At 72.3% G+C, this 54,609-nt stretch carries 57 protein-coding genes and 1 pseudogene; 25 read left to right on the top strand and 33 right to left on the bottom strand.

Annotated features, from left to right (window positions below):
- Positions 1-129: 129 nt before the first annotated feature.
- Positions 130-573, top strand: coding sequence for a hypothetical protein (locus J7E97_RS19735; RefSeq protein WP_215028887.1), 444 nt, complete (start codon positions 130-132; stop codon positions 571-573).
- Positions 574-702: 129 nt separating this feature from the next.
- A complete protein-coding gene (locus J7E97_RS19730) occupies positions 703-1,134 on the top strand; it encodes a GNAT family N-acetyltransferase (RefSeq protein ID WP_251054835.1) in 432 nt (143 codons plus the stop codon).
- A 135-nt stretch (positions 1,135-1,269) separates the two neighbouring features.
- Here the strand turns inward: J7E97_RS19730 and J7E97_RS19725 are convergent, their stop codons facing one another.
- On the bottom strand, positions 1,270-2,154 hold the full coding sequence (locus J7E97_RS19725) for an MBL fold metallo-hydrolase (protein WP_251054821.1): 885 nt from the start codon (positions 2,152-2,154) through the stop codon (positions 1,270-1,272).
- Positions 2,155-2,286: 132 nt separating this feature from the next.
- Here J7E97_RS19725 and J7E97_RS19720 point away from each other — a divergent pair, with 132 nt between their 5' ends.
- Positions 2,287-2,715 carry a MarR family winged helix-turn-helix transcriptional regulator gene (locus tag J7E97_RS19720; RefSeq protein WP_215028882.1) on the top strand — a complete coding sequence of 143 codons (429 nt, stop codon included), beginning with the start codon at positions 2,287-2,289 and terminating at the stop codon, positions 2,713-2,715.
- Between the two features lie 209 nt (positions 2,716-2,924).
- On the opposite strand, the gene J7E97_RS19715 is transcribed toward J7E97_RS19720, so the two are convergent.
- A complete protein-coding gene (locus tag J7E97_RS19715; protein ID WP_215028880.1) occupies positions 2,925-3,278 on the bottom strand; it encodes a hypothetical protein in 354 nt (117 codons plus the stop codon).
- A 510-nt stretch (positions 3,279-3,788) separates the two neighbouring features.
- Here J7E97_RS19715 and J7E97_RS19710 point away from each other — a divergent pair.
- Both J7E97_RS19710 and J7E97_RS19705 read left to right on the top strand, forming a co-directional pair.
- Positions 3,789-6,461: a SpoIIE family protein phosphatase gene (locus tag J7E97_RS19710; RefSeq protein ID WP_215028879.1), complete on the top strand. Its 2,673-nt coding sequence runs from the start codon at positions 3,789-3,791 to the stop codon at positions 6,459-6,461.
- 145 nt (positions 6,462-6,606) lie between these two features.
- Positions 6,607-7,551, top strand: coding sequence for a SigB/SigF/SigG family RNA polymerase sigma factor (locus J7E97_RS19705; protein ID WP_215028877.1), 945 nt, complete (start codon positions 6,607-6,609; stop codon positions 7,549-7,551).
- 163 nt (positions 7,552-7,714) lie between these two features.
- On the opposite strand, the gene J7E97_RS19700 is transcribed toward J7E97_RS19705, so the two are convergent.
- The 4 genes from J7E97_RS19700 to J7E97_RS19685 form a co-directional block, all read right to left on the bottom strand.
- Entirely contained in the window at positions 7,715-8,230 is a 516-nt protein-coding gene (locus J7E97_RS19700) for an ATP-binding protein (protein WP_251054820.1), read from the bottom strand.
- A complete protein-coding gene (locus J7E97_RS19695) occupies positions 8,223-8,609 on the bottom strand; it encodes an STAS domain-containing protein (RefSeq protein ID WP_251054819.1) in 387 nt (128 codons plus the stop codon). Before J7E97_RS19695 ends, J7E97_RS19700 begins: the two co-directional genes overlap by 8 nt.
- 121 nt (positions 8,610-8,730) lie before the next feature.
- Entirely contained in the window at positions 8,731-9,171 is a 441-nt protein-coding gene (locus J7E97_RS19690) for an STAS domain-containing protein (protein ID WP_215028871.1), read from the bottom strand.
- A 115-nt stretch (positions 9,172-9,286) separates the two neighbouring features.
- Positions 9,287-9,454 (bottom strand): CsbD family protein, encoded by a 168-nt coding sequence (locus tag J7E97_RS19685; protein WP_215028868.1) that lies wholly within the window; start codon positions 9,452-9,454, stop codon positions 9,287-9,289.
- Between the two features lie 245 nt (positions 9,455-9,699).
- Here J7E97_RS19685 and J7E97_RS19680 point away from each other — a divergent pair, with 245 nt between their 5' ends.
- The 3 genes from J7E97_RS19680 (at position 9,700) to J7E97_RS19670 (ending at position 11,945) form a co-directional block, all read left to right on the top strand.
- Positions 9,700-10,191, top strand: coding sequence for a flavin reductase family protein (locus tag J7E97_RS19680; protein ID WP_215028865.1), 492 nt, complete (start codon positions 9,700-9,702; stop codon positions 10,189-10,191).
- A 43-nt stretch (positions 10,192-10,234) separates the two neighbouring features.
- A complete protein-coding gene (locus J7E97_RS19675) occupies positions 10,235-11,200 on the top strand; it encodes an LLM class F420-dependent oxidoreductase (RefSeq protein ID WP_215028862.1) in 966 nt (321 codons plus the stop codon).
- 79 nt (positions 11,201-11,279) lie between these two features.
- Positions 11,280-11,945: an HAD family hydrolase gene (locus J7E97_RS19670; protein WP_215028859.1), complete on the top strand. Its 666-nt coding sequence runs from the start codon at positions 11,280-11,282 to the stop codon at positions 11,943-11,945.
- A gap of 127 nt (positions 11,946-12,072) precedes the next feature.
- Here the strand turns inward: J7E97_RS19670 and J7E97_RS19665 are convergent, their stop codons facing one another.
- The 7 genes from J7E97_RS19665 to J7E97_RS19635 form a co-directional block, all read right to left on the bottom strand.
- Entirely contained in the window at positions 12,073-12,306 is a 234-nt protein-coding gene (locus J7E97_RS19665; protein ID WP_215028856.1) for a DUF6213 family protein, read from the bottom strand.
- Between the two features lie 170 nt (positions 12,307-12,476).
- On the bottom strand, positions 12,477-12,632 hold the full coding sequence (locus J7E97_RS19660) for a DUF6131 family protein (protein ID WP_215028853.1): 156 nt from the start codon (positions 12,630-12,632) through the stop codon (positions 12,477-12,479).
- Positions 12,633-12,703: 71 nt separating this feature from the next.
- Complete coding sequence (locus tag J7E97_RS19655) at positions 12,704-13,057, bottom strand: PRC-barrel domain containing protein (RefSeq protein WP_215028850.1); 354 nt, start codon at positions 13,055-13,057, stop codon at positions 12,704-12,706.
- Between the two features lie 80 nt (positions 13,058-13,137).
- The gene (locus tag J7E97_RS19650) at positions 13,138-13,890 is read right to left on the bottom strand and encodes a metallophosphoesterase (protein ID WP_215028847.1); all 753 of its coding nucleotides are present in this window, start codon (positions 13,888-13,890) and stop codon (positions 13,138-13,140) included.
- A complete protein-coding gene (locus J7E97_RS19645; protein ID WP_215028844.1) occupies positions 13,887-14,141 on the bottom strand; it encodes a hypothetical protein in 255 nt (84 codons plus the stop codon). The genes J7E97_RS19650 and J7E97_RS19645 overlap by 4 nt, the downstream gene beginning before the upstream one ends.
- A complete protein-coding gene (locus J7E97_RS19640) occupies positions 14,138-14,839 on the bottom strand; it encodes a nucleotidyltransferase family protein (RefSeq protein ID WP_215028841.1) in 702 nt (233 codons plus the stop codon). Before J7E97_RS19640 ends, J7E97_RS19645 begins: the two co-directional genes overlap by 4 nt.
- 93 nt (positions 14,840-14,932) lie before the next feature.
- Positions 14,933-15,952 (bottom strand): Ku protein, encoded by a 1,020-nt coding sequence (locus J7E97_RS19635; RefSeq protein WP_215028838.1) that lies wholly within the window; start codon positions 15,950-15,952, stop codon positions 14,933-14,935.
- A 179-nt stretch (positions 15,953-16,131) separates the two neighbouring features.
- Between J7E97_RS19635 and J7E97_RS19630 the strand changes: the two genes are divergently transcribed.
- The 3 genes from J7E97_RS19630 to J7E97_RS19620 all read left to right on the top strand — a co-directional run bounded on the left by J7E97_RS19630 (position 16,132) and on the right by J7E97_RS19620 (position 17,977).
- Positions 16,132-16,287 (top strand): hypothetical protein, encoded by a 156-nt coding sequence (locus J7E97_RS19630; protein WP_215028835.1) that lies wholly within the window; start codon positions 16,132-16,134, stop codon positions 16,285-16,287.
- A 181-nt stretch (positions 16,288-16,468) separates the two neighbouring features.
- On the top strand, positions 16,469-17,317 hold the full coding sequence (locus J7E97_RS19625; protein WP_215028832.1) for a VOC family protein: 849 nt from the start codon (positions 16,469-16,471) through the stop codon (positions 17,315-17,317).
- Positions 17,318-17,491: 174 nt separating this feature from the next.
- On the top strand, positions 17,492-17,977 hold the full coding sequence (locus tag J7E97_RS19620; protein ID WP_215028829.1) for a DUF6328 family protein: 486 nt from the start codon (positions 17,492-17,494) through the stop codon (positions 17,975-17,977).
- 71 nt (positions 17,978-18,048) lie between these two features.
- Here the strand turns inward: J7E97_RS19620 and J7E97_RS19615 are convergent, their stop codons facing one another.
- Positions 18,049-18,309, bottom strand: a complete 261-nt coding sequence (locus tag J7E97_RS19615; RefSeq protein WP_215028826.1) for a hypothetical protein — start codon at positions 18,307-18,309, stop codon at positions 18,049-18,051.
- Positions 18,310-18,518: 209 nt separating this feature from the next.
- On the bottom strand, positions 18,519-19,871 hold the full coding sequence (locus J7E97_RS19610; RefSeq protein ID WP_215028822.1) for a tetratricopeptide repeat protein: 1,353 nt from the start codon (positions 19,869-19,871) through the stop codon (positions 18,519-18,521).
- Positions 19,872-20,010: 139 nt separating this feature from the next.
- Here J7E97_RS19610 and J7E97_RS19605 point away from each other — a divergent pair, with 139 nt between their 5' ends.
- Positions 20,011-21,366, top strand: a complete 1,356-nt coding sequence (locus J7E97_RS19605) for a M64 family metallopeptidase (protein ID WP_215028820.1) — start codon at positions 20,011-20,013, stop codon at positions 21,364-21,366.
- Between the two features lie 138 nt (positions 21,367-21,504).
- Here J7E97_RS19605 and J7E97_RS19600 read toward each other — a convergent pair whose 3' ends face one another.
- From J7E97_RS19600 to J7E97_RS19580, 5 genes are all read right to left on the bottom strand, one after another.
- Entirely contained in the window at positions 21,505-22,767 is a 1,263-nt protein-coding gene (locus J7E97_RS19600) for an ABC transporter substrate-binding protein (RefSeq protein ID WP_215028818.1), read from the bottom strand.
- Entirely contained in the window at positions 22,764-23,843 is a 1,080-nt protein-coding gene (locus J7E97_RS19595) for a branched-chain amino acid ABC transporter permease (protein ID WP_308346593.1), read from the bottom strand. The genes J7E97_RS19600 and J7E97_RS19595 overlap by 4 nt, the downstream gene beginning before the upstream one ends.
- A gap of 97 nt (positions 23,844-23,940) precedes the next feature.
- Entirely contained in the window at positions 23,941-24,831 is an 891-nt protein-coding gene (locus J7E97_RS19590; protein WP_215028814.1) for a branched-chain amino acid ABC transporter permease, read from the bottom strand.
- Complete coding sequence (locus J7E97_RS19585; RefSeq protein WP_215028811.1) at positions 24,828-25,622, bottom strand: ABC transporter ATP-binding protein; 795 nt, start codon at positions 25,620-25,622, stop codon at positions 24,828-24,830. Before J7E97_RS19585 ends, J7E97_RS19590 begins: the two co-directional genes overlap by 4 nt.
- The gene (locus J7E97_RS19580) at positions 25,619-26,416 is read right to left on the bottom strand and encodes an ABC transporter ATP-binding protein (RefSeq protein ID WP_215028809.1); all 798 of its coding nucleotides are present in this window, start codon (positions 26,414-26,416) and stop codon (positions 25,619-25,621) included. The genes J7E97_RS19585 and J7E97_RS19580 overlap by 4 nt, the downstream gene beginning before the upstream one ends.
- 186 nt (positions 26,417-26,602) lie before the next feature.
- On the opposite strand from J7E97_RS19580, the gene J7E97_RS19575 reads away from it, so the two are divergent.
- Positions 26,603-27,790 (top strand): CdaR family transcriptional regulator, encoded by a 1,188-nt coding sequence (locus J7E97_RS19575; protein ID WP_215028805.1) that lies wholly within the window; start codon positions 26,603-26,605, stop codon positions 27,788-27,790.
- Between the two features lie 71 nt (positions 27,791-27,861).
- Here J7E97_RS19575 and J7E97_RS19570 read toward each other — a convergent pair whose 3' ends face one another.
- Positions 27,862-29,538, bottom strand: a complete 1,677-nt coding sequence (locus J7E97_RS19570) for a carbohydrate binding domain-containing protein (RefSeq protein WP_215028802.1) — start codon at positions 29,536-29,538, stop codon at positions 27,862-27,864.
- Between the two features lie 397 nt (positions 29,539-29,935).
- Between J7E97_RS19570 and J7E97_RS19565 the strand changes: the two genes are divergently transcribed.
- The 4 genes and pseudogenes from J7E97_RS19565 to J7E97_RS19550 form a co-directional block, all read left to right on the top strand.
- Complete coding sequence (locus J7E97_RS19565) at positions 29,936-30,790, top strand: GNAT family N-acetyltransferase (RefSeq protein WP_215028799.1); 855 nt, start codon at positions 29,936-29,938, stop codon at positions 30,788-30,790.
- A 159-nt stretch (positions 30,791-30,949) separates the two neighbouring features.
- Entirely contained in the window at positions 30,950-32,122 is a 1,173-nt protein-coding gene (locus J7E97_RS19560; RefSeq protein WP_308346589.1) for a serine hydrolase domain-containing protein, read from the top strand.
- Positions 32,123-32,521: 399 nt separating this feature from the next.
- Complete coding sequence (locus J7E97_RS19555; protein ID WP_215028796.1) at positions 32,522-33,952, top strand: beta-propeller fold lactonase family protein; 1,431 nt, start codon at positions 32,522-32,524, stop codon at positions 33,950-33,952.
- Between the two features lie 56 nt (positions 33,953-34,008).
- Positions 34,009-34,587: pseudogene (locus tag J7E97_RS19550) on the top strand (ion channel protein); the annotation flags it as partial.
- Here the strand turns inward: J7E97_RS19550 and J7E97_RS19545 are convergent.
- A complete protein-coding gene (locus tag J7E97_RS19545; protein ID WP_215028794.1) occupies positions 34,568-35,302 on the bottom strand; it encodes an SOS response-associated peptidase in 735 nt (244 codons plus the stop codon). The pseudogene J7E97_RS19550 and the gene J7E97_RS19545 sit on opposite strands and share 20 nt — an antisense overlap.
- A 190-nt stretch (positions 35,303-35,492) precedes the next feature.
- Between J7E97_RS19545 and J7E97_RS19540 the strand changes: the two genes are divergently transcribed.
- Positions 35,493-36,473 (top strand): hypothetical protein, encoded by a 981-nt coding sequence (locus J7E97_RS19540; RefSeq protein WP_215028791.1) that lies wholly within the window; start codon positions 35,493-35,495, stop codon positions 36,471-36,473.
- 293 nt (positions 36,474-36,766) lie between these two features.
- Complete coding sequence (locus J7E97_RS19535) at positions 36,767-37,912, top strand: serine hydrolase (RefSeq protein WP_251054828.1); 1,146 nt, start codon at positions 36,767-36,769, stop codon at positions 37,910-37,912.
- A 246-nt stretch (positions 37,913-38,158) separates the two neighbouring features.
- On the opposite strand, the gene J7E97_RS19530 is transcribed toward J7E97_RS19535, so the two are convergent.
- Positions 38,159-38,488, bottom strand: coding sequence for a DHCW motif cupin fold protein (locus tag J7E97_RS19530; RefSeq protein WP_251054818.1), 330 nt, complete (start codon positions 38,486-38,488; stop codon positions 38,159-38,161).
- 71 nt (positions 38,489-38,559) lie between these two features.
- Positions 38,560-39,099 carry an SDR family NAD(P)-dependent oxidoreductase gene (locus J7E97_RS19525; RefSeq protein WP_285428426.1) on the bottom strand — a complete coding sequence of 180 codons (540 nt, stop codon included), beginning with the start codon at positions 39,097-39,099 and terminating at the stop codon, positions 38,560-38,562.
- A gap of 154 nt (positions 39,100-39,253) precedes the next feature.
- On the opposite strand from J7E97_RS19525, the gene J7E97_RS19520 reads away from it, so the two are divergent.
- From J7E97_RS19520 to J7E97_RS36665, 4 genes are all read left to right on the top strand, one after another.
- Entirely contained in the window at positions 39,254-39,406 is a 153-nt protein-coding gene (locus J7E97_RS19520) for a hypothetical protein (RefSeq protein ID WP_215028782.1), read from the top strand.
- A gap of 233 nt (positions 39,407-39,639) precedes the next feature.
- Positions 39,640-41,136, top strand: coding sequence for a UDP-N-acetylmuramoyl-L-alanyl-D-glutamate--2,6-diaminopimelate ligase (locus J7E97_RS19515; protein WP_215028779.1), 1,497 nt, complete (start codon positions 39,640-39,642; stop codon positions 41,134-41,136).
- A 269-nt stretch (positions 41,137-41,405) separates the two neighbouring features.
- The gene (locus J7E97_RS19510) at positions 41,406-42,254 is read left to right on the top strand and encodes an AraC family transcriptional regulator (RefSeq protein WP_308346588.1); all 849 of its coding nucleotides are present in this window, start codon (positions 41,406-41,408) and stop codon (positions 42,252-42,254) included.
- A 171-nt stretch (positions 42,255-42,425) separates the two neighbouring features.
- Positions 42,426-42,548: a hypothetical protein gene (locus J7E97_RS36665; RefSeq protein ID WP_285428424.1), complete on the top strand. Its 123-nt coding sequence runs from the start codon at positions 42,426-42,428 to the stop codon at positions 42,546-42,548.
- Positions 42,549-42,630: 82 nt separating this feature from the next.
- Here J7E97_RS36665 and J7E97_RS19505 read toward each other — a convergent pair whose 3' ends face one another.
- The 6 genes from J7E97_RS19505 to J7E97_RS19480 form a co-directional block, all read right to left on the bottom strand.
- A complete protein-coding gene (locus J7E97_RS19505) occupies positions 42,631-43,872 on the bottom strand; it encodes a glycosyltransferase (RefSeq protein WP_215028774.1) in 1,242 nt (413 codons plus the stop codon).
- A gap of 39 nt (positions 43,873-43,911) precedes the next feature.
- Positions 43,912-44,166, bottom strand: a complete 255-nt coding sequence (locus J7E97_RS19500) for a DUF6296 family protein (RefSeq protein ID WP_308346587.1) — start codon at positions 44,164-44,166, stop codon at positions 43,912-43,914.
- 270 nt (positions 44,167-44,436) lie between these two features.
- Positions 44,437-44,823 (bottom strand): VOC family protein, encoded by a 387-nt coding sequence (locus tag J7E97_RS19495; protein ID WP_215028772.1) that lies wholly within the window; start codon positions 44,821-44,823, stop codon positions 44,437-44,439.
- Positions 44,824-44,881: 58 nt separating this feature from the next.
- Positions 44,882-47,002 (bottom strand): xanthine dehydrogenase family protein molybdopterin-binding subunit, encoded by a 2,121-nt coding sequence (locus tag J7E97_RS19490; protein WP_215028770.1) that lies wholly within the window; start codon positions 47,000-47,002, stop codon positions 44,882-44,884.
- Positions 47,003-47,102: 100 nt separating this feature from the next.
- Entirely contained in the window at positions 47,103-48,110 is a 1,008-nt protein-coding gene (locus tag J7E97_RS19485; protein ID WP_215028769.1) for a xanthine dehydrogenase family protein subunit M, read from the bottom strand.
- On the bottom strand, positions 48,107-48,733 hold the full coding sequence (locus J7E97_RS19480) for a (2Fe-2S)-binding protein (protein WP_374224191.1): 627 nt from the start codon (positions 48,731-48,733) through the stop codon (positions 48,107-48,109). Before J7E97_RS19480 ends, J7E97_RS19485 begins: the two co-directional genes overlap by 4 nt.
- Before the next feature lie 182 nt (positions 48,734-48,915).
- Between J7E97_RS19480 and J7E97_RS19475 the strand changes: the two genes are divergently transcribed.
- Positions 48,916-49,323, top strand: coding sequence for a DUF3224 domain-containing protein (locus tag J7E97_RS19475; RefSeq protein ID WP_215028768.1), 408 nt, complete (start codon positions 48,916-48,918; stop codon positions 49,321-49,323).
- Here J7E97_RS19475 and J7E97_RS19470 read toward each other — a convergent pair.
- Together J7E97_RS19470 and J7E97_RS19465 are read right to left on the bottom strand one after the other, a co-directional pair.
- The gene (locus J7E97_RS19470; protein WP_215028765.1) at positions 49,305-51,707 is read right to left on the bottom strand and encodes an Orn/Lys/Arg decarboxylase N-terminal domain-containing protein; all 2,403 of its coding nucleotides are present in this window, start codon (positions 51,705-51,707) and stop codon (positions 49,305-49,307) included. The two genes, J7E97_RS19475 and J7E97_RS19470, sit on opposite strands and share 19 nt — an antisense overlap.
- 131 nt (positions 51,708-51,838) lie before the next feature.
- Entirely contained in the window at positions 51,839-52,633 is a 795-nt protein-coding gene (locus J7E97_RS19465; protein ID WP_215028763.1) for a VOC family protein, read from the bottom strand.
- A 194-nt stretch (positions 52,634-52,827) separates the two neighbouring features.
- On the opposite strand from J7E97_RS19465, the gene J7E97_RS19460 reads away from it, so the two are divergent.
- The gene (locus J7E97_RS19460) at positions 52,828-53,640 is read left to right on the top strand and encodes a crotonase/enoyl-CoA hydratase family protein (protein WP_308346586.1); all 813 of its coding nucleotides are present in this window, start codon (positions 52,828-52,830) and stop codon (positions 53,638-53,640) included.
- Positions 53,641-53,753: 113 nt separating this feature from the next.
- Here J7E97_RS19460 and J7E97_RS19455 read toward each other — a convergent pair whose 3' ends face one another.
- Positions 53,754-54,359, bottom strand: coding sequence for a DUF4232 domain-containing protein (locus J7E97_RS19455; RefSeq protein WP_215028758.1), 606 nt, complete (start codon positions 54,357-54,359; stop codon positions 53,754-53,756).
- Positions 54,360-54,609: the final 250 nt, after the last annotated feature.

The raw sequence follows: 54,609 nt of genomic DNA, 5'->3' as shown, positions 1-54,609 counted from the left end.
TCCGCTCCAGGACGTCGGCGGTCCGCACCACGCGCGGTCGCGCCACCCTTCGCAGAGCCTCCCGGGCGCCTTCGTGGCCACCGAGGGCGAGGGGCTCCAGTACGTCGGCCGTCGTGAGAGCCTCGCCGGATGAGCGCTTACGACGAAGCCGAGGTGGGCGAGATACTCCGACGGCGCGGCTGGCGGGCGGCCTTTACGGTCACCGAGAGGGTCAACGCGTGGGCTGTGCTGGTGAGTTCCGTCGAGCGCGGGTACCGCGACGACATCTACGAGTACACCAACGACCTCTACTGCCGGAACTGGCTCCACGAGGCATGGCTCCTGCTGCCTGACCATGTGGTCCAGTTGTGGACGCCGCGTATCCAGACACTGGACGACCGGTTCCGGGCGGCGACGATCGCGGACGACGGCCTGGCCCTCGATCAGTTCCACAGGGTGCCGCACTACGACATGTGGTGGTGGCGCAGACACCCCCGAGTGTTCGTCGGGAGTCTGGGCCGGTCCCTGCGCTCCGCCGGCGCTGTCGGCACGGACCCCAAGAGCCCTGACGCGTGCCGTGCTGGTGGTCTTTGAGAGGATCCGGCCATGGTTGAGCACCTGAGGGCGGGCGGAACGCGGTCGGCGCCCGAGCGGAGCGGAACAGCCCCTGGCCGGGCCTTGCGGTGGGTGCTGCGTTCCGTGGTTCCGGCGGACGTCGAAGCGATGGCGGAATTGCGCGCGACGGTCATGCGGGCGGACCTGGAGCGCCTTGGTCGTTTCGATGAGCACCGGGTACGGCAGCGGCTGCGTGACTCGCTCTCCCCGCAGTACACGTCCGTCATCGAGATCGACCGCCGGCCGGCCGGGTGCGTCACCGTACGACCGGCCCGGGAAGGGCAGTGGCTGGAGCACTTCTACCTCGCTCCGCACCACCAGGGCCGGGGCCTCGGCTCGGCCGTCCTTCGTGGAGTGCTCGCACGGAACGACGCCCAGGGTGTGAGCGTCCGCCTCAACGTCCTACAGGGCAGTGCCGCCCGTCGGTTGTACGAGCGCCACGGCTTCGTGGTGGAAACCGAGGACCCGATTGATGTCTACATGGTCCGCCCGCCACGTGCGGGCACCGGCGTGGGCGGCGAGGCGAAGGTGTGTGACTGAGCCACCGCCCGGTGGGGCACGGCGGCGGTTCCGGGTCGCGAGTCCCATGGCCGGCCCAGGGCAAGCCGGCCCTTCCGAGTTCCCCACTCGTCCCACTCACCCACGCCCTGGCCCACCGCATCGGGGCCCGGCCGGTCAGGCGTCCACGGCGCGCCAGGCCGGGGCGGTTCCGTCCCGGTGGACGTGGCCGAACACCACGTCGGCGAGGTGGACTCCGAAGCCGATCGTGCCGGGCTCCGCCAGCTCCGCGACGAGGCGGCGGCGGTGGTCGGCGGTGCGGGCGGTGTCGTGGTCGAAGGCCGCGGACCAGTCGGGGTGGTCGATCTGGATCGGCGAGTGCACGGCGTCGCCGAAGGCGATCAGGCGCCGTCCGCCCCCGGTGATGACGTACTCGGCGTGCCCGACGGTGTGGCCGGGGGTGATCCTCATGCGCACGCCGGGGAAGACCTCCTGCCCGTCCGCGATGGTGCGGACCCGCGGTGCGAGGGCCGCGACCTGCTCGGTCATGCCCTGGGCCTCCAGGAGGTCGCGCCCCTCCCACTCCTGCTCGGAGACCAAGTACTCGGCGTTCGTGAACACGGGCTGGTCGCCGCCGGGGACGAGGTGGCAGGCCCAGCCGAGGTGGTCGGCGTGGAGGTGGGTGAAGGCCACCGCTTCGATGTCCTCGGGGCGGCGGCCGAGTTCGGCCAGGCTGCGTACGAGCGCACCTCCGTGGATCGCGCTGATCGGGCCGTCCGGAGCCTCGTGCGACTGCGGTCCGAAGCCGGAGTCGATCAGCAGCGCGCGGTCGCCGTGCTCCACCAGCAGGGCCCCGACGCTTCCCGCGAGGTGGCCCGTGGCGTCCAGGTACTCGGGGTGTGCGGCCCACACCTCGTCGGTGGTGTCCTGGAGCAGGTCCCGCGGTCGGAGCCGCACCTCGCCGTCCGGGACGTACGACACCTTCGTGTCACCCAGCCGTATCGAGCGGATTCCGGCCGGTCGGCGCAGTCGTGCGTCCTGATCCACCATCAAGTCAGCCATGAGTTCTCTTCTGTTGGGTCGTGGGCAGGGCATCGCCCCGTCTTCCGTGGCGACGAGCCCCACCATAAACGTCAAGCTCGAATCATTCAAGCTAGAAATATGTCGTCTTGACGGACTTGCTAGTGTGATGGCATGACGACGTCCCCCGAGCCGCAGGTCATCGCCGAGCGACAGCTGTGCGGTCTGGTGAACGGGCTGGCCCAGCGGATCGCCGAGCACGTACGGGCGCGCGCCGCCACCCTGGGCCTCACCGCGCCGCAGGCGATCGCCCTGCGGGAAATGAGCGGGCCGATGACCATGCGGGACCTGGCCGAGCGCATGAGCTGCGAGCCCTCGAACACCACCTTCGTCGTCGACAAGCTGGAGAAGCAGAGCCTGATCGAGCGCCACCCGCACCCCACGGACCGCCGCGCGAAACACCTCGTCCTCACTGCCGAGGGCACCGCGCTGCGGACGCGTCTGCTCGAACTCCTGGCCGTGGACTCCCCGCTGTCCGGCCTCGATCCGCAGGAACAGCGCGTCCTTCACGGGCTGCTGGAGCAGGCCGTCACCTCTGCGTGAGCCGGCGGCGCGGTCGTGGCGGCCACGGGCCCGGTTCGCCTGCCGGTTCGCCTGCCGGTGCACCTCATCGAGATGCCCTGGCGAGGCCCTCGGTCCGCGCGGGGCGGCGTACGGCGTGGCGTTCGCGGAGCCCAGGGCCCCGGGGCCCTGGGCTCCGCGCTGGCCGAACGAGGCGGTCGCGTCCCGCCCGGCGGGCGGGCTCGCGCCTCTCAGTGGAACTCGTGGACCACCTGGATCTCGCCGACGATGTGGGCGTTGAAGACATCGAGTTCCTCCGCCGGAACCCACAACTCGAGGATCGTCCGGCCGCCGGCCTGCTGGACCGGGTACCGCTTCAGGAAATCGGTCTCGACTTCGAAGCGGGTGACGAAGCCGGCTCCGTCGTGCTTGACGTTCCAGTCCCGCGCGATCTTGATCGCGTAGTCCTCGTTGAGCACCGGGTAGAAGATCGGCTGCTCCGGCAAGCGCGGCGGCCACGCGCGCCAGTCGAGCTCTCTGACCAGGTCCAGCTCGACGGGGCCGGTAGGGCGCCACAAGGTCGTCGTCGCTTGCCGGCTGGTCATGGGGATCGCTCTCCGGATGTCGGGGGCCGATGGATCGGCTGGTCGGGCGACCGGACGATACCCCTGGGTCAAGCCCGACGGCCACGTCGTTTCCACACCCGTGGCCTTGGCGCCCGCCCGGCAGCTGGTTGCCCGCGCCCCATGGACGTACCGGCTTTCGACCCCGAACTGAGAGCGACGCGCGCGGCTTTGGGGGAGGGGGCGCTGGAGCCGTTCACCCCGGAGAACCTCGCGGAACGGCAGGCACGGGATGCCGCGCTGGCCCGGAGCCTTCCACGGCTTCGACACCATCGCACCGCGGGCGGCCCTCAGCCGGGGCGCCCGCGGTGCCCGTGCCCGCTGGCTCCGGCGCATCCTCGCGCACCCCGCCACCGGCCCGAGGACCCGTCCGAGGTCGACCCCGAGGGGCCGCCCGCAGGTCCGTGACCTGTGCTTCCTGCCGTCCCGGGCCTCCGGCGGGGCGCGCCCGCACCGTAGGCGGCCGGAGGCTGGACGTGGGATGCTCAAGGGATGAAGGGTGACGCCGCGCCTTCGGGTGAGGGCGCCGCACCCGAGGTGCTGGCGCTCGCCAAAGTGGTCGCCAGGCTCCGCACGGAAGTCGTGGACCTGGAAGGCGTCGCCGCGACCAGCGCCGTCGTGGAGCGGGCCAAGGGCGTACTGATGGCCCAGGCGGGAGTCTCCGCCGATACCGCGTACGAGATGCTCCGCGAGCACGCCGGTGAGCGCGGCCACACGCTGCTGGAGGAGTGCTGGATCACGCTCGGCCGGCTCCGCGTCCGCCCGGCGCCCGGGACCGCCTCCTTCTCCGGGCCCGTCACGCAGGACGTGACGCATGACACGGACCCGGTCTCGGATGCGGACCGGGTCCCGGATAAGGACCCGTCGGGCGCGGACCCGGCGTCGGGCGCGGACCCGGCCTCGGGTCCGGCCCCCGCCTCGCGCGCGGCCACGACCGCGGGCAGGCAGCACCAGTCCGGCGACTCGGCCTTCAGCCGTCGCCGTTACCTCGTCCGTGGCCGTGATGGTGAGGCGGTGTTCCGTCCGCTGCTGGCCCGGCTCGCAGAAGGGCTGGCGGCGGCGCGGGATGGCGACGACATCGCGGAGTTGTTGAAGACCGTGCTCGGCGGGGTCTCGGGCGTCGTGGCGGTGATGATCTACAGCCTGACGCCTGCCGGGAGCCTGGAGCTGAGCGGCCATGCCGGTGTCGAGGAGACGCTGGCCGAGCAGTGGCGGCACGTCCCTCCGCTGAGCGGCGTCGCCGCCCACGAGGCGATCGCCGGGCGCCGGGCCCTTTGGCTGGAGGATCCGGTGCGCGATGCCCGCCGGTACCTGCTGATCGGGGACCCGCCGGAGCGCTGGCCTTCGCGTGCCTGGCTCCCGGTACCCGATGAGGGGCCCCCGAAGGCGGCGATCGGCTTCCTCCGTTCGGAGCCCGGCCCCTTCGCGGCCGACACGCGGGCCTTGCTGCGGCGGGCGGTCCGGTTGTGCGCGGGCCCGCTGGGATGGCCGGAGCACCCCCGCGACGCCCACCCCGACGGGGAGGCTGGGAGCGATGCCGTGGCCCGTGTCCAGCGGGTCCTGGACGCGCTGGCCGGACCCGCGGTCCTGCTCACACCCCTGCGCTCGTCGACGGGAGAGGTGGAGGACTACTGCATCGAGGCGGCGGCGCCGGAGTCGGTGGACGTGGCCGGGCGCAAGGGTAAGGAACTGGTGGGCCGCCGGGTCCTGGAGACGTATCCGACGGTGGTGGGCAGCGCGCTGTGGGAGGGGTATCTGGAGACGCTGACGACCGGGACACGGTACGAGGGCGAGCCCTTCACCTACGAGGAGGTGGTCTCCGGTGTCCCGAGCCAGTCCGTCTACTCGGTCCGGGCCTCCCGGCTGGGGGACCACCTGGTGGTGTCGTGGGTGCGCCATGACACCAGCGAGCGCGAGGCCAGGCGGCTGGCCGACATGCAGCGCCTGGGTAACCTGGGCTGGGCCGGCTGGAACCTGACCACGGACACCATCACCTGGTCCGATCAGGTCTACGCCATCTTCGACCGCGACCCCCTCCGGGGACCGATGACCTTGGAGGAACTGCCCCGCCACCTCCTGCCCGACGACCTGCCGAAGCTGGGCGCGGCGGTCCAGCGGCTCCTGAAGGAAGGCGAAGCCATCGACCAGCCGTTCCGGATCACCACCGCGCACGGCGTACGCCACCTGCGGATCGTCGCCGAGGCACGGACCGACGCCGACGGGACCCCCCTGGAGGTCCACGGCTTCTTCCAGGACCTCAGCCGGCAGCGCGCGGCCGAACTCGCACTGCTCGAGAGCGAGCGCGCCGTCCTCCTCCAGCGGGGCATGCTCCAAGCCGAACGCACACTCGCCACCCGCCTCCAGGACACCCTGCTGCCGATCCCCGAACAGTCCCTGGAGCTCGCCGGGCTCCGCGTGGATGTCGCCTACATTCCCGCCGACAGCGGCATCAACGTCGGCGGCGACTGGTACAGCGCGATCGCCCTTCCCGACCGGAGCGCACTGTTCGTCGTCGGAGACGTCGCCGGCCACGGCCTGGCCGCCGTCGGCACCATGGCCCAGCTACGGTTCACCACCAAAGGCATGACCGTCACCGGCTCGGCCCTGCCCGACGTCCTGCACCGGCTCAACACCCTCCTGCTCCACACCGCCCCGGACCCCTCCGCCGGCGCCACCGCCACCATGGTCATGGCCCGCTACCAGCCCCGGGACCGCACCCTGACCTGGGTCCGCGCCGGACACCTGCCTCCGCTGCTGATCCGGGACGACCGGGCAACCTTCCTCGACCAGCCCGAAGGCACCCTCCTGGGCGCCACCTTCGACGCCACCTACCAACAAGCCACCCTCACCCTCCAGCCCGGCGACCACCTCCTGCTCTACACCGACGGACTCGTTGAAGAACCGGGCGAAGACATCGACACCGGACTCGACCGACTCGCCACCACGACCCTCCGACTCCTCCACGACGGCGGCCACCACCCCTCCCTCCCCCGCACACTGGCCACGCAGCGCTCCGGCCACCGCGACGACATATGCGTCCTGGACATCCACGTCCCCGACGACGCGGCCGACCAGCCGGCCGTGGGCGACCAGCAGGCCGTGGCCCACCAGCCGCCGGCCGTGGGCGACCTCCTGGACGCGGGCGCACCGCCGTGTCCGCCGTAGGGGTGAGAGTGCCCGCTGTGATCCAGTGTGTACAAGAAGGGTCAGACGGCCCCGCAAGGGGGTATATCCCCTCGGGAAGAAAACGACGGTTCCTGCGGGCCCGATCCGGGCCGACAGGTACCCACAACCCCGTCGGAGGACGCTCATGCCATCCGTTTCCGTTTCCCGCGACATCACGGACCCGCTCCATATCGAGACCCCCGTCGAGACCCCCGAGGTCTCCGAGGCGCTCGGGGTGCCCGATGTCCCCGAGGACCGGGTCGCGGTCAGCACGGCCGACGCGCGGACCTTGTCCGTCGCGCTCTTCCGCCGCCTGAACGAGCTGCAGGAGGGGACGCCCGAGTACTCGTACGTCCGCAATACCCTCGTCGAGCTGAACCTCAGCCTGGTGAAGTACGCGGCGCGCCGGTTCCGCAACCGCTCCGAGCCGCTGGAGGACATCGTCCAGGTCGGCACGGTCGGCCTGATCAAGGCCATCAACCGGTACGACGCCGAGCGCGGGGTCGAGTTCACCACGTTCGCCATTCCCACCATCACCGGCGAGATGAAACGGTTCTTCCGGGATACCAGCTGGTCCGTGAAGGTCCCGCGGCGCCTCCAGGAGCTCCGCCTCGACATCGCGAAGGCGCACGACCTGCTGGAACAGCGGCTGGGGCGGCGGCCGACCGACCGCGAGCTCGCGGAGCGCCTCGGGATCAGCACCGCCAAACTCGCCGAAGGCCGTCAGGCGGCCAACGGCTACACCGCCGGCTCCCTGGACGCTCCCGTGGGGCAGGAGGCGGAGGCCGCCCCGCGGGTGCTGCCGATAGGGGAGGAGGAGGAAGCGTACGACCGCATCGAATGCCTGGAGACGCTGAAGCCCCTGCTCGCCACGCTCAGTGACCGAGACCGGCTGATCCTCTCGCTGCGCTTCGGCGAGGAGTTGACCCAGGCGGAGATCGGCGACCGGCTCGGCCTCTCTCAGATGCACGTCTCCCGGCTGCTCTGCCGGATCATGACGGATTTGCGGGCCGGAATGCTGACGGACGAGCCCGAGGGCGAGGGCGGGGCTCCGGCCGCGGGCGACAGCGCGAGGACCGTACCGGCATAGGGCTCCTGCTTCGTGGGACCGCCCGGCACCTGGGCACGGGGGGCCCAGGTGCTGATTGATGTTCGTCCGTGTGTGTGCCTCTTCCGCGTGCCTGCCTCCGCGGCCCGTGCGGGCGGGGGCAGATCCGTGCGGGCGGGGCAGGTCCGTGCGTGCTCGTGCGGGCTCAGGCCGAGCGGGGGAACCTGTCGAGCCACCGCTCGACGGCCTCGCCGTCCTGCCGGTGCCCGATGTCCGGCGGTGCGTCGACCTCCACCCACACGCGCTTCCCGGCGTCCACCGGCTCGTAGCCCCACTGCCTGGCCAGTCGCTCGACGATGAGGAGACCGTGGCCACCGGGCAGGCCGGGGTCCACGTGGGTCCTGACGGTCGGTGCGACCGGGCTTCCGTCGATGACCTCTATGCGCAGCCGCTCGGGTGTGCAGTGCAGCAGCAACGACTTCGGTCCGCCCGCGTGCATGCACGCATTGGCCACCACTTCGGACACCAGCAGCAGGGCGTCCTCCGCCGGCAGGGCGCCGTGGTCGGACTCCTCCTCGTGGCCGCTCCCGCCGCCGCCCCCCGGCAGCCACTGCCACTCGGTCAGGGCCCGACGCGTGAAGTCGCGGCACTGGCCGACGACATCCGTGGTGTCGTGCAGCACCAGCTGCCGGGTCTCTTCCGGTGACCGGCGCTCACTCATCGGTGCTCCTTCGCTGCGCGCGCTGCTGGTGCGCCAGCGCCGCCTCGACATCGGTGTGGAGCGGGAAGAGTCCGTCCGCGCCGGTGATGTGGAACATGCGTTCGATCGGATGGTGGAGGCCGATCAGTTCGAGGCTGCCACCGGATTCCTGGACCGCGAGCCGGTTGTGCAACAGCACGTTCAATCCGGTGGAGTCGCAGAAATCCAGCCGGCTGAAGTCGACGAGCAGCCGCGGCCTGCCGGCGGCCCTCGCGGCCGCGAGAGCCGCCCTCAGGGGCTCGGCGGTGTCGTGGTCGAGTTCCCCGGCCAGCGCAAGGACGGTGGCCCCGTCGACGGGTCGTACGTCGACCGCAAATCGATCACTGTCCGCCGTCGGCATCATGCACCCCTTCGCGCCCGTCCACCTCCGGATACATCTCGCGCCTACCCCCTCGCACGCCGTCAAACACGGTGGCGAACGCGGCGGAGAGACGACCGGTCGGGGGAGGTGGGGCGGAAGGTCAGGCGGGCGGCGCCGGGTCGACGGGGAAGAGCCCGAGGGCGCCGGTGAGCTCCAGCAGACGCACCATCTGGGGGTTCGGCGCGGCCAGGCGCAGCGTATGGCCGGATTCGACCGCTTCGAGGCGGGCCCGCAGCAGAACGTTGAGACCGGAAGAGTCGCAGAACGTGAGACCGCTGAGGTCGACGACGATGTCGAGGGGTCCGTCCGCGCGGGTGACGGCGTGCAGGAGCGCGGCGCGGACCTCGGACACCCGGGTGATGTCCATCTCGCCCGACAGGCGGATCACGACCGTTTCCGGGGCCGAGTGCGCCGGGCCCTCGGCAGGCTGCCGACCGGGGTCCGGCTGGACGGGCTGGACGGGATGGGGCTGGACGGGGTTGGCCCGGTCGGGGTTGGTCCGGTCCGGGTCGGCCCGGTGGGGGTCCTGCTGTGCGGGCATCTGACTCCTCTGCCGCGGATCCCGGCCGCCGACCGCGCCGACGCCCCCGCCCGGACGAAATCCCGGGGCGGGAGCGCGGTGGCGCGGATCGCGCCGGGTGGATCACCAGACCGGGTCAGCGCTTCTTCATCTTCTCCGCGGTCTTCGAGGTCATCTCCTCGGCCTTGCCGCCCATCTGCTCGGCACTGCCTTCCGCCTCCATGCGCTTGTTGTCCGTCGCGCTGCCGGCGGTCTCCTTCATCTTGCCCTTGACCTGCTTCGCCTTTGCCTTTGCCTTGCTCATGACGAGGTGGTTCCTTCCGGGGGAGGGTTGCTGCTGCCCACCATGCGTCAGCGGACGGCAGCTCGCAATATGTCCGCAATGTTCGGTTGGTGGTTCGATTCCTGCGGCTGACGGTTCTGCGCCTGCCCGGCCCGTCGGCGTGCAAGCGGCCCCGCGGCCCGATTGCACGCCCATGGCCCGGGTAGCCGCCAGAGGACGCCGGCACTCCTCGGGCGCCGGACCCCAGCGACCTACGGAGAGCCGTCATGACCGACCTGGGTGACTTCGCCGCTGTGCTCGACGGCCCGATGTACGTCGTCACCGTCGAGGCCGAAGGTGAGCGGGCGGGCTGCCTGGTGGGGTTCGCCTCGCAGTGCTCGATCCACCCGCCCCGCTTCGTGGTCTGGCTGTCCGTCGCCAACCACACCTACCGGGTCGCGCGCGAAGCCTCGTACCTGACCGTGCACGCGCTGAGCCGTGGGCAGCGGGAGCTCGCCGAGATCTTCGGCGGAGAGACGGGCGACCGGGTGGACAAGTTCGCGCGCGCCGACTGGCGTCCGGGTGGGCTGGGAGGCCCGGTGCTGACCGAGGTCCGGACCTGGTTCACGGGCCGGATCGAGGGGCGGCTGGAGGGCGGAGACCACATGGGTTTCCTCCTCGCGCCCATCGAGGGATCCGGGCCCGCGGAGGGCGCGGCGGCGCCCGAGACGCTCCGGTACGGCGACGTGCGGGATCTGGAACCCGGCCACCCCGCCTGACCCGCCACCGTTTCAACGGGCTGATTGTGGCTAGGCGCCCGACATGATGCGAATCGGATACACCATGATGACCGAGCAAGCCGGGCCGCGTGACCTCGTGAACCACGTGGTGGGAGCGGAACGGGCGGGCTTCGACTTCTCCGTCATCTCGGACCACTTCTTCCCCTGGCTCGACTCCCAAGGGCACGCCCCCTACGCGTGGAGCGTCCTCGGCGCGGCCGCGCAGGCCACCACGCGGATCCCGCTGATGACGTACGTGACCTGCCCGACGTTCCGCTACCACCCCGCGGTGATCGCCCAGAAGGCGGCCACGATGCAACTGCTCTGCGAAGGCCGGTTCCGGCTGGGCCTCGGTTCGGGCGAGAACCTCAACGAGCACGTCGTGGGCGGCGGCTGGCCCGCCGCCCCCGTCCGCCTGGAGATGTTGGAGGAAGCGGTCGGAATCATCCGGGCCCTCCTCGCCGGGGACCACGTCAGCCACCACGGCGCCCACTTCGACGTCGAGAACGCCAAGATCTGGGACCTCCCCGACGAGCCGCCGCCCATTGGGATCGCCGCCTCCGGCGACCGCTCCTGCGGGATCGCGGGCCGCTACGGAGACCTCCTCATCGCCGTCGAGCCGAAGCGCGAGCTCGTGACGTCGTTCGAAGCCCAGGGCGGCGAGGGCAAGCCGCGCATCGGCCAGCTGCCCGTCTCCTTCGGCACCGACCGCGGCGCGGCGGTGGCACGGGCCCACGACCAGTTCCGCTGGTCGCTCGGCGGCTGGCAGGTCAACGCCGAACTCCCCGGCCCTGCGGGCTTCGCCCGGGCCACGCAGTTCACGCGGCCCGAGGACGTCGCCGACACCATCCCGTGCGGAGACGACGTGGACGCGTTCGTGGACGCGGCACGCCCCTTCGCGGACGCCGGATTCACCGAGCTCGCCCTGGTCCAGGTGGGCGGCGACCAGCAGGAACCCTTCCTCGACTGGGCCGAGGCGAAGCTGTTGCCCGCCCTGCGTGAACTCTGAGCCGCGGCGGGCGTGCGAGGAGTGGCGGCAGGGTAGCCGCCCCACAGGTTCCAGTGATCGACAGACCCAGGGAGTGATCATGCCCCGCGCCGCGCTCTTCGACGTCGACGGCACCCTCACCGACACCAACCACCTGCACGTCACCTGTTGGTGGGAGGCGCTCCGGCAAGCCGGCCACGAGGTCGCGATGCACGACATCCACCGCGCGATCGGCCTGCAGGGAGAGGACCTGCTCGCCCACCTGCTGGGCGACCAGCGCGACACGAGCGAGGACGAGACGCTCAGCGCGGCCCACGCCACCCTGTACGGCACCTACTTCGACCGGCTGCCGAGCCTTGACGCGGCGGCCGAGCTGCTGCGCGAACTGGCCCGGCGCGACTGGCGCGTCGTCCTCGTGACCTCCGCCAAGGAAGCCGAACTGGGCGCCCTGCGCAAGGCCATCGGCGCCGACGACGCCATCACCGCGGCGGCGAGCTCCGGCGACGTCGACGAGGGCAAGCCCGCACCCGACCCGGTGCGCCACGCACTCGATCTGGCCGGGGCGCGCGCGAGCGGGGCCGTATTCGTCGGCGACACCGTCTGGGACATGCGGGCGGGCGCCCGTGCCGACGTCTCCTGTGTGGGGCTGCTCTGCGGCGGCATCCCGCGCGCCGATCTCGAAGAGGCCGGGGCGCGCGCCGTCTACCGGGACCCCGCCGACCTGCTCGCCCACCTCGACCACAGCCCCTTCGCGGCCGTCGGCTGATCACGATCGGGGCTGATCACGGTCGGGCAGGCCGACGAGCGCGCATAGCGCCGGTGCGACGCCGGGTCGCTTGGCTCCGCCTCGCCACGGCCCAGCGGTCCAGCGGTCCAGCGGTCCAGCGTCGCATCTAGCTCTTCGGGGCGGACGCGAATCCGATGCACTCGACGTCGATCTGATCGGCGAGCTCTGTCATCACGCGCGCCAAGTCCTGGACGGTCTCTTCGTCGGCTCGCATGTCTCCGGAGTCCGTTGATTCCACCCAGTCTGCCGCGAGGCGGCGTAGCAGGCCGGTGACGTGGTCGGCGGGGATCAGCAGTGCGCCGTCGTCCGCAGGGATCAGCGGAATGGATACCTGGATCATGCAACCGCCTCCCTGAGCAGCGTCCGTGGTGTCACGGGAGCGGTTACCCGCTCGACCGGGTGGCAACCGTGGGGCTGGTGGCGCGTATTTCGGCGGGGGCCGGCCGGGCCGCCGCGGGCATGGGCGAGCCGGCGGAGGAGTTCCGCCGGCTCGACCCGGGCGCGGTACGCCTACCAGTAATGGCGCCGTCCTCCCACCGCATGTCCGACGGAGCCGAGGATCCAGAGGACGACGCCGATGACGACCAGGATGATCCCGATGGTCCACAGGATGGAGATTCCGAGGATGTAGCCGACGATCAATAGGACGATTCCGAGTGCGATCATGATGTTCTCCGATCTCGCAAGCCGCTTATGCCCCGTTTATGCGTCGGAATGCATGCCGTGGCTCGGCGGTCTTACATGTGGGGCTGGTTGTAGTACCGGGCGAACTGCTCCAGATAGGTGGGCTCGCCGCCGTACTTGGCCTCGTCGAACTCGGGGGCGTTCTTGATCTGGTCCTTGCTCCGGTTGACGTAGACCTTCTGCTCGGCCGTGTCGATGCGCGTGATGGTGCCGGCCGGGAGCAATACGTGCTTGCCGAAGATCCAGACACCGGTGTCGACGACGAGGTGGGACGCGCCGACGACCTCCGAGTGCTTGTCGATCTTCCCGATGCCCCCGTCGGTGGCCTCGACCTTGTAGCCGACGAGGTCGATACCGCGCCGGTAGCCCGTGTTCTCCTGGTGGCCCCAGATTTCTTCCTCGCTCATGGCTCACGCCTTTCTGTGCTCGGGCGTCTCCCCACAAAGAGCACCGGTACGCATGGCGACGGAGCGTCCGGGCCCCTCGATCACCCCTGGTCACCCGCGGTCACCGTGGCGGTGGGGGAGAGGTGGTAGACGGCGAAGGCCTGGTCTATGACGGCCATCGCCACGTTGCGGACATGCACGCCGCCCGGCGTCATGCCGTGTTCCGTGCCGAGGTGGGCGTGCCCGTGCACGGCGAAATCCGCTCCGGCCGCGTCCATGGCCTCCGCCAGGTGGTAGCTGCCGAGGAAGGGGAAGATCTCGGGCGGCTCGCCGGCGAGGGTGTCCGGCACGGGCGCGTAGTGCGTGAGTGCGATGCGCAGCGTGCTGCCGCCGTCGTGGAGCGAGCGCAGCGCGTTCCCCAGTCCTTCGGCGCAGGCGCGGCTGTGGCGCATGAACGCCTTCATCTCCGGTTCGCCGAACTCGCTGCCGCTGCGGCCGGCGAAGCCTCCGCAGAAGCCCTTGGTCCCCGCGACGCCGACCCTCGTGCCCGCGAGATCGAGCACGACCGCGTCGCCCTCCAGGACGTGCACGCCCGCGTCGGTCAGCTCCCGGGTGACGGCCTCCTCCTGGTCGCTCTGGTAATCGTGGTTCCCGAGTACGGCGACCACCGGCACCGGCAGTCCGGCCACCTCGCCGGCCACCACCCGGGCCTCCCGCGCGGTGCCGTGCCGGGTCAGGTCTCCGGCCAGGAGCAGCAGGTCCGCGCAGTCGCCGAGGGTGTCGAAGGCGGGCCGCAGCAGTCCGGCGCTGTCCGGGCCGAGGTGGATGTCGCCCACCGCCGCCACGCGGATCACGACAGCTCCTCGGAATGGTCGGGCGTGCCGTGGCGGCTCACCGTGAGATCCGCGTACCAGTCCATGCCCGCCAGCTCCTCGCCGGCGATCCGCAGGACGGCATCGCGGCACTTCTCGTCGCCGACGCGACCCCGGACGACGGCCCGCGCGCCGCGCGTGTCGATCCGTACGCCGAGTTCGGCGATGTCCTCGCGGGCCAGCCGATCGCGCAGGTGCTCGATGCGGTACTCGATCCTCTCGGGGGATGTCATGGCCCGTCCTCCGTGCTTTCCTCGGGCTCGGCCGGGGGTTCTCCTTCCCCTGACCATGCCTCGCGATCGATGATGTGGAGCCGTTCGAGCAGGTGGAGGAAGGCGTCGGGCAGCGGCGAGGAGCGGTGGGTCCGGTCCAGTCGCTCCCAGTCGATCTGCTCGCGCAGCATCCGGGCCATGGGCAACAGGTCGCCGAAGTCGCAATAGTGCTCGCAGAGGGCGGAGAGGCGGCTCTCCATGAGGTCGGTCGGAGCGAGGACCGGCATCCACACCGAGTCCACCGCCTTGACGCTCGCCCGCTCCAGGAGTTCCGTGCTCACGGGACGCCGGGCCAGTTCGAAGATCAGATCGATCTCCTCTCCGCCCGAGCGGCCCTTGACCAGCCAGTCCTCCGGGGCGCGGCGCATCGCGATGCCGCCGTCCTCCAGGGCCTTGACCACCGCGTCGGCGTCCTCGGGACGCACGCAGAAGTCCGTGTCGTGCTGGAAGCGGGCCGGCAGCCCGTGGGCGAAGGCCGCCACGCTGCCGGCGAGCGCGAAGGGCAGTCCGGACCCCTTCAACAGCGCCGCCACGTGCTTGGTGGTCTCGAGGATCGCCTGGGTGTGGTCCCTGGGCAGCGGGCCGTCGTTCGGCGCGGGGCCGCTCAGGTGCTCGGGCGGGGACGTTCCCCCCGGGGTCTGGAGGCTGGGACGGATCACGGAGTGCCTCCGGCTGCTCGGCCGACGACTTCGGGCATGGAGCGCGTAACCCGTACGGGGCCGCCGAAACCTCGCGGCCCCGAGGAGTACGGATCAGGCGGCGGCGGCGCTCGTGGCGGCCTCGGTGAGCGCCTCGACGAGTTGGTCGTGCGTCATGGCGGAACGGCCCGGGACTTTCGCCGCGGTGGCCCTCTTGTACAGCTCGGCCTTGGTCAGCCCGTGCAGGTCCTCGCGCCCGGGGGCGCCGATCCGCTTCATCGCCGCGGCCCCGCGCTGCTGGGTCTTCCTGTGGTGTCCCGCCGCGGTGGCGTCCGCCTTCTCGCGCGTGTCCTTCGGGCTGCGTGCCCGCTCGACGCTGGCGCGGAGGGCTTCCGCGAGGTCGACCACGCCCGTGGGCTCGGCCGGCGGTTCGGCCTTCTCCACGCTCGCCCCGCTCCGTTTCGCCTCGATGAGGGCGGTGACCTTGTCCCGGAAGGTGTCGTGGAAGTCCTCGGGCTTCCACGGCATGCTGAGCGCGTCGATGAGCTGCTCGGCCATCCGGACTTCCTTCGCCGAAGTCCGCGCCTTGCCCGGCAGGGAACCGATCTCCTTGCGGGGGTCGCGGATCTCGTCGGCCCAGTGCAGGGTGTGGCAGGTGAGCAGCCCCTCCTCGGCCTTGACCGCGACGAGGTACTCGCGCTGGCGCATGACGAACGTCGCGATGCCCGTCTTTCCGGCCTTGTCGAGGGCTTGCTCCAGGAGGCCGTACACCTTGCCGTACTCCTTGCCCCGGGGCGCGAGGTAGTAGGCCTTGTCGAAGAAGATCGGGTCGACGTCGTCGAGGTCCACGAATCCGGCGATGTCCAGGACCTGCGAGCGCCCGGGGGCGATCTCGTCCAGCTCCTCGGGCTCGATGAGGACGTACTCGTCGCCGGCGTCGTAGCCCTTCACGATGTCGGAGAGGTCGACCTCGTCCCCGGTGCGTTCGTTGACCCGTCTGTTGCGGATCCGATCGGAGGTGCCGCGCTGGAGCTGGTGGAAGTGGATCGTGTGGCTGTCGGTGGCCGTGTAGAGGCCGACGGGCAGGCTGACCAGGCCGAAGCTCAGGACTCCCGCCCAGACCGGACGTGCCATCCCACTCACCGTCCTTCCACGAGACCCCGCGGTCGAGCCTGCCCGAGCCGGTGAAGATCACTCGTCCGCACGTCGTCGCGGGCGCGCGTGCTCCCCGGCGCCGGACGGCGTGGTTCGGGCGGACGTGAGCGGGCAGGCGGAACGGCGAGAGCAACCGTCCGAGCAAGCCAGGACTCGCCATGACGAACGTGAACGGGAACACGTACTCGTACCCCTTCCCCGGTGAACCCCACACGCCGAGGCCGATTCCCACGCCCCTCCCCGAACCGGAGCCGCCGCACCCGGGGCCGGACCCGCTGCCCGAGCCCGAACCGGAGCCCGGCCCGGTCGCCTGAGCGCGCAGGGCGCGGCCCGCCGGCACTCGGGGGGTGGCCCTGCGCGCCCCGTGCCATGCGGGTGGCCCACGTAGACGGGCAGGACGCCGATCAGGCCCCCGGTCGGGTGAACGGGCCGGGGGCGGACGCCCCGAGGGGTCTACGGTGGAGAGGTCATGTCCGGAATGTGCACGTACGGCGGATGAGGTGGGCAGTCGTGTCGACGTCGAGCCACGAGGTGTTCGGTGCGCCGTGCTGGGTGAGTCTCACGGCCCGGGACCTTGCCGCCGCCGAGCGGTTCTACGCCGCCGTCCTGGGCTGGGAATTCCGCCGTACGCGACTCGGGGAGGGATTCTCGGTGGCCTTCCGGGGCAGTGCTCCCGTCGCGGGCATCGGCGCGGTGGCCGGGCGTTTCGGCATGCCGGTCGCCTGGACGCCGTACTTCGCCGTCGAGGACGCCGACGTCACCGCGGGGCGGATCCGGGAACGGGGCGCGACCATGGGGGTCGGCCCCCTCGCCTTCGGCACCGGACGCGCGGGTCTGGCCGCGGACCCCGCCGGGGCCGCCTTCGGGTTCTGGCAGGGTGAGGTCATTCCCGACTGGACGGCGGGCCGCGAAGGCGCGCCGGTGTGGCTGGAGCTGCGGACGCGGGACGCTTTCGCCGCGGCGATCTTCTACGGCGAGGTCCTCGGCTGGGCCGGGGAGGAGCCGGGCTGCTGCACGGTGTCGTACGAGCACGACCACGTCGTCCTGCGCCACCACCGCGACACCGTCGCCCGCATCAGCGGCGGAGCCCTCGAAGAGGATCCCGACCCGCAGGTCCGGCCCCGCTGGCACGTCCACTTCGTCGTGCCCGACCTGGAGGCGGCCGCCGAGGCCGCCACCCGTATGGGCGGCAGGATCGCCTCCGCCGTCGAAACCTCCAGCGTCAGCCGCTGGATGGTGCTCGCCGACGCCGAGGGCGCGCTCTTCACGGTGGTCGCACCCCAGGACGCCTCGGCCGAGGCGGTTCGTCGTGCGGCCGCTCGGGCGGAGTCTCCGGAGGGGTGAGGAATCTCCGGAGGTGCCTCGGGAGGCACCTCGGGAGGCACCCCGGGAGGAGTGAGGGCGGCGACCGGCGGCGCACACGGCTGCTCAGGGCCGACCGTCTCCGCCGGCGCAGGAGTATGGGCCCGGGACCGCGGGGTAAGCGCTGCGTGACGAGACGCTTCAGGGAGGCGCGGCATGCCGAGTGGTACCGGTGACGGCCGGGACGAGTCCGAGAAGGAACGCGCGGACCGGCAGTGGCAGGAACTCATCCAGGAGATCCGTGTCGCCCAGACGGGAGTCCAGGTCCTGTTCGGATTCCTGCTCACGGTGGCCTTCACCCCCGTCTTCGCGGGGCTCGCGCAGACCGAGAAGACGATCTACGTCGTGACGGTGGTGCTGGGGTCGCTGGCGACGGGCGCGCTGATCGGGCCGGTCGCGTTCCACCGCATCGTCTCGGGCCGCCAGATCAAGCCCGAAGCGGTCGCGTGGGCCGCGCGGCTGACGTTCGCCGGGCTCGTCCTGCTCCTGGCGACGTGCACCGCGGCGCTCCTGCTCGTCCTGCGGGTCGCGGCCCCCAACGCCGTCGCCGTGTGGCTCGTGGGCGGAGTGCTCGCCTGGTACCTGCTCTGCTGGTTCGTGCTGCCCCTGTGGGCGCGGATCCGCTACACCGCCCAACGCTGACCGGCGCGGGGGCTGACCGTCCGCCCCCCCGATCGAACTCCCGTGTCATGCCAGGAAGGCATCCGTCCCGGTCAGGCGCGGTGGAAGAGGTCGTCGTCGTGGCGTTCCGGCCGGGGGGCGGGTGCGTGGGGGACTTCTCGGCCGTGTTGGAGCCACAGGCGTTCGACCGCGTCGTAGATGGGTGTGTCCGTCGGCGGGTCCGCTCCGCCCGGCGGCTGCCGCACGGTGCTGAAGGATCGTTCCTGCATAGGCTGCTCCCGCCGCCCGTGGTGGTCGACGACGCCCGTGATGTCCCCCGCCGGGGCGGGACAGGGATCGAACTTGTCGGGCACGGGGGTTCCTTCCACAGGCCGGCCATCAGGGCCATGCTCGCGCCCGAGGGGAAGCCGGGGAGGCGGAAAGGCTCCTTTGGGGACCCGACAGGGGTGCCTTCACAGGATGTTCGAACCGGCTCCCGCACGAGGAGTGCAGGCCGGGTGAAGCTATCGCGGCCACATCCGGTCATGCCGTCATGCCGTCATGCCGTCATGCCGTCATGCCGTCATGTCGTCCTGCCGGACGGCGGGAACGCCGGCGCCGCCGGTGCCGGCCCGAGGGTCGTGGTACCGGGAGCCGCCCGATGGCCCAGGCCCGTGCGGTACGCGTCCAAGGCGGCTTCGGTCCGACCGGTCCGCCGCAGCAGGTCGCCGAGGAGCCGGCACAGGTCGGCGAGGTCGCCGCTGGCTCCGCTGCGCTCCAGCAGGGCCAGGGCCCGTACGTAGTGCTCCTCGGCGGACTCGGGGTCGCCGCGCTCCTCGGCCATGAGCCCGAGGAGCCGGTGCGCACCGCCCGCGTGCACGGCACCGTGGCTCTCCCCCAGCTCCAGCAGCGCGGAGAGCAGCTCGGCGGCTTCGTCGTACCGGCCGAGCCGGCGCAGTACGTCGGCCAGCTCGACTTCCACCTGGGCGGTGTACAGGGCCGCGCGGCCGGCCGAGAGCATGTCGCGGGCCGTTCGCAACTCCCTTTCGGCGGCAGGGAGATCGCCGTTCTGGGCTTGTACGTAGCCCCGCATCCAGTGGCAGTGCGCGAGGTCGGTCCGCAGCTGCAGCTGCCCGTAGATCGCCTGCGCCTTGGCGAGGGAGGCGTCGGCGTCGGCCACGCGTCCCTCGGCGAGGAACGTCCGCGCGACCTGCCGGTGCATGCCCGCGACGAGGGCGGGGTCGTTGACCTGAGGTGCCAGTGACAGGGCGACCTCGGCGGCGTGGGCGGCCCGGGCGTGGGCGCCCATGTCGATGTACGGCCCGATGACCGCGGCGTAGAGCAGCACCAGCGCCTCCGGGTCGGCCAGCCCGCTCGTTCCCAGCTCGTCGATGGTGGATTCGAGCAGGTAGCAGGCGTATCGCAGTTCTCCGGCGAGCAGATGGGCGATGGCACGGCCGCGGATCGGGTGGGCGCGCCGGGGGAGCGGCTCGTCGGCGAGCAGCTGTTCGGCGGCTTCGAAGTGGCCGATGGCTTCGGTGAGTTCACCCGATTCCAGGGCGCAGTCACCGAGTCCGAGCAGCGCCACGGCCCGCTCCTCCTCGAGTCCGAACCGTTCCGCTTCCGCGAGGAGGCGCCGGTAGTGGACGGCGGCCTCGTCGGCCGCGCCGGCGGCCAGGGTCTGCTGGGCGTCGGTGAGGGCGAGGCGCAGTTCGGTGGCCAGGTGGGCGGGGCGCCCGGTGGTCAATTCCTCGTACGAGGTGCCGAGTCGGTCCGCGAGGAAGCGCAGCGCCGCCTCGGAGGGTCGGACCTTGCCCGACTCAAGCGTCGAGATGTAGGCCGGGGTGTAGGAGGGCTCCGCCAATTTGCGCTGCGTCAGCCCGAGTTCGGCCCGCATGCGCTGAACCCGGCGACCGATCTCGACCGGTTCGTCCATGGAATCCCCCTGGTTGCTCGAACTCCCCAGTATTCAGGGGGAGCGGGCCATTGCGCACCCGTCGTGCGCCCTTTAGCTTAAGCATCCGCTTCACTCCATTTACATGCTTGCTTAACTTCCTTGACCGGGAGGGGACTTCATGCGCCACGTCAGACGTCCAGCCGTTCGATCGGTCCTGCGCGCAGCCGTCGCGGCGGCCTGCGCGACGGCCGCGCTGCTGGCCGCCGGACCCGTACGGGCGGCCGAACCGACGCCCTCTGAACGCCGGGTGGAGGTGGAGATACCGGGGCCCGAGCAGGGCGGCGACGCAGGATCGGGCCATGCCCGCGTCCCTGCCGGCGGAACCGCCCAGACCGGCGCCCGGCTCTCCGCGGCCGACCGGGAGGCCGACGGCGAGGTCGCCAAGATCGTCGACAACGGTCCCACCGGCGACCGCCTGGACGTCGTGATCATCGGAGACGGCTACACCGCTGCCGAGTTGGCGAAGTTCCACACGGACGCCCGGACCAAGTGGGCCGAGGTGACGGCCGTGGAGCCGTACACCACCTACCGCAACCTCTTCAACGTCTGGACGGTCGACGCCGTCTCCCGCGAGTCGGGCGTCTCCGGAGACCCGGACGCGGCGACCGTCCGTGACACGGCCCTCGGCGCGTACTTCTGGTGCGGGGACATCGAGCGGCTGCTGTGCATAGACCAGCCCAAGGTCGACACCTACGTTGCGAAGGCGCCGGAAGCCGACCTGGTCATCGTCCTCGCCAACAGCGCCAAGTACGGCGGTGCGGGCTACAACGAGCCCAGCAGCACCCTCGGTTACGAGGGAATCTCCACGGCCTCCGCGGACAACGCCAAGTCCGGCCAGGTCGCCATCCACGAGACCGGCCATTCGCTCGGCAAACTCGCCGACGAGTACTTCTACCCCGGCGTCCCGGACTACGAGAAGTACACCGGCCCCGAGCCCGCGGAGTCGAACATCTCCACCCTGTCCGCCGACCGGATGGCCCGCCAACGGGCCAAGTGGTTCCGCTGGCTGGGAGAGCCCTCTGCGGACGGCGGCACGGTCGGCGCGTACGAGGGCGGCGGCTACTTCGTCACCGGGCTCCAGCGACCCACCGACAACTCGCTCATGAGGGTGCTGGGCAAGCCCTTCAACCTCCCCGGTGTGGAGTCGATGATCGCCGGCTTCTACCAGCACGCGAGGGTCGTCACTCCGCTCACCCCCACGGACCGCACGCTGCGCCTGCGGGACACCGCGAAGGCGGCCGTACCCCGGCTGACCGGCGCGGACGGACGCCAGCTCGTGGTCCGCTGGTACCTCGACGGACGCGAGCTGAGACACCTGGCCGGCCGCACCGAGGTGCGCGTCACCGACCTGTGGCTCTTCGGTCCCGGGACGCACCGGCTGTCGGTCACCGCCGAGGACCGCACCCCCTCGGTCCGCGACCCGAAGATCGCCCGCACGCTGCGCTCCAGTGCCGACTGGAACGTCCGACCGTAGGCACCGGCGTGGCCACGGCGTCGGCCTGGGCCTGGGCCTGGGCCTGGGCCTGGGCGCAAAGCCTTCGGACGTCATCGGGCACGGCGTCCGAAGGGCCTTGCCGCCGTGGGGTCGCGGGAGAGGGCCGGTACGGGATGCTCAGGGCGCGGGCGTGAACTTCTTCGCGGCGGGCGCCGCCGCGGCCTCCTTCACCACCTTCATCCCGCCCGGCACCGCGGCGTCGGGCTTCATGATCACGCTCTGGCGGGTGGAGGGTGCCTTCGGGTCCGAGAAGTCGTGGGTGATCCCGAAGCCGTTGTCGTAGGACTTCAGGCCCAAGAGCGCCGTGCGGATGCCCTCGCGGGTCAGGTCCTTGTCGGTGCACGCCTTCTTCAGCACCTCTCCGAACAGGGAGCCGGCGGTGAAGCCGGCCACCACGCCGTTGTCGAGACCGGCGTCCGGGTACTCCGCCTTGTACGCGGCCGCGAGCGCGGCCGGGCCCGCCTCGGTGGAGCCGATCGGCAGGGCGGAGGCGGCGACGTAGTAGTCCTTCTGCAGGGCCGCGCCCGCCGGGGTGGCCAGGAGCTGCGGTGAGAAGGCCGAGTTGTTGCCGACGATGGGGACGTTCCAGCCCCCGGCCGCCGCGACCCCGACGAGCGAGGCGGCCTGCCGGGGTCCGGCGCTGACGACGACGGCCTTGACCCCGGCCTGCTTGAGCGCGGCGACCTGGGCCGTCATGTCGTTGTCCGTCGGCTTGATCTTCTGCTCGACGACCGTCAGCCCGGCCTCCGCCGCCGCGGCCTTGGCCCCGCTGAGCGCGTTCTCGCCGTAGTCGCCCTCGAAGTAGACGTGCCCGATCTTGTCGCCCGCGGCGATCCGCTTCTCGTCGAGGAGGAAGCCGACGGCGTTGATGGTCTCCACGTCGTACGTCGCGCCCACCGTGCGGATGTAGGGACTGCCCAGCAGCGAGGCGGACCAGGCCTGCGGGATGACCAGGCCCTTGTCCTGGCCGTCGATCCGCTGTTTGACCGCGGCCACGAAGGGAGAACCGATGAACTGGGTGAAGCCCAGCACCGTGGGCTCCAGCTCGGTGTAGGCGGCGAGGGCCTTCTGCGGGTCGTAGCCGTGGTCGCGCACGGTCAGCTCGATCGTGCGGCCGCAGATGCCGCCGGCCGCGTTGGTCTGCTTCACCCACAGCTGCTGGGCCTGGGTGACGCTCTTGCCGAGCGAGGCGTAGACACCGGTCATGTCGGTGAGCGCGCCGAGCCGGATGGTCGTGTCGCTCACTCCGGCTCCGGCCTTGACCCCGCCCGCGCCGGGCTTGTCCCCGCCGTCGGTCTTGGCCTTGCTGCTGCACCCGGCGGCGCCGGTCAGGACGAGTGCGGCTGCCAGGGCCGCGGTACCGAGCCTTCTTCTGTTCACGTGCGCTCCTTCGAGGGTGTGGTGCGGGCCCGGAGCATCCGGGTGATGCCGGTGAGGCCGCCGGGCACGAACAGGACGACGACGACGACGGCCGCGCCGTAGAGGTAGCGGGAGGCCTCGCCCGGGGCGACCCCGCCCGAGCCGGGGGCGGACACCAGGGGGAGGGCGTCGCTGTACCGGGTGAGCAGCTGGGGCAACAGGGAGACGAAGGCGGCGCCGAGCACCGCGCCCGCGACCGTGCCCAGCCCGCCGATCACGATCATGGCGAGGTACTCCAGGGACAGGACCATGCCGAAGTAGTCCGGCACCGTGCGCTGGAAGACCAGGGCGAGCAGCACCCCGGCGAGTCCCGCGTACATGGACGACAGGACGAAGACGGCGGCCCGGTACCGGGCGACCGGAACTCCCATCACCCCCGCGGCGATGCTGTGGTCCCGCAGGGCGTTCATCGCCCGGCCGGGCCGGCCCCGCAGGACACCGCGCGCGAACAGGGCGCCGATGAGCAGGGCGGCGAGGGCGACGTACCAGAGCTTCTCGGCGGACTGGAAGGGGACCGCGGCGATGACGCTCTCGCTGTCGTCGAAGGTGACGCCGAAGACGGAAAGCGGTTCCACCGCACGGCCGTTGAAGCCGCCGGTGAGGCTGGTGGCGTTGAAGAGGAGGTGCTGCCCGATGAAGATCAGGGCGAGGGTCGCGATGCCGAGGTACGCGCCCCGCAAGCGTCCGGCGATGGGACTGAAGAGCCCGCCCGCCGCCCCGGCGAGGGCCACGGCGAGGATCGCGGCGAGCCAGCTGGGCAGGCCGAGCCCGACCAGCGTGTGGCCACCGGCCGTGCTGCCGTCCCCGGCGAGCGCGCAGTATCCGTACGCGCCGACGGCGAGGAAGAAGGCGTGGCCCATGGACAGTTGGCCGGTGGCGCCGGTGAGGAGGTTGAGTCCGATGGCTCCGACGGCGGCGGCCATGGCGAACAGCCCGGCCTGTAGCCAGAACCGGTCGAGGTAGAACGGCAGCGCGAGGAGCACCAGGCCCGCGGCGGCGACCGCCAGGTTCCGGGCCCGGAGCAGCCGCGGCCGGATCCCCGTACCGGGGGGCGGGGACGGGGAGGAGGAGTGGGCGGGGGAGTGGGCGGGCGAGGGCGAGGGCGCCTCGGTGTGCGGCGCGGGGCCGCGGATGTCAGACACGGGCGAGCTCCTTCGTACCGAAGAGTCCGGCCGGCCGGATCAGGAGGACCGCGACCATCACCACGTACGGGGCCAGGTCGCCGATGCCGCGGCCCAGGAAGGCCAACTGCCCCTGGTACCCGGTGGCCAGCGCCTCGGTGACTCCGACGATCAGGCCGCCGGCGAGCGCGCCGGTGGTGGAGTCCAGGCCGCCCAGGATCGCGGCGGGGAAGGCCTTGAAGGCGGCCAGGGAGGTGGCACGCTCCAGGCCGGGCGTGGGGAAGACGGTCAGGAAGAGCGCGGCGACGGCGGCCAGTGCCCCGGCCACCGCCCAGGCGGCGAGCGAGACCCGGCCCAGCCGCACGCCCATCAGCGCGGCGGTCTCCGGCTGTTCGGCGGCGGCGCGCATGGCAACGCCCCAGGAGGTGTGGCGGAAGACGAGCAGGAAGACGGTGATCAGCAGGCCGGCGGCGAGGATGGCGGCGATCCGGGTCTGGGGCACCGTCACGGGGCCGAGGTGCACGACCCGGTCGCCCCACGGGTCGCCGAGCGAGAGCACGTCGGTGCCGATGCGCCGTGTCAGGTCGGTGATGAGGAGGATGTCCACGCCGATGGTGACGATGGCCAGCACGCTCTGGTCCTGACCCCGGTAGCGGCGCATGACCAGGAACTCGATCGCCGCCCCGACCGCCGCGGCCGCCAGGGTGCCGGCCAGGAGGGCGGCCCAGAACCCGAGCTCCTCGTGCAGGGTCGCGGTGACGTACCCACCGGCCAGCAACAGGGACGCGTGGGCGAAGTTGACCACTTCGGTGGCCTTGAAGATGACGACGAAGCCCAGGGCGATCAGGGCGTACACGGAACCCATCGAGAGCCCGCCGAGGAGCAGTTCGAGGAAGGTGGTCATGCGGCCGGTTCCTCCTCGCCCAGGTACGCGCGCACCACCGCCGGGTCGTTCTGCACCTGCGCCGGAGTCCCGCCGCCGATGCGCCTTCCGAAGTCGAGCACGGTCACCGCGTCCGCGAGCCGCATCACCACCCCCATGTCGTGTTCGACCAGCACGATCGAGATGCCGAGTCCGTCCCGGACCCCCGCGATGACGGCCGCCGTGCGCTGCCGCTCGTCCGCGGTCATGCCGGCGACGGGCTCGTCGAGGAGCAGCAGCCGAGGCTCCATGCACAACGCCCGTGCCAGCTCGACGAGTTTCTGCTTCCCGTACGGGAGGGAGCCCGCGGGTGCCCGGAGATCATCCTCCAGCCCGACGAACTCGGCTATTTCCCGCACCCGTTCACGGTGCCGGCGCTCCTCGCGCGCGGCGGCGGGGAGCCGCAGTCCGGCGCTCAGGAACCCGGACCGCATCAGCCGGTGGCGGCCCAGCAGCAGGCTGTCGGCGACGGTGGTGTGCGGGGGCAGCGCCAGGTTCTGGAAGGTCCGGGCGATACCGAGGCCCGCGACGGCGTGCGGGGCGAGGCCGGTGAGCTCGGCGGCGCCGAACCGGACGCTGCCCGATGAGGCCCGGTACACCCCGGAGAGCACGTTGAAGCAGGTTGACTTGCCCGCTCCGTTGGGACCGATGACGGCATGGACGCTGCCGGGATCCACCGTGAACGAGACGGAGTCCAGGGCGGTCAGGCCGGCGAAGCGGACGGTGACACCGGTGACGGTGAGCGGCGGGGGAGGAGACCAGGACGCGCTCACGCCGACCACCTGCGCAGGACCCGCCGCACGCCGGCGGCCGCCGGCGCGGGCCCGGCCTCGTCGGTGATCCCGAGGTAGCGGCGGCGTACCTCGTCCGAGGCGGCCAACTCGGCGGCCGGGCCGTCGAGGGTCACCTCGCCGACCTCCAGGACGTAGGCGTGCGAGGACAGGCGCAGCGCCAGCGCGGCGTTCTGCTCGACGAGGAGGACCGAGGCGCCGGAGGCGTTGATCTCGGTGATGGTCTCCGCGATGGTGGCGGCCATCTTGGGAGCCAGCCCCAGCGTGGGCTCGTCGAGGAGCAGCAGCCGGGGCCGGGCCATCAGGGCCCGGCCGAGAGCGAGCATCTGCTGTTCGCCGCCCGACAGCAGACCCGCGCGCTGCCGCGCCCGCTGCGCCAGTACGGGGAACAGCTCGTGCACCCGGGCCAGCGAGCGGGCCACGTCGGCGCGGGACCCCGAGCGACCACCCAGCGCCCCCGACCGGAGGTTGTCCGCGACGCTCATCCGCGTGAACACCTTGCGCCCCTCGGGTACTTGTACGACCCCGGCCGCGACCACCCGGTCCGGGCCGAGCCCGTCCAGCGGCCGGCCGTCGAAGCTGATGGTCCCGTCCGTCACGGCGCCCCGGTGGAACGACAGCGTCCGGGACACTGCGCGCAGCAGCGTCGACTTCCCGGCGCCGTTCCCGCCGAGTACGACGACGACCGCGCCGGCGGGCACCTCGAGCGATACGGAGCGCAGCGCCCGGACCGGCCCGTAGCCGACGGACAGCGCGCGCACCTGAAGCGAAGCCACGTCCTCTCCTTCCTGTGGGCGGCCTTGTGCTGGCGCACACCCCAGCACCGGGCCGGGGCGGGCGTCCACGGCCGGAAGCGGAATCGCTGCCGATGACCAGCCACGGCCGGAGCGCGTTGTGCACACGCACAGACCTGGTGCGCGGGCCGCTGACGCGGCCGTGGGCGGATGACATCCTCGGCGGCCATGGGTGGACGCAGAACGCGCACGGAACAGGAGTGGTCGGTCCTGCTGTCGGCGGCCGACGTGCTGACCGGCGAGATTCCCGGACTCACCGACCGGCTCATCGAGGACCTGGCGGCGTACTCGCCGCTGTTCGACCTGGCCGTTCCGCGGGACGAACACTGGCAACAGGTCAGCGAGGCCATGCACTACGGGATCGAGGCCTTCGCCGCACGCCGCTCCGCCCCGCGCAAGGACCTCGCGTACGCCGAGGAGCTGGGCCGCCGCCGGGCCGAGCAGGGGCTGCCGCTGAACCTCCTGCTCTACGCGTACCGGAGGGCCGGGCGGCTCACCTGGGACGCGCTGCTCGACATCGTCACCGAGAAGGAGCCGGAGGCGCTGGCGGTGCTGGCGCGTGCGGCCGGGGCCATGTGGGCGGGGATCGAGCAGCAGGCGGCCGCCACCGCCGAGGCGTACCGGACCGCGGAGCTGGAGATGCGGCGGCGCAGCGACGAGCGGGTCCAGGCCCTGCTGGACGCCCTGCTGGAGGGGGACACGGCGCCGGCTCTGGCCGCTCAGGCCGCGCTCGCCCTGGACCTGCCCGAACAGGGCCGGTACGCGGTGGTGGTGCTGCCGGCGGACCGGGGCGACGCGGTGCACCGCGTGGTGGCGGCCGGCGGGATGCGGCTGTTCTGGCGGATGCGGACGGAGCGGGAGCTGGCCGTGGTGGCCCTGGGCGACTCCTCACCGGCCGACCTGGCGGCGGAGCTCGCGGACCGCTGCCCGGGTCCGGGCGGGATCAGCCCGGTGGTCGACGGTCTGGCGGAACTGGGCCGGGCCCGGCGGCTGGCGGAGACGGCGCTACGGACCTGCGGGCAGGAGGAGCGGGTGCTGGTGCGGCTGACCGACCGGCTCCCCACGGCGCTGGTGGTCCGCCAGCCCGAGCTCTCGGCCGAGCTCGTCCAGGCGGTACTGGGGCCCCTGCTGGAACTGGATCCGGCGGACCGGGCGATGCTGCTGGAGACGCTGGACGCCTGGCTGGCCGCGGAGGGCTCGGCGGGCCGCGCGGCGAGCCGCCTCTACTGCCACCGCAACACGGTCTTCAACCGTCTGCGGCGCCTGGAGCACCTGACGTCGAAGTCGCTGTCCCGCCCCCGGGACCTGATCGCGCTGACCCTGGCGCTGGACGCGTACCGGCTGTCGGCAGGCTGAGCGTGCCCGTACTCGGCGTGCGGGGCCGTCGCCGGTGTGCGGCGACGGCCCCGCACGTGGGGAGCGGTGGATCAGCCGGTGAAGCCGGCCGTGATGGAGGTGAACTGCCAGTCGCTCTGTGCGATGCCGGAGCACGTCTCCTGCAGGCCGCCGCCCGCGCAGCCGCGGTCGCGGTTCACCGACCAGAACGCGAGGCGCGCGATGTGGTGGGAGTTGGCCCAGTTGCGGATGTCGGTCCAGTTCTGGACGGTGGTGGTCTCCTGCGTGTCGCTGACGCCGTTCATGCCGGAGATGCCGATGTGGGAGTAGGCGGTCGCGTCGTTCCAGCCGAAGGTGGACTTGAGCTTGGCCTTGAGGCCCTCGGTCGCGCTGACCGTGCTGGCGTACATGTCGGTCGAGGCGTTGCCGAAGTCGAACGGCATGATGGTGAAGACGTCGATGTCGGCGTTGAGCGCCTTCGCCTGCTCGATCAGGCGGTTGCCCCAGCTGGTCGGGCCGGTGGTACCGGTGCCGAAGGTCAGGATGGTCTTCAGGCCGGGGTTGTTCTGCTTGACTATCTTGAGCGCCCCCAGGATGCGGTCCTGGACGACGGCGTTCTCGAACTCGTCGGTGTTCTCGATGTCCACGTCGATGGCCTTGAGGCCGTAGGCGTTGATGACCTGCTGGTAGGCGCCGGCCAGGGCCTCGGGAGTGGAGCAGTTGGGGCCGAGCTTATTGCCCTGCCAGCCGCCGATGGAGGGCACGACGTCGCCGCCCGCCGCGCGGATCGAGGCGATGGCGCTCTGGTCGACGCCGCCGGTCAGCGGGCGCTGGCCGTCCCAGGACGGGGTGCAGCCACCGGAGGAGAGGATGAACGCCATGGTGAACCACTTCGCGCCGGTCGCGTTCATCACGGCGGTCGCGCTCGGCGGGTTGCCCCAGCCGAGGTAGAGGTACGGCGCGGCCTGCTTGAAGCCGGTGGGAACGGTCCCGTTCTCGGTGGTGACGTTGACGGTGTTGGAGCCGGGCGAGGTGTTTCCCGCGAGGTCACGGGCGCGGACGCTGAAGGCGTAGGCCGTGTCGGGGGTCAGGCCGTTCACGGTCGCGCTGTTGGTGGCCGAGGTGGCGACCTTGTTGCCGCCCTGGTAGACGTCGTAGCCGGTCACGCCGACGTTGTCGGTGGAGGCGGTCCAGGCCAGGGAGGCGCTGGTGGAGGTCCTGCCGGTGGAGGTGAGACTGCCGGGGGTGGTGGGCGCCTGCGTGTCGACGCTGCCGCCGGGGCCGTCGAGGGTGATGTCGTCGGCGTAGTAAGTGCCCTGCCCGTACCAGCCGTTGAGGTAGACCTCGGCGCTGGTCTGGGAGGCGCCGGTGGTGAAGCCGACGGTCAGCTTGGAGTAGGCGCCGGTCGAGGTGGTCCAGGTGGAGGGACCACCGGTGACGCCGAGGTAGACGTAACTGCCGCGGACCCACGCGGAGAGCGTGTACGTGGTGTTGGGCTGGACCGCGACGGTCTGCGTGCACTTGGCGTTGTCGGAGGCGCCGGCCGCCCCGGCGAGTGCCTTGCCGCCGCCGTGCACGGGGGAGCCGACCACGGAGCCGAGGCCCCCGGAGCAGGACCAGCCGGCCGTGGTGCCGGCCTCGAGGTCACCGTTCGTGAGCAGATTGGCGCCGAACGCCGCACCGGGCGAGGACAGGACGGCGGCCGCGGCGAGCAGGGCGGTGCCGAGGCCGCAGGCCAAACGGGCACGGGTTCGGATGGGGGTACGCAAGGAAGTGCCTCCAGTGGGGATGGGGGACGGCGTGAAGCGCGACGCCCGGGCGTGCGGCCGCGGAGACTGCGCGGGCGGGGGAACAGATGGGGGAGCGTTGGGCTGAGAGGCCGTATGCGGGGCGTACGCCGGGTCTGCTGGGGGGAGTTGACGTCGTGCGCTTCGTGGCCGGGAACCTAATCCTCCGGAAGGGCCGCCGTCAACAGGTCTGGACCATCAGAAAGTTGGTGATCGCAATCGGAAGGTTTCCTAATCGTGAGGGTTGACACGGGTGGCTTCGGGTCGCGAGCCTGTGACGGCACGCGCCCGCCGGTGTCGTCGGCACCGCGCGCACTACTCTCCGTAACCGCCCCATAATGGGTCGGCCTCAGTCGGCACCCCTGCATAAGGTGGCCGGATGGGCGGAATGGGGATCGTGGACGACCGGAGCCAGTGGCGAGCCGGGTTCGAGGAGCGGGTGCTTGCCGGGTACCGGGCCGCGGGCTGCTCGGAGCCGCTGGCGCGGGCCATGTGGGAAAGGGCCGCGAAGGGCATCGACGACTGGACGGTGGCCACGGACGGCACCGGCTGGATCGCGGTCGGCGTGACGGAGGACAACGGCGCGACCGTCGGCCGGATCCACGACCTGACCGTGCCGGAGGGTCGCGAATGGGCCGAGCGGTGGTGCGCCGGGCACGGCGCGCAGCGCGTGGAGGTCCGGATCACGGGCGGAGCGGTCGGGGCGTTCGCCGACTACCCCGTACGAGGACAGAGCCGGATGCGCGTCGCGGCCGAACGGCCCGACCTGCCAACGGGTCTGACGGTCCGCCGGCTCACCCAGGAGGAGTACCCGGGCTGGTACGCCGGCGAGGAAGCCGAGTACATCGCGGACATCGTCCGGGCCGGAGCCCTCACCCCGGAGCAGGCCAAGGCGAAGTCCGACGAGGACTTCGCCCGCCATCTCCCGCAGGGATTCCTCACCCCGGGCCACGCCTTCTACGCGATGGAAGCCGACGGACAGGTGATCGGCACCGGCTGGGTGAACCACGGCTTCCTTCCGGGAGTGACCTTCGGCTTCTCCCTGGAGGTGTACGAGGAGCACCGCGGCAAGGGCTACGGCCGCGCCGCGATGGCCGTCGGCGAGTGGGCCACCCGCCAGGGCGGCGACGAGGCGATGATGTTCAACGTCTTCGGCGGCAACGAGGTCGCGATGGGCCTGTACGACAGCACCGGCTTCGCCGTACTGGACGAGCACCGCTCGATCGAGCTCTAGTGCTGTGACTCGCCGCCTTTCTCCAGGGCCGGGGCATCCGGGGGGTTAGCCCTACCCGCGGCCGGGCGGGTAGCGGGATCGTCCCGGCCGGTCACATCCGGAAGGGTTGGGCCCAGAACATAACGCTGGATTCCCCAATGATTCCGTAGGAGTTGGCTCGTGCGCGCACAGGCATGGCAGAAGTTTCGTCCGTCCGGACGGCCGGGGCGGGGCGGTCCGCGCAGGGCGATGCCGGTCGCGGTGGCGGCCGCGGTGGCCGCGGCCGCGGTGACATTGGGTGTCCTGGCGCCGCCCCCGGCCTCCGCCTCCGCCCGGCCGGACACCGTCCAGCAGGGCCTGAACGCGCTGGTGCGCACCGACGGCTTCCCCGCCGCGCTCGCGAGCGTGAAGGACGGAAAGGGCCGCACGCGCACCTTCACCGCGGGGGTGGGTGACCTGGCCACCGGCTCGAAGGTGCCGGTCGACGGGCAGGTGCGGATCGGCAGCAACACCAAGACGTTCACCGCGGTGGTCGTGCTGCAACTGGTCGCCGAGGGAAAGATCGACCTCGACGCCGTGGTCGACACCTACCTGCCGGGCCTCGTCCGCGGGGAGGGCATCGACGGAAGCCACATCACCGTCCGCCAACTCCTCCAGCACACCAGCGGACTTCCCGACTACGAAGGAGACGTGTACGACGACATCCTTCGCCGCCGGTACTTCGAACCCCGCGACCTCCTGGACATCGCCTTCCGGCACAAGGCCGAGTTCGCCCCCGGGGAGAAGTGGGCGTACAGCAACACGAATTACGTGGTGGCCGGCCTGATCGTCCAGAAGGTCACCAACCGGCCCCTCGCCGAGGCGATAGAAGGGCGCATCATCAAGCCCACCGGATTGCGCCACACTTATTTCCCCGCCCCTGGTGACATGGGCATCCGAGAGGCCCATCCCAAGGGCTACCGCCGTGATGCGGCGGGCGGCCCTCCGCGCGACATCACGGAGCTGGACCCTTCGGTGGGCTGGGCGGCGGGCCAGATGACCTCCACCAACTCCGACCTCAACCGGTTCTTCACCGCACTCCTGGCCGGCCGCCTCCTTCCGGCGGCCCAGCTCGCCCAGATGCGCACCACCGTCCCCATCGAGGACACCGGCGTCGGCTACGGACTCGGGCTCATCAGCAGGCCGCTGTCGTGCGGCGGCGTCTACTGGGGCCACGGCGGCGACATACCGGGGTACGAGACCCGCGGTGGAGTCACCGACGACGGCCGGGCCGCCAACGTCACGGTGACCAGCCTCCCGACCGACGGGTCGGAGCACCTCGATAGCGTCGTGGACACGGCCCTCTGCGGCTGAGATCACCGCCTCGCAACCCGCAACCCGCAACCCGCAACCCGCAGCCCGCAATTCGCTGCCGCACGCCTGGCCGCCACCTCGTCCCGCGGTGGCGGCCGGGCGCGCGGGCGTTACCGGTTGATCCAGGCCATTACTCGGGGACGCCGAAGAACCCCAAGAACCCCAAGAACCCCAAGAACCCCAAGAACCCCAAGAAGCCAAGAACCCCTCCCCGTGCGCTCCGGGCGGACAAAATCATGTGCGAGGCGTACCGACGCGCCGACGTGCGGGCAGCCCCGCAGGGGTGCCCGCGTACGGAAGGCCCGGCGGCCGCCGATCCGGTGGCCGCGGCACGGTGCGCACGCAGGGCAGCCCGTCACGAGCCGATGGCGGGGGCCGCAAAGGGGAGGAACGATCACCATGAGCATGGACGCGACGATCAGACGCGGAAGCGGACGCTTACGCCGGGGCGGACTGCGCCGCCGGCTCACGACCTGGGCGGCTGCCACGGCCCTGGCCGCGGGCACCCTGACCGCGGCGGCGGCGGGCTCGGCGCAGGGTGCCGCGCCCGAGCACCCGACGGCGTACGTCACCAACAGCGACGACGGCAGCGTGTCGGCGATCGACACGGTCACCGGTGCGACCGTCGCCACCATCCCCGTCGGCGACGGGCCCACCCACGCCGCGACCACCCCGGACGGCTCCCGGGTCTACGTGTCCAACTCCGCCACCGGCACCCTCACGGCGATCGACACCGGCACCAACACGGCGACGGCCACGTTCCCCTTCGGGCGGTTCCCGTCGCAGATCGCCTTCACGCCCGACGGGACGCGCGGCTACGTCGCCGACGGCTCCGCGCAGGCCGTGAACGTGCTGGACCCGGCCACCAACGCCCTCACCGCCAGCATCCCCGTCGCCGGGAACCCGGTCTACGTCGCCGTGAACGGCGCCGGCACCCGCGTCTACGTCACCCGCACCGCGGACTCCCGGGTCGACGTGATCGACACCGCGACCGACACCGTCACCGCGAGCATCCCCGTCGCGGGCGATCCCCGGAGGATCGCGGTCAACCCGGCCGGCACCCGCCTCTACGTCACCGGGAACTCCAGCAACACCGTCGCCGTCGTCGACACCGCCACGAACACCGTCGTCACCGCGATCGCCACCGGCGGCTTCTACCCGCAGGCCGTGGCCGTCTCCCCCAACGGCACCCACGCCTACGTCGTCAACGTCGTCTCCGCCAACGTCTCCGTCATCGACACCGCCACCAACGCCGTCGTGGCCGTAGTTCCCGTCGGCTCCGCGCCCGTCGACGCGGCCCTGACCCCCGACGGAAAACACCTGTACGTGGCCAACTACCGCGACGACAACCTCTCCGTGATCGACACCGCGAACAATGCCGTCACCGGCACGATCGCTACCGGCCACGCCCCCGTCTCCCTGACGGTCACCCCCGTCCCGCCGGCCGCCGACCTCGCCGTCACCCTCACCGCCACCCCCGTTCCCGGCCTGCTGAACGGGCGCATCGACTACACGCTCACCGTCACCAACAACGGACCCGGCACCGCGATCTCGGGTACCGTCACAGCGCCGCTGACCGCCCCGATGAGTGCCACCAGCCCCCACTGCACCGTCGCGGCGGGCACCGTCACCTGCGCGGTGGCGAACCTCGCCCCGGGCGCGAGCACCACCCGTCGCTTCACCGTCCCCATCGCGACGCTCAGCCTGGGCCGGGCCCACACCATCACCGCCACCCGCACCGCGAGCAGCCCGAACGACCCGAACGCGGCCAACGACCGCGCCGCCCGCACCTGCACCGCGCTGACCTCACTCCTCATCAACTGCTCCTGACCACACGCCCGGACCGGCTCCACGCGGTACGGAGTACGGGGCACCCCCGACGCGGGGTGCCCCGTACAGCGGCCGGCCTGCTGAAGGACGTGCTCCGGGAGACCCTCCCGGACGCGGTCGGGGTCGGCCGCTGGTCCGCGGGCTGGACCATGACGATCCTGACGGCGACCGGCATCGCCGTCGGCCTCGTCGTGTGGAAGGTCCACGGACACGCCGGGCCGGACCCCGCGACCACGGGGCTGGTGGACGCCCCGTTGCCTCCCGGCGCGGTCCCCGGCCTGCTGCTGGCCACCGGACTCGCCCTGGCCGGCGGAGTGAGCCTGCGTCCGGAGAATCCGATCACCGCCGCGAACATCGCCCTCGCCTACTGGCTGGGCCGGCGCCTGCCGCCCCTCGACCCGCCGCGCTGGCCCGACCTGCTCGCGGCGCTCGTGATCTCCCCGGTCGGAGCCGTCCTGGCGATGACCGCCGTCTACGCCTTCCCGTACGTCCACCGGATCTTCCGCCTGCTGCCGCACCCGGTACTGGCACTCACCCTGGGCGGAGTCGTACTGGTGCCGGAGGTGCAGCCCGCGGTCGCGGTGACCTGCGCGGTACTGGGCGTCCTGCTGGCCGTCACGCGGCTGGGCTGGGTTCGAGCAGGTGGGGGCCGTTGTGGCGGACGCTGTTGACGGCGGTGGAGACGGCGGTCACCTCGAGGCGGCCGTCGGCCGGGGTGTGGAGGAGGGCGCGGAGGTCCGCGGTGTCGTGGTGGGAGGGATCGAGCCAAGCCTCGTAGTCGTCCGGGTCCAGGGCGAGCGGCATCCGGGGGTGGATGCGGCCGGCCCTGTCGGTGGCCTCGGTGGTGATGATCGTGGCCGTCGTGAGCCAGGCCGCGGGGTCGTCGTCGTCCGCGACCGCCGGGTCGCGCCAGAACTCGTACAGCCCGGCCATCGCCATCACGGTGCCGGTCTCGGGCCGGATGAAGTAGGGCTGCTTGTAGGCCTTGGCCGTATCGGTGGCCGGTACGGCCGTCCACTCGTAGAAGCCGTCGGCGGGCAGCAGGCAGCGGCGTTTTTCCAGGGCCCGCCGGTAGGCGGGCTTCTCGTGGACGGTCTCCACCCTCGCGTTGATCATCCGCGAACCCACCGACGGGTCCTTGGCCCAGGACGGCACCAGCCCCCATCGCACGGGGCGCAGACGCCGCTGGACCTCCCCGGTGTCCCGGGCGGCGCGTTCCAGGACCGCCCACACCTCGTCGGTGGGCGCCACGTTCCAGGAAGGCCCGAGAGCTCGGTCCGGGTCGAGGCGGGCGTCGAAGAGCCCGGCGAGGTCTTCGGGTGCCCGCGAGGAGGCGTATCGGCCGCACATGCCTCCCACTGTCCCACCCCTCTCCCTCAGGGCGGGTCGAGCACGCCCGGTCCTCCCGGTCCGTGTCGGCTCGTCGTACGCGCGAGCGGTGCGGAGGCCGGAGGGAGATACGCGCGGAAGGTAGAGCGACGAAACGTAATGGACCGTGACGTGATGGTGCGAGATGGGACGTGATGGGAGGTGGTGTGACGTGGCGGAGGGGTCCGAGGCGGTGGTCCGGGGCATGGTGGTCGTCATGGACGTGGACGCGGTGATCTTCGCATTGTCGGGGCTGAGGCCGGTGGAGTTCACCGCGGCCCGCGACGCGTACGTGGCCCAGGCCCGCCGGGAGGAGGACAAGGCCGCGGCGGCCGCGATCGGACGGCTGCGCAAACCGAGACTGGCGGTGTGGGCGGCGAACCTGGTGGCCCGGACCCATCCCGATCAGGCCGAGGCGCTGCTCCGCCTCGGCACGGGGCTGCGCCGCGCCCATCGGGAGCTGGACGGCGGGCAGCTGCGGGCGCTGACGCACGAGCAGCACCGGGTGATCGGCGCACTGGCCCGGGAGGCGGGGCAGCTGGCGGCCGACGCGGGGGAGCCGCTGAAGGAGACCGTGCTCCGGGAGCTCGAGCAGCTCTTCCACGGGATGCTGGCTGACGAGGAGGCGGCCCTCGCCTGGGCGGCCGGCCGCTTGGTGAAGGCACCGGCCATGGCGATCGGGTTCGACGGGCTGGAGCCGGCCCCGGGCGCCACACCCCCGCCGGCCGCTCCCGTACCCCGCCGCCCGGCCGCAGCCGCCCCCTCGCGGGCGGTGGACGAGGACCACGAGGACGCGGTCGCCCAGCGGGCGGCGGAGAAGCGCCGGGCCCGCTCGGCCGTCGCCCGGGAGCGGGCCGAGGAGGCCGCGGCAGCACTGCGGCTGGCTGAGGAGGAGCTTGCCGAGGCGGAAGCCGACCACGAACGGGCCGAGGGCGAGCTGGCCGCGCTGCGCGCTGAACTCGCCACCCTGGAGCAGCGGGTGGACGCGGCCCGGCAGACGGCGCGGGAAGCGGAGCACCTCCACCGCCAGGCCGACCGGGCGCGGGCCAAGGCCCTGCGGGCAGCGGAGAGCGCTACCCGCCGGGTGGAGGAGCTGGACAAGGACGAGGAGGAGGGCGACGAGGGCGCGGGCGCGGGCCGGTCACGACGCTAGGCGCATCGTTGCGACTTCGGGCCGGTCGGCGTCGTCCAGGACCCAAATGGGCAGCGAGCCGGGCCGGTCGACGGCTGCGACGCCGCGGTAGGCGTTGGCCAGGACGGGGAACGGGGAGGGACGACCCGGTGGCCGAAGATCCCCCGCCGCGGATGGTCAGGCATGGGTAATTCCTCCGCCGTGTCCTGTAGTCCGGCCGGTTCGCGGCCCGCTGCTGTGGCCGGGGCGGAACCACTCGTGGAACGGGGATTGTTGTGCGTACACAGTCGGGCGTCAGATTAGCGCTGGTGGCGATGGGTCTCGCCGTGTCGTTGGGCGCGACCGCCATGCCGACGGCGACCGCGGTCGAGCCCGTGCCCGCGGCACCGCACGCGGCGACCCAGGCCGCGATCGACACCCTCAAGACCAGCCATGGTGCGCCCGGTTCCGGAGCGGTGGTCCGCGACGGCGGCGCCATGTGGAGCGTGACCAGCGGAACTCGGGCGATCAACCAGAACCTGCCCTTCGGGCCGGACCACAAGGTGAAGGTCGGCAGCCTGACCAAGACGTTCACCGCGGCCGTCGTCATGCAACTGGTCGCCGAGCAGCAGGTCGACCTGAACGCCTCCGTGGAGACGTACCTGCCGGGTGTGGTGCAGGGCAACGGCTGCGACGGGAACACCATCACGGTCCGCCAGTTGCTCAACCACACCAGCGGGATCTTCGACTACCTCGAGTCGAAGCAGGCCAATCTGTGGGACTTCATGGTCGTCCAGCAGAACAGGACGCACACCCTGGCCGAGTTGGCCTCGTGGGGCCTTTCGAAGCCGCCGTACTTCGCCCCCGGAGCGGGCTACCACTACTCCGGCACCAACTACATGCTGCTCGGGGTGATCATTGAGAAGGTCACCGGCGCCACGTACGGCCAGGCGGTCCACTCCCGCATCGTCACCCCGCTCGGCCTGGCCAACACCTACCTCCCGACGCCGGGTGACCCGACGCTGCCCCCGGGGCACGTACGCGGGAACCTCGACCTGGGCCTGGTCTGGGTCGACATCACGGACCGCGTCGAACCGAGCATCGGCCTTTCCGGCGGCGGACTGGTCACCAGCGGGGCCGACGCCACCCGCTTCTTCCAAGCCCTCATGGCCGGCCCGGTGGTGCCTCCCGCGCAACTGGAGGAGATGATCACACCCACCAACGCCCCCGGCAGCACCGCCCCGGACTACGGCCTCGGCCTGGACAAATTCACCCTCCCCTGCGGTGGCGAAGCCTGGGGCCACTACGGCATCTGGCCCGGCTACCAGACCATCGCGGCGGCCACCAAGGACGGCCGGGCGGCCTTCGTCGAAGTCAACGACCTCGGCGTGAACGACCTCGACGCCATGGCCGGCAGTGGGAGCGGCGGCGGCGTCAACCGAAGCGTCACGCTCGTCGCCGCGCTCTGCGACAGGAGCTGACTGACCCTGCCGGGTTCCGGCTCCGGGGCGGTGGCACCGGCCCCGGAGCGGGCCGGGCGCACCGGCCCCGGGCGTCGGCGACCGGCTTCGTACCGCGGTTGCGGCTCTGCGGCCCCCGTAGGTCGCGCGGCCGCGCACGGGTGCCGGTGCGCGCGGGCGCTCGCAGAGCCGAGTCCGGTGTGTGGTGGTGCCGGGGGTCCCCCGGCCGACGCGGGACGAGGGGCACGCCGTCGAGCGGGCCGGGACTCAGTCGACGACGAACAGGCGGGCCCCGTCTCGGGTGCTGGAGCGGTGCGAGCGGGTGTCGTCCCCCACCTGGTAGCTGCTGCCGGCCGCGAGCGTGACGCTTTCGCCACCGGCCAGTTCGGTGGTGAGCGTTCCTTCGAGGACCAGCAGGATGTGGCCACGATCGCACCAGTGATCAGCGAGGTACCCGGGGCTGTAGTCGACCATCCGCACGCGCAGGGACCCGAACTCGCGGGTGCGCCACGTCGCCTGGCCGGTCTCGCCCGGGTGCACGGTGGCCTCGACGCGAGACCAATCGGTCGTCCCGAAAGGTATGTCGATCATGTCCATCGGCGGAGCGTACCAACGTGGCGGAAACCTTGACGCTCTGGACGCCTGCCTTCGCGGCGGCTGGGGCGCCACTACTCGTTCACCTTGCACTGGGACTCCTCGGCCGATGCTCGGGCACGGTGGGTAGAGCGCGTGCCCGCCGGCGATCGCGTGGTTGTGCGGTCGCGCTCGGCGCGGAGGAACGCGAGGGCGAGCTCCGGTTGCCTGATCGCGCGAACACGTGGGGGCAGGAGCGGCCACACTCCCGCGAGCGCGTTCCGGCACGACGCGTCCATGGTCATCGAGCCGCCTCCGGCCGCGTCGGGCAGCGGCAGGGCTGCTCTGGCCCTGTTCAGGGTGAAGAAGGTGCCCTTGATGTTGACGTCGACGGTGTGGTCGAGGTCCCGTTCGGTCACCTCTGCGGTGCGCTGGAAGACGCCGGCTCCGGCGTTGGCGAAGGCCCCGTCCAGGCGGCATCGGCGCTCCCCGATGCGGTCGGTCAGGTGGTCGGGATCGATCAGGTCGGCGGCGTCCGCACGCACTGCGAGCAGGCGGGCAACGCCATCGCAGGACGCGTCGAGCTGTTGGGCGGCGGCTGCCATGCAGGTCTCGTCGCGGGCGAAACCGGACAACCACGCCCGAACCGACCCGGGCAGCGCAGGACCACTTTTCCCGGGCCCGGATCAGGCGCACCGCCGCCGGCGGAGCGGGGACGGCGCGGCGGACGCCCGCTGCGGCGGCGCCGACGCGGCGTACGGCTCCCTTGAGCGCACGTACACTCGGCTCATGAACCGCACAAGCGTCACGGGGGAGTGCCTGCCGCAGGCGACCCCTGCCACGCGTGCGGCCTGCGCGGCCCGGGCGGGCGTCAGCCCCCGGACCGCCGCCGACGGCCAGGCCCCCACGGTCGGCCGCGGCGTCCTGCACGGCCACGGCTAGCGCTTCCCCCACCGCGCCCAGGGCCCGCCCCTCCCGCACCCTTTCTCATCACCTCCCGCGACGGACACCTGCCCCGGCGGCCCGGCCCGATCACGTGCCCGGCCCGGCCCCGTCGCCCCCGGGGCAAGGCATCGCCTGCTCCCGCAACACCACCGCAGTGCCGACGCTCCGTCGGCGCTGCCGCAAGGCGAGGGCCGCACGCCGGGCCGTAGCCGCCTCCGAAAGGGACCACCGTGAATCTGAGCGGCTTGCTGACCGGCCACGAGCACCACGTCATCCAGGGCGACGCCGAATCCACGGGGATCACCGCGGGCACCACCTTCGACGTCGACCGGGTGGTGCCGGGTTCGCTCTTCATCGCGGTACCCGGCCACCGCGGAGGCGGCCCCGCCTCCATCGGTGCGGCGCTCGCACGCGGTGCGGCGGCGGTGATCGTCGACGCTGCGGGAGCCGCCGCCGCGCCCCCAGGGCGGGAGCTGGTGCCCGAGGTGTGCGTCGTACGCGTGCCCGACACCCGCAAGGCGGCCGCGGTCGTCTCCTCCCGTTACTTCGGCGAACCGGGCCGGCACATGGACATGGTGGCGGTCACCGGAACCAACGGGAAGACCTCCATCTCCTACATGGTCGAGTCGCTGCTGAGGATCTCCGAGGGAGCCTCGGTGGGCGTGATCGGAACGGCGGGCAGCCGCATCGGCGACGAGATGATCCCGATGCCGCCCTCGGTCCTGACCACACCGGAGTCGCCGGACCTGCAGTACCTCCTGGGCCGCATGCGGGACCAGGGCACAGGCAGCGTGGTGCTCGAAGCCACCTCGATGGCCCTGCAGACGTACCGGATGGACAGGACGTTCGTCGACGTCGGCGTCTTCACCAACCTGACCCAGGACCACCTGGACGACCACGGCACGATGGCCCACTACACGGACGCCAAACTGAGGCTGTTCCAGGGGCTGTGCCGGCACGCCGTGGTCAACGTGGACGACGCCGTGGGAGCCGGGATCCGGAAGATGATGCCGGACGCGGTGACGACCTACGGCCTCGACGAAGAGGCCGACTTCCGGGCCACGGACCTCATCGCCGACGCCTCGGGCACGCGGTTCACGCTGCACCACGCCGGCCGGGAGTATCCGGCCTCGATCCCGGTCCCGGGCCGGTTCTCGGTGTCCAACGCGATCGCGGCCGTCGCGGCCTGCCGCGTACTGGGGCACGACCTGGACGGACTGGTCGAGGCGCTCGCGAAGATGCCGCTCGTACCGGGCCGCTTCGAGCGCTTCGCGACCCCGGGCGGGACGTCGGTGATCGTGGACTACGCGCACTCGCCCGACTCCCTCGACAAGGTCCTCACGGCCATCCGCGGCTTCGCCCGCGGCCGCGTGATCACCGTCTTCGGCTGCGGCGGCGACCGGGACACCACCAAGCGCGCCGAGATGGGCCGCATCGCCGGGACCCACTCCGACCTGTGCGTCCTGACCTCGGACAATCCCCGCACCGAGGACCCCGAGGCGATCCTGGACCAGATCGCCCCCGGCATCGTGGCCACCGGTACGCCGTACGAGCGGTCCGCCGACCGGCGGCGGGCCATCGAGATCGCGCTGGCCGCGGCGCAGCCCGAGGACGTCGTCCTGATCGCAGGCAAGGGCAGTGAGCCGCACCAGATCGTGGGCGAGGAACTGCTCCCCTTCAGTGACATGGCGACCGTACGCGACCTCGTGGCCCGGACGGCTTCCTGAGGGCGGGGCCGGGGGAACTCGGAAAGAGACCCGGAAAGAGACCCGGAAAGAGACCCCGAAAGGGTTCCCTCGAGCAGCCCCCGAACCGCCGCGCGGTCCCTCTGCGATGCTGATGTCCGACCAGGAAGCGTGGCAGGGGCCGAGGCACGCCGGCCCCTCAAGGTGACCGGAACGGGACGGGGCGGCGCGGGGCGGGGCAGGGGCGCACCGGGGCCGGACGCCCCCGCCGCCGGACGGAGGGGGAAATGCCGGTGGTAGGAAGCACGGGTGTGGCCCGTCAGGGGATCGAGGTGACCCGGGTCGGTGACCGGTGGCGGGTGACCCGGCCGTGGCCCCCGCAGCTGCGTCCCTTCGTGCACAGCTACGCCGGCTACTGGGAGGCGGCGGCCTCGCCCTACCGCGTGCGGCTCGTACCCACCGGCCGGGCCGTGGTGGTGATCAGCCTGGGTGAGCCGTTCGCCCGGATCCGCCGGCTGGGAGACGCGGGCCCGGACAGTCAGGTGACCGGCTCGCTGGTCGCGGGTCTGGAGGACGGGTACCGGGTGTGCGACCACCCCGGAGGCCAGGAGGCGATCCGGCTCGAGCTGACTCCACTGGGCGCCTTCCGGCTGTTCGCCGTGCCGATGAGCGAGCTGACCAACAGGGTGGTCGAGCTCGGCGACGTGCTCGGACCGGAGTTCGGAGTACTGGTCGAGCGGCTGGAAGCCACAGGTGACTGGGGGGCCCGCTTCGACTTGCTGGACGTCGCGTTGTCCGCCCGCCTGGAGCGCGGTCCGCTTCCCGCACCCGAGGTGAGCCACGCCTGGCGGCTGCTGTCCCGCGCCGGCGGGGCGATCCCGGTCGGCCGGATCGCGGCCGAAGTGGGCTGGAGCCAGGGCCACCTGGTCCGCCGGTTCACCGAACAGATCGGCCTGACGCCCAAGGCGTCCGCCCGCGTGCTGCGCTTCCACCGGGCCGTTCGGTTACTCACCCGCGAGGGACTGAACCCCACCGAAGTGACCGCCGCCTGCGGCTTCTACGACCAGGCGCACCTCAACCGCGAGTTCCGCGCCCTGAGCGGGACCACCCCCGGCCAGATGGCTGCCGCCCGCGTGGCGGAGGGGGCGCTCGCGCTGTGAGGGGCGAGGTCAAATTTGTCCAAGCCAGGCCGTCCGCACGTCGGTAGTGTCCCCGTTCGGAGTCGATCAGGCACCCGAGCCCGTGGAACGCCCCTGCCCCGAGGAGAGATCTTCGACCGGCTGCCGGGGCGGACCGGGCGACGGCGGACCTGACCCAGAGGGGAGCATTCGATGGAAGACCTGCTGCGCATCCTCGTAGGCGGTGCGATCACAGGTGGTTTGATCGGTCTGGCGGGGGCCTTCGGCCGGCGCAACCGCAGGCGCCGCGAGGGCGGTGACACGAACAGCCGCTGATGTCCCGCTCGTGGCGCGCGTCGTTGGCCCGGCCCGTAGGCCCGTAGGCCCGTAGGCCGTTGGTCGGAGGCCGGTCGTCCCGTCAGCTCAGCCGCTCCAGCGCGGTGAGGACCCGCGCCGCGCCGTCCTCCCGGGAGAGCGCGGCGGCGAGTTGGCGGGCGCGGGTCGCCAAGGCAGGGGTACGGGTGGCCGCGCTCACCGCGGCGGCCAGCCGGGTCGCGGTGAGGCGTTGGTAGCGGATCGGGGGACCGCTGACGCCCAGGGAGTGGAGGCGGGCCGCCCAGAAGTGCTGGTCCAGCTGGACCGGCACCGGGACGGCCGGGACCCCCGCACGCAGACCGGCCGCCGTGGTGCCGGCGCCCGCGTGGTGGACGACGGCGGCGGTGCGCGGGAACAGCCAGGCGTGGGGCACCTCTTGGACGGTGAGCAGCTCGTCGCCCTCGGCGTGCAGGCCCGACCAGCCGGCCTGGACGATTCCGCGCACCTTGGCCCGTCGCAGGGCCTCGGATACGAGCGCGCTCAGCCGCTCCGCGTCGGCGGTCACGAAGCTGCCGAAGCCGACGAACACGGGCGGGGGCCCCGCGTCGAGGAAGTCCAGCAGCCGTGGCTCGGGCCGCCAGTCGGGCCGCGTCGCCGGCCACCAGTATCCGCAGACCTCATGGGCTTCGGGCCAGTCCGCCGGGCGGCGAACGACCGTCGGGCTGAACCCGTGCAGGACGGTGCGCCCGTGCGGCAGCCCGAGCGGTCCGCCGAACCTCGGTGCGGGCAGGCCCAGTTCGCGTCGCAGCTCGCTCACGGCCGGGGCGAAGACGCGGTCCGTGGCGGTCCGCATGGCCCGGGCCGCCAGCCTGTTCCCGTACGGTCCGAACGACCGGGCCCCGGTGACCAGCGGCGGGAAGGCGCCCGTCGGTTCGATCGGCTGCAGGTAGACGCCGATGGCGGGCAGCCCGGTCGCCTCGCCGAGCGCCGAGCACATGGGGTCGGTGAGCGTGGAGGACAGGAGCACGTCGGCGCCCTGCCGTACGGCGGCCACGACGCCCTCGGTGAGCCGGGGGATGAACTGCCGGGCCATGCCCACCAGGCGGGCCATGGCCACGGGCGCGCTGACCGCCCTGGCCAGCCCTTGGCCGGCCGCCGAAGCCAGCTCCTCGCGCGGATCGAGGGGCAGGGGGCGGAAGCCGAGTCCGCGGGCGGTCACGGCGTCGTCGAAGCGGCTGTGGGTGGCGATCGTCACCTCGTGCCCCGCGGAACGCAGCCGCGTGCCCAAGCCGGTGTAGGGGGCGACGTCGCCCCAGGACCCCGCGGTCACGATCAGTACGCGCACGACGTCAGCTTGTCACGCCGGAAGGAGGCCTGTCTCGGGTCAGGACGCGGGGCGGCGCGCGCGAACGGGGCGGGTCAGGTCCTGCTGGCCACCGGAGGGCAGTATCCGCAGCTCGCCCTGGTCGCTGATCTCGGCGCGAATGATCCCGGTGTCGTCGCAGTAGACGGGATGGCCGCCGGGGCCCGTCTGCGTGGTGCGGGTGACGACGACGACGTCCGCGGCTTCCGGCCCGGATTCGCCCGTGTCGAACACCAGCTCGTAGCGGTCCTCTCGATCCTCCTGGTCGTCACCCACGTCGCACCTCCACGTCCCCGCTGTCACATGGCCCGCCCACCGGCGTGCCGCGTACCAAAGTGCCCCATCAGCCGCGGCGACGGGCCGCACCACGCGGCTCCGGGCCCCTGACGGGTGAATTCTCGACCGGAGCCGCCGAGCCGCTCCCCGTGGCCCCGGTCCCGAGGGCGGTCGTCCCGGATGAACTCGGCACTCGGCGGCCTCCTCGATCTGTTCCTCGGTCAGCCCGACGCCGGATCCGATGCGGCCGACGGCGAACCCCGGCCGGACTCAGGGGCGCGAGCGCAGCGGGTGGTCGGCCGGCACCTCGACGACGGCGATGTGCACGCCGTCCGGGTCCGCGATCCACATCTCGATCAGGCCCCAGGGCTCGCGCAGCGGAGGCCGCAGCACCTCCGCACCCCGGCCGCGCAGTTCCTCGTACGCCGCCTGCACGTCGGCGACCTGGAGCCACAGCCGCAGCCCGGGCGCGGGCGGTGCCTCGGCGCGCCCCGACACCTCGAGGAATCCGCCGCCGAGGAAGTAGACCGTGCCGCGCTCCGGGCCGGTTCCGAACTCGCGGTAGACGGCGAGACCCAGGACGTCCCCGTAGAAGGCGCGGGAGCGCTCGGGATCGGTGGGACGAAGCAGGATGCGGCTTCCCAGTACGTGCGTCATGCGTCCATCCTCCCTTCACACCTTCACACCTTCACACGCGGTTCCAGGACCGTCCGGGTCAGGCGTCGAGGGCCGCCAGGACGCGGTCAGGGGTGAGGGGCAGTTCGCGGATCCGGCGGCCGCTCGCGTGGTGGAAGGCATTGCCGATGGCCGCCGCCGTACCGACGATGCCGAGTTCGCCGATGCCCTTGCTGCCCATCGGGTTGAGGTGTTTGTCGTGCTCGTCCAGCCAGTGCACCTCGATGTCGGGCACATCGGCGTGAACGGGGACGTGGTAGGAAGCGAGGTCGCTCTCGGTGAAGTCCCCGAAGGCGGGGTCCACGGTGCTGTGTTCGGTGAGGGCCATGCCCAGACCCATGACCATGCCGCCGACGAGCTGGGAGCGGGCGGTCAGCGGGTTGAGGATGCGGCCCGCGGCGAAGACGCCCAGCAGCCGCCGGACGCGGACCTCCCCGGTGACGGTGTCGGCCTGCACCTCCGCGAAGTGGGCGCCGAACGCGTGCCGCGCGTACGGGGACTTCTGCTTGGCGGAGGCCGTCGTATCGGCCGGGACGGACACGCCGGCCTCCGGGAGCGGTCCGGTGCGCCGGGCGAGGAGGCCGACGAGGCTCGTGCAGGCGTCGTGGACCGCCCAGCCCCAGGAGGCGGTGCCCGTCGAGCCCCCGGCCACCGAGCCCTGCGGCAGCGCGGAGTGTCCGATCTCCACCTTCACCCGGTCCAGGGGGACCCGTAGCGCGTCGGCGGCGATCTGGGCCAGGACGGTGCGGGCGCCGGTGCCGAGGTCGGTGGCGTTGGTCTGTACGAGGTACGTGCCGTCGGCCAGGGCGTGTGCCCGCGCCGAAGAGGGAGCGGCGGACGCCGGGTACGTGGCCGCGGCGACCCCGGTGCCGATCAGCAGCGGGCCGTCCCGGCGCGGTGTGCGCCGCGCGGCCCAACCGAACCGGGCCGCGCCCTCGCGCAGGCACTCCACCAGGTGCCGGCTGCTGAACGGGTGGCCGCTGTCGGGTTCGGCTTCGGGCTCGTTGCGCACGCGCAGCTCGACCGGGTCGATGCCGAGAGCGTCGGCCAGCTCGTCCATGGCCGATTCCAGGGCGTACATGCCGGGGCACTCGCCGGGAGCCCGCATCCAGGAGGGCGTGGGCACGTCGAGGGGGACGACGCGGTGGGTGGTGAGCAGGGCGGGCGCGGCGTACATGACGCGGGCGGGGACGGCGGCCTGCTCGACGAACTCGCGGACGCGGGAGGTGTGGGTGGTGGCCTCGTGGGCGACGGCGGTGAGCGTGCCGTCCGTACGGGCGCCAAGGCGCACGCGGTGCAGGGTGGGCGCGCGGTGGCCGACGACGGCCGGGAGGTGGCGTCGGGGCAGGGCGACGGTGACGGGCCGGCCGGTGTGCCGTGCGGCCATCACGGCGAGGACCACGTGCGGGCGAGGGGTCCCCTTGCAGCCGAAGGCGCCGCCGATGTGCTCGGACACCACCGTCACGCGGTCGTCGGGCACCGCGAAGAGGGAGGCCAGGGCGGAGCGTACGAGGCCGGACCCCTGGCTGGAGTCGTACACGGTGAGGGTGTCGGGACCGTCGGCGGTGCCGGGCTCCCAAAGGGCGGTGGCGGCGTGCGGCTCCATGGGGTGGTTGTGCAGCGGCGGCACGGAGTAGGAGCAGTCCACCCGGACCGGCGCGGCCTCGAACGCGGCGGCGGCGTCGCCCTGTTCGCGGTGGGCGGGGTGGCCGCCGTTGGCCAGCTCGGGGGTGTAGGCGGCCGGATGGCCCGCGTGCAGGACCGTGTCGTGGGGCTGGGTGTCGTAGGTGACGTGGACGGCCGCGGCCGCCTCCCGGGCGGTCTCCAGGCTCTCGGCAACGGCCAGGGCCACGTACCAGCCGCGATGGGGCACTTCGGCGTTCTGGAGCACGAAGAGGGTGGGGTCGTCGGCGGGGCCCAGCCGGGGCGCGTCGTAGGGGGTGAGGACGGCGAGGACGCCGGGCAGGGCGAGGGCGCCGGCGGTGTCGACGGCGGTGACGCGTCCGCGGGCCACGGTGGCGGGGACCGGCCATCCGTACACCCGCCCCGGCGGGGTGTGTTCGGCCGCGTAGAGCGCCCGTCCGGCGACCTTGTCCGGGCCCTCGAGGCGGGTGGCGGGACGGCCGAGGGCGGGCGCCGGGGCGGCGGGGCTGGAGTCCATGGCGGGTCCTCGCGATCCGGGACGGGGTGGGGTGGGGTGGAGGGGTGTGGGGGGAGCGTGGGAGGGGGTGGGAGGGAGAGGAGGGAGTGGGAGCGGGGTTTCAGGGGCGGGCTCCGCGGGCGGGGCGGTCCGCGGCGAGGGAGTTCAGCACGTCGCAGGCGAGATTGCGGGCGAGGGGCACCTTGAAGGCGTTGTCGCGCAGCGGCTCCGCCCGGTCGAGCTCGGCTTCGACGGCCTCCCGCACGGCCCTCTCGGTGGGGGCGGCGCCCAGCAGCCGTTCCTCGGCGGTGGTGGCCCGCCAGGGCCGGTGGGCGAGCCCGCCGAAGGCGAGCGCGACGTGGCGTACGCGCCCCTCGGCGATGTCGAGCACGGCGGCGACGGAGGCGAGTGCGAAGGCGTACGAGGCGCGGTCGCGGGCCTTGCGGTAGCGCGAGGGCAGCCCCGCGCACTCCGGCGGGAGCGTGACCGCCGTGACGATCTCGCCGGGCTCCACGACGGTGTCCCGTTCGGGGTGGTCGCCCGGAAGCCGGTGGAAGTCGGTCGCCGCGACGGTACGGACGCCGTTCGCGCCATGGAGCTCGACGGCCGCGTCGAGCGCGTCGAGCGCCACGGCCATGTCGGAGGGGTGGGTGGCGATGCAGTGCGCGGAGTGGCCGAGGACGGCGTGGTCGCGGTGGATACCGTCGCGTGCGCCGCAGCCGGTGCCGGGCTCCCGCTTGTTGCAGGGTTTGGCCACGTCCTGGAAATAGGGGCAGCGGGTGCGCTGGAGCAGGTTGCCGCCGGTGGTGGCGACATTGCGCAGCTGGGCCGAGGCGCCGGCCAGGAGCGCCTGGGAAAGGGCCGGGTAGCGCGTACGGACGAGGGGATGGACCGCGAGGTCGCTGCCCCGCACCCCGGAGCCGATGCGCAGGCCGCCGGCCGCGGTCTCCTCGACCTCATTGAGCGGTAGCCCGGTGAGGTCGACGAGGGTGTCTGGGGCTTCGACCCCGAGCTTCATGAGGTCCACGAGGTTGGTGCCGCCGCCGAGGTAGCGGGAGCCGGGCCGTGCGCCGTGGGCCGCGACGGCCTCCGGAAGGCCGGCGGCGCGCACGTACGCGAACGGCTTCACGCGACCACCTGCCCGGCTACGGGGGCCTCGGCCGGATCGGAGCCCGCAGTCGGATCGGAGCCCGCAGGCGGGTCGGAGTCCGCGGCCGGGTCGGAGTCCGCGGCCGGGTCGGCGCCTTCGGAGGCCGCGGCCACGTCCCGGACGGCGTCCACGATGCGGGGGTACGCGCCGCAGCGGCACAGGTTGCCGCTCATCGCCTCGGCGATCCCGGTACGGCTGAGGTCCGCGCCGCCCGCGTCGGCGGCGGCCTCGGCGAGCAGGCCGACGGCGGAGCAGAGCTGGCCGGGGGTGCAGTAGCCGCACTGGAAGGCGTCCCGTTTCACGAAGGCCTCCTGGAGCGGGTGCGGGCCCCGTGTGTCGTCGGCGAGCCCTTCCACGGTGGTGACGCGGGTGCCGTCCTGGGCGACGGCGAGCAGCAGGCAGCCGTTGACGCGCCGGCCGTCGACCAGGACGGTGCAGGCGCCGCACTGGCCGTGGTCGCAGCCCTTCTTGGCACCGGTCAGACCGAGGTGCTCGCGCAGCAGGTCCAGGAGCGTGACGCGGTGGTCCACGTCGAGCTCGTACCTCCGGCCGTTCACGTGCAGCCCGACGCGGGAGCTGGTCTCTTGGCTTGGTCGCGCCACGGCTTCCCCTTTCCCCTTTGTCGTGGAGTGTGGAGTTACCTGTCCTCGGATAACCGGTCGGAGCGGATCTCACACCTCACGTGTGGGGCAAGTGGGTGTGCCGTGCCCCCCGCGTTCTGTCCGACGGATCACGGGGGCGGGCGTCCGGTGGCGATGTCAGTGCCGCGCCATACGATCCGGGGATGCGAGCCTCAGGAACGTTCGAAGTCACCGAGTTCACCCCGGCCGCGGTACCGGCCCCCGAGATCGAGACGGCGCTGCCGGTCGGTGTCGCGACGATGCGCAAGGAGTACGAGGGCGAGGTCACCGGGCGCTCCGCCACCTTGTTCACCGCCGCGTTCGACCAGTCCACCGGAACGGGAACGTACGTCGCGATGGAGTCCTTCGAGGGGGCGCTCCACGGACGGGCGGGCGCCTTCAATTTCGCGCACTCCGCGACGACCCTGGGCGAAGGGAGGCAGCAGGAGTTCTTCGCCGTCGTGCCGACGAGCGGAACGGGTGCGCTGGCCGGGATCACCGGGACCGGCGGGATGGCCGTCGACGCGGACGGCACCCACCGGATCTGGTTCGACTACGAGCTCGGCGAGTAGTCCGGCGCGTCACCGCCCCCTCCCTCGGCGGCCGTACGGACGCACTCGATCAGGTAGTCGCCGTTCTCGGGATCCACGCTCACCCCGTGGGCCTCGCTGTGGAACCCCGGGAAGCTCCGGTCGAAGGCCTCCAGGGCGCGCAGGTACCGCAGCAGCGGTCCGTCCGGACCGCCCGTGGATTCCCCGGGCATCAGTACGGGGATCCCGGGCGGGGTCACGGTCACCATCGCCGCGGCGACCCGCCCGGCCGCCTCCGCCAGCCGTACGCGTTCCGTACCGCCCCGGATCAGCAGCTGGTAGCAGTGGCGCGGCGGGGCGACCGGCTCCGGGAGCTCCTGGAAGGCGGCGTCGAGGGCGCCGATCAGCTCGGCGCGGGTCAGGTGCTCGTGCATCTCGCGGCACAGGGTGCCCAGGGTGGTACGGCCGTAACGGCGCGGGAAGCGCTCGACCAGCCCCGGAAGGACCCGGTCCAGCGGCGCGTCCGTGTCGTGGAGGGCCTTGAAGTCCATGAGGGCGTCCATCAGGGTGCCCCACTTGCCCTTGGTGATGCCCATCGAGAACAGGATCAGCGTGGTGTAGCTGTCCGTCTTCTCCACGACGATCCCGCGCGCCGCCAGGTAGGCGGTGAGGATCCGCGCCGGAATGCCCCAGTCGCCGGTCTGACCGGTGGCGCTCACCCCGGGGCAGGTCAGGGTCACCTTGACCGGGTCCAGCAGGCAGTAGCCCTCGCTCAGCCCCGCGAAGCCGTGCCAGTCGGCGCCCGGCTCCAAGTGCCAGCAGGACGGCTCGCGGCTCAGCAGGGACGGCGGCGCGTCCGCGAAGGCGACGCGCGCCCCGGTCGCCGGGTCGGTGACCGACTCGGGCTGCCACACGCCGAAGAACCAGCCCGGCCGGTCCCCGGCGGCGGCGATGCGGCGCCCGGTGCGGACCACGGCCTGACGGAACCGGATCGCCTCGGTCACGGCCTCGTCGATCAGCCACCGGCCCTGCGGGCCGTCCATCATGGCGGTGGCCACGTCCAGGGAGGCGATCGCGGGATACAGCGGCGAGGTGGTGCCGTGCATCATGAACGCCTCGTTGAACCGCTCGTGTTCGACCGGGGCCCGGGGTGACGACTTCACGTGGACCATCGCGCACTGGGAGAGCGCCGCCAGCAGCTTGTGCGTCGACTGCGTCGCGAAGACCGTGGGCCGCCCCGGCCCCGTACCGTCGCCCGGGCGGGCATCGGTCGCGTCCGGGAAGGTGTCCGGTCCGACGGCCATGCCGTAGCGGCCCGCGTACAGCGGGTGGAAGCGGGCGTACGCGAACCAGGCCTCGTCGAAGTGCAGCCGCGGGGTGCTCGGCGCGAAGGCCCGGGCCGCCGCGACGGTGTCGTAACACAGCCCGTCGTACGTGGAGTTGGTGAGGACCGCGTACTGGGCCGCGGGGGAGAGGGCCCCGGCCGTGAGCGGGTTCGCCGCGATCCTCGCGGCCACCGCCGCCGGGGCGGTCACGGCGGGCGGCAGGGGGCCGGCGAGGCCGAAGCCGTTGCGCGTCGGTACCAGGTAGACGGGGCGCGCTCCGGAGATCACCAGCCCGTGCAGGACCGACTTGTGGCAGTTGCGGTCGACGAGCGCGATCTCGTCGGTCGTCACGCTGTAGTGGCCGACCATCCGGTCCGCGGTGGAGTCGCCGTGCAGGACGAAATAGGTGCGGTCGGAGCCGAAGACGCGGGCGGCGTTGCGTTCGGCCTCCCCGATCGGGCCGTTGTGCTCGAAGAGCGACCCGAGCTCCCCGACCGAGATCGACAGGTCGGTGCGGAACAGCCGCTCGCCGTAGTAGTCGAAGAAGGCCCGCCCGACCGGGGACTTGAGGAAGGCGACCCCGCCGGAGTGGGCGGGCGTGTGCCAGGAGTACTCGTGGGAGTCCTCGAACCGGCGCAGGGCCTTGAAGAACGGCGGCAGGAGGTCACGGTGGTAGCCGCGGGCCGCCGACGCGACCCGGCCCGCGATGAAGGACGGCGTGTCCTCCAGCGGCCAGATGTAACCGACCACCGTTTCCGAGACCCACAGCGGCAGCCGCTCCAGGTCCTGGTCCGCCTCGTCCGCCATCACGAGGAAGACCGGCAGGTCCTTGAAGCGGCGCCCGATGTGCCGCAGGACTTCCCCGCCGCCCCCCTCCTCGACCGCGCCACCCGCCGTACGCGGCAGGTCCCAGGCCACCACGGCCGCCGCGAGACCGGCCTCGGTCTGCAGGCCGGCCCGTGCGTCGCGCGCACTCGGCGCCCAGCGCAGCTCCAGAGCCTGATTCTCCAACTCCTTGCCGATGCGCCGTAGTTGCTCGGCGCTGACGCCGCCTCCCAGTGGATTCTCCCGCAGTGCCAGCAGGACCGTTCCGTTCGACATCTGTTCCGCTCCCGGAGGCCAGGGGTACGGACGCCCGTACCGGGGCACAGTGTTCCGGTCCTGCGGGCGCCACCGCCGATCTTCGGCGGGGCTTCACCCTCAGGTGGGCGTGGCGTCAGCAGCTCCGGAGCTCAGCTCCCGGCCCGGGCCAGCACCACGAAGTCCGCGTTCGACGGGTCGAGGCAGACCGCCAGTCGGCCGACGCCCTCGGCGTCGTCGGGCCCCGTCCGCACGCTGCCACCGTTCTCGGTGACCTTGGCGACCGCGGCGTCGCAGTCGGTGACGGCGAAGACGGGGTGCCAGTACGGCCGGCCCCCGGCCAGGGCGAGGTTCTGCGCCGGAACCTCCATGAGGCCGCCGTGCATGCGCTCCTCGGGAAGTCCGGCAGGCGTGATGAGGGAGTACGTCCCCCCGCCGCCCGGCATCCGCGTGTCGCTGAACCGCCAGCCCAAGACGCCACCGTAGAAGTCCTTGGCGGCCGCCGCGTCGCTCGTGTACAGCTCCGTCCAGGCCAGCGAACCCGGTTCGTCCACCAGCTCGACACCCGAGTCCTTTCCCGGCTCCCACACGGCGAACTGGCCGCCCAGCGGGTCGCTGTACTGCGCCATGCGACCCCACTCTCCGAGGTCCATGGTCGCCACCCGCACCGTGCCGCCGGCGCGCTCGACGGCCTGCGTCGTGGCGTCCGCGTCGGTGACGCTGTAGTAGATCATCCAGGCCGAGCGCGCCCCCTCCTCGGTGAGCTTGCCGAGTCCGGCGACGATCTTGCCGTCCTTCCGGAACATCCCGCCTTCCATGTCCTCCCCCTCCATGGGCTCGTACTCCCACCCGAGTACGGCGCCGTAGAAGGCGGCGGCGGCGCCGACGTCGGGAGCGCCGAGGTCGAGCCAGCAGGGGGATCCAGGGGCGAAGTCAGTGGTGATCATGGGCCTTCCCTTCCGCGCATCCTGTACGTCCCCAGCCTGGCACCGGACACCGGCGCCCGCCGCTCGACCGCCCGCGTCGCTCCATGGCGGAATCCCGGAGCCGGGCACCGCCCGCGGCGCCGTGCTGCAGAGTGGTCCTTCGTACCTCCCCCGCACCTGCCGGCACCACTGGACCGAACCCATGGAGTTCCGCTGTGGCCACGACCTCTGAAACGCCCGGGACGGCGCCCGTCGACCCGCCTGCCGTCCGGATCGAACGTGACGGACCGGTCCGTACGTTGATCCTGAGCCGCCCGGACGTCCGCAACGCCGTCGACGGCCCGACGGCTGCCCAACTCGCCGACGCCTTCCGTGTGTTCGAGGAAGACGAGGACGCGTCCGTCGCCGTGTTGTGGGGCGAGGGAGGCACGTTCTGCGCGGGCGCGGACCTCAAGGCCGTCGGCACCGACCGCGGCAACCAGGTGACGCGCGAAGGCGACGGCCCGATGGGCCCCACGCGGATGCGCCTGACCAAACCGGTGATCGCCGCGATCAGCGGCCACGCGGTGGCGGGCGGACTCGAACTGGCCCTGTGGTGCGACCTGCGGGTGGCCGAGGACGACGCGACCTTCGGGGTGTTCTGCCGCCGCTGGGGCGTGCCGCTGATCGACGGCGGTACGGTGCGGCTGCCGCGCCTGATCGGCGAGAGCCGCGCGATGGACCTGATCCTCACCGGCCGGCCCGTGACCGCCGCCGAGGCGTACGGGTTCGGCCTCGTCAACCGTCTCGTCCCGCCGGGGGAGGCCCGCCGGTCGGCGGAGCTCCTCGCCCACGAGATCGCCGGGTTCCCGCAGGTGTGCCTGCGGCACGACCGGCTCTCCGTACGGGAGCAGCACGGCCTGGCCGAGCCGGAGGCCCTGGCCGCCGAGTACCGGCACGGCCTCGTACCGCTCACCGCGGGGGAGACCCGAGCCGGCGCCGACCGCTTCGCGGGCGGAGCCGGCCGCCACGGCTCCTTCACCGGCTGAGCCGCGTGAGCCGCAAGGGCGCCTCCTCGGTGCCCGGAGTGCGGCCGGCCGGCCGAGTCCCTACGGATCGCTGACGGCCGGAGTCGGCTGGAGCCGGGCGGAGCCGGGCCGAGTCAGGAACGGCTCCCGCGGAAGGCCGTGGCCTGCACGGTGGTGCCGCAGAGTGCGAAGAGCCCGCCGTCATCGGGCGCCAGCTGGAAGCCGCCTCCTCCCACGCCCAGCACGATCGAGGGCGCGACGGTGGGCCCGGCGCCGGACGCGCAGTACCCGTCGGCCTCGCCGAGCACGGGGGTGAAGGTGAGCTGGGTCGAGGCCCGGCCGCCGACCGCGAGGTGCACGGCGCGTGCCTGGCCCTGCCGGATCACGTGGAGGGGCTTGTTGCGGTCCGGCGAGCCCTGACCGGCGAGGGCCACGGTGGGGTATCCCGCCAGGACGCACGGCCCCGGGCCGTCGTTGATCACGGTGATCCGGACCTGGGTGCCGCCGATGCGCTGCGCGCTGTTCGCGATGAGCTGCTCGCTCGTACAGGGAGCGGCAGCGGGCGCCCACCGCCCTGCCGTCTCCTGCGCGGCGGCGGCCGGACCGGCGGCCGGCAGGAGGCCGCAGGCCAGGGCGGCCGCCGCGAGCCACAGGGACGGGGCTCTGGCCACGCGATCCCGCGTCGTGCCCTTCGTGCTCTCCATGCCATTCCCGCCCTGTAGCTCCTTCATGTCCTTCATCTCCTCAGCGTGGCACCGCCCCGGGTCGGCGGCATGCGTAGCGCTCTCACACGGCCCGTGCACTCGTCCGCCCCTGCTGCGGAGGCAGGGGAAAAGGGGCTTTTACGTGGGGTTTACGGGTGTGTCAAGTCCCGAGTTTCCGGAACGTGACCGGGGTGTCCCCGCCGGGGCTTACTGGTGATGCGGGCCTCACCGGACAGGAAATGAGGACCCCACCGCCCCGAATTACCGGGGTATCCCGGATTCCGAT

The organism is Streptomyces sp. ISL-66, from assembly GCF_018614135.1.
Lineage (GTDB): Bacteria > Actinomycetota > Actinomycetes > Streptomycetales > Streptomycetaceae > Streptomyces.
Note: the sequence above shows the minus strand (reverse complement) of the source record. Positions and strands in the feature narration are given on the sequence as shown.

Excerpts from the sequence above, each read along its gene's own strand:
- J7E97_RS19555 (WP_215028796.1), top strand. The coding sequence starts at position 32,522 with ATGAGCATGGACGCGACGATCAGACGCGGAAGCGGACGCTTACGCCGG.
- J7E97_RS19475 (WP_215028768.1), top strand. The coding sequence starts at position 48,916 with ATGCGAGCCTCAGGAACGTTCGAAGTCACCGAGTTCACCCCGGCCGCG.
- J7E97_RS19630 (WP_215028835.1), top strand. The coding sequence starts at position 16,132 with ATGACGAACGTGAACGGGAACACGTACTCGTACCCCTTCCCCGGTGAA.
- J7E97_RS19690 (WP_215028871.1), bottom strand. The coding sequence starts at position 9,171 with ATGCCCGCACAGCAGGACCCCCACCGGGCCGACCCGGACCGGACCAAC.
- J7E97_RS19705 (WP_215028877.1), top strand. The coding sequence starts at position 6,607 with ATGCCATCCGTTTCCGTTTCCCGCGACATCACGGACCCGCTCCATATC.
- J7E97_RS19495 (WP_215028772.1), bottom strand. The coding sequence starts at position 44,823 with ATGACGCACGTACTGGGAAGCCGCATCCTGCTTCGTCCCACCGATCCC.
- J7E97_RS19565 (WP_215028799.1), top strand. The coding sequence starts at position 29,936 with ATGGGCGGAATGGGGATCGTGGACGACCGGAGCCAGTGGCGAGCCGGG.
- J7E97_RS19535 (WP_251054828.1), top strand. The coding sequence starts at position 36,767 with ATGGGTCTCGCCGTGTCGTTGGGCGCGACCGCCATGCCGACGGCGACC.
- J7E97_RS19610 (WP_215028822.1), bottom strand. The coding sequence starts at position 19,871 with ATGGACGAACCGGTCGAGATCGGTCGCCGGGTTCAGCGCATGCGGGCC.
- J7E97_RS19645 (WP_215028844.1), bottom strand. The coding sequence starts at position 14,141 with ATGACATCCCCCGAGAGGATCGAGTACCGCATCGAGCACCTGCGCGAT.
- J7E97_RS19635 (WP_215028838.1), bottom strand. The coding sequence starts at position 15,952 with ATGGCACGTCCGGTCTGGGCGGGAGTCCTGAGCTTCGGCCTGGTCAGC.
- J7E97_RS19670 (WP_215028859.1), top strand. The coding sequence starts at position 11,280 with ATGCCCCGCGCCGCGCTCTTCGACGTCGACGGCACCCTCACCGACACC.
- J7E97_RS19520 (WP_215028782.1), top strand. The coding sequence starts at position 39,254 with ATGAACCGCACAAGCGTCACGGGGGAGTGCCTGCCGCAGGCGACCCCT.
- J7E97_RS19620 (WP_215028829.1), top strand. The coding sequence starts at position 17,492 with ATGCCGAGTGGTACCGGTGACGGCCGGGACGAGTCCGAGAAGGAACGC.
- J7E97_RS19655 (WP_215028850.1), bottom strand. The coding sequence starts at position 13,057 with ATGAGCGAGGAAGAAATCTGGGGCCACCAGGAGAACACGGGCTACCGG.
- J7E97_RS19715 (WP_215028880.1), bottom strand. The coding sequence starts at position 3,278 with ATGACCAGCCGGCAAGCGACGACGACCTTGTGGCGCCCTACCGGCCCC.
- J7E97_RS19680 (WP_215028865.1), top strand. The coding sequence starts at position 9,700 with ATGACCGACCTGGGTGACTTCGCCGCTGTGCTCGACGGCCCGATGTAC.
- J7E97_RS19470 (WP_215028765.1), bottom strand. The coding sequence starts at position 51,707 with ATGTCGAACGGAACGGTCCTGCTGGCACTGCGGGAGAATCCACTGGGA.
- J7E97_RS19465 (WP_215028763.1), bottom strand. The coding sequence starts at position 52,633 with ATGATCACCACTGACTTCGCCCCTGGATCCCCCTGCTGGCTCGACCTC.
- J7E97_RS19735 (WP_215028887.1), top strand. The coding sequence starts at position 130 with ATGAGCGCTTACGACGAAGCCGAGGTGGGCGAGATACTCCGACGGCGC.
- J7E97_RS19730 (WP_251054835.1), top strand. The coding sequence starts at position 703 with ATGGCGGAATTGCGCGCGACGGTCATGCGGGCGGACCTGGAGCGCCTT.
- J7E97_RS19695 (WP_251054819.1), bottom strand. The coding sequence starts at position 8,609 with ATGCCGACGGCGGACAGTGATCGATTTGCGGTCGACGTACGACCCGTC.
- J7E97_RS19660 (WP_215028853.1), bottom strand. The coding sequence starts at position 12,632 with ATGATCGCACTCGGAATCGTCCTATTGATCGTCGGCTACATCCTCGGA.
- J7E97_RS19545 (WP_215028794.1), bottom strand. The coding sequence starts at position 35,302 with ATGTGCGGCCGATACGCCTCCTCGCGGGCACCCGAAGACCTCGCCGGG.
- J7E97_RS19605 (WP_215028820.1), top strand. The coding sequence starts at position 20,011 with ATGCGCCACGTCAGACGTCCAGCCGTTCGATCGGTCCTGCGCGCAGCC.
- J7E97_RS19625 (WP_215028832.1), top strand. The coding sequence starts at position 16,469 with ATGAGGTGGGCAGTCGTGTCGACGTCGAGCCACGAGGTGTTCGGTGCG.
- J7E97_RS19710 (WP_215028879.1), top strand. The coding sequence starts at position 3,789 with ATGAAGGGTGACGCCGCGCCTTCGGGTGAGGGCGCCGCACCCGAGGTG.
- J7E97_RS19530 (WP_251054818.1), bottom strand. The coding sequence starts at position 38,488 with ATGGACATGATCGACATACCTTTCGGGACGACCGATTGGTCTCGCGTC.
- J7E97_RS19455 (WP_215028758.1), bottom strand. The coding sequence starts at position 54,359 with ATGAAGGACATGAAGGAGCTACAGGGCGGGAATGGCATGGAGAGCACG.
- J7E97_RS36665 (WP_285428424.1), top strand. The coding sequence starts at position 42,426 with ATGGAAGACCTGCTGCGCATCCTCGTAGGCGGTGCGATCACAGGTGGT.
- J7E97_RS19675 (WP_215028862.1), top strand. The coding sequence starts at position 10,235 with ATGATGCGAATCGGATACACCATGATGACCGAGCAAGCCGGGCCGCGT.
- J7E97_RS19720 (WP_215028882.1), top strand. The coding sequence starts at position 2,287 with ATGACGACGTCCCCCGAGCCGCAGGTCATCGCCGAGCGACAGCTGTGC.
- J7E97_RS19490 (WP_215028770.1), bottom strand. The coding sequence starts at position 47,002 with ATGGACTCCAGCCCCGCCGCCCCGGCGCCCGCCCTCGGCCGTCCCGCC.
- J7E97_RS19590 (WP_215028814.1), bottom strand. The coding sequence starts at position 24,831 with ATGACCACCTTCCTCGAACTGCTCCTCGGCGGGCTCTCGATGGGTTCC.
- J7E97_RS19700 (WP_251054820.1), bottom strand. The coding sequence starts at position 8,230 with ATGAGTGAGCGCCGGTCACCGGAAGAGACCCGGCAGCTGGTGCTGCAC.
- J7E97_RS19725 (WP_251054821.1), bottom strand. The coding sequence starts at position 2,154 with ATGGCTGACTTGATGGTGGATCAGGACGCACGACTGCGCCGACCGGCC.
- J7E97_RS19665 (WP_215028856.1), bottom strand. The coding sequence starts at position 12,306 with ATGATCCAGGTATCCATTCCGCTGATCCCTGCGGACGACGGCGCACTG.
- J7E97_RS19575 (WP_215028805.1), top strand. The coding sequence starts at position 26,603 with ATGGGTGGACGCAGAACGCGCACGGAACAGGAGTGGTCGGTCCTGCTG.
- J7E97_RS19685 (WP_215028868.1), bottom strand. The coding sequence starts at position 9,454 with ATGAGCAAGGCAAAGGCAAAGGCGAAGCAGGTCAAGGGCAAGATGAAG.